Below are 56,962 nucleotides of genomic sequence, written 5' to 3'. Positions count from 1 at the left end.
AGTAGCGCCTACTCCGCCGCCTGCTGCTGCACCGTCGGCTCCGTGCCCGCGACCGTCGCGCGGCGCATGTCGCGGGGCTGCGACTGGTCGTAGCGGCGGACGCGGTGCATGGTCTGGCGGTTGTCCCACATCACGAGATCATGCAGCTTCCATTTGTGGACGTAGACGAACTCGCTTTGCGTCGCGTGCTCGTTGAGATCGCGCAGCAGCAGCCTGCCCTCGGGGACGCTCATGCCGACGATCTTGCCCGCATGCGATGAGAGATAGAGCGACTTGCGGCGATGCACGGGATGGGTGCGCACGAGACGTTGCAGCACCGGCTTGAACATCTGCTTCTCGTCATCGGTGTATTCGGTGAAGCCGAGCGATCCCCGCGAATACATCAGCGAGTGCTCGCAGACGAGGTCCTCGATTTCGGCCTTGGTCTCGTCGTCGAGCGCATCATAGGCCGCGCGCATGTCGGCGAATTCGGTGTTGCCGCCCTTCGGGTTCACCACGCGCGCCGACAGCAGCGAGAATTTTGCCGGGATGGGGCGGAACGAGCTGTCGGAATGCCACAGGCAGTTGCCGAGATTGAACAGATGCGCGCGGCTGTCCTTCGCCAGCGGCTTGCCGTCCTTGCCGAGATTGGAGACGTCGTTTAGGCCCGTCTGGAGCCGGTAGTCCTTTTCCTTCGTCACGGTGCCGCCGCGCGCGTCCTCGCGCTGGCCGAAATTCAGCGCAAAGGCCATCTGCTGTTCGTCGGTGATGTCCTGATCGTGGAACACCAGCACCGCATATTTGTCCATGGCGGCTTCGACCTCGCGCGCCTCATCTGGTGTGAGAGGCTGTCGCAGATCGAGGCCGGAAACCTCGCCGACAAAATGTGTCTGAAGTTGCCGGATGGCGATCGTCATGGCGTTTTCTCCCGGGCGTGCAAGCGGTTGGTCCCGCTCTGTCGAGGAAAAAGTTACTCCCGTAACGGGCGATGTCAACGCTCGGTGCGCATAGCTGCCTATAGCCCGGATGGTGCGAAGCGCAATCCGGGGCATCGTGCCGCGGAAAGACCTTCCCGGATTGCGCTGCGCTCCATCCGGGCTACAGCTCTCACGCGTTGCGCGCCATCAGGCCGCCGTCGACGGGGATGACCGCGCCGGTGAGGAAGGACGCCGCCGGCAGGCACAGGCTCAGCGTCATGTGCGCGACCTCTTCGGGATCGCCGTAGCGGCCCAGTGCGGTGCGGCGCTTGGCGTAGATGGTCTTGTGCTCCTCCGAGATGCGGTCGGTGATGGCGGTGCGGATCGGCCCGGGGCAGATGCAGTTGACGGTGATGCCTTCGCGGCCGAGCTCCACCGCGAGCGAGCGGGTAAGGCTGGCGACGCCGCCCTTCGCCGCCGAATAGGGGCTGTGCAATGCGGTGGCGCCGAGCGCCTCGGTCGAGGCGATGTTGACGATGCGCGGGCTGTTCGACTTGCGCAAATGAGGCAGCGCGGCGCGGATGATGCGCGGATGCGCCGTTAGCATCACCGCGAGGCCCTTGGCCCAGGCGTCCTCATAGGCCTCGTCGTCGATCGCAACGCGCACGGAGATGCCGGCATTGTTGACGATGACGTCGAGACCGCCGAAATGCGCGGCGACGTCGCCGACCACGCGCTTGATCTTATCGCCGTCGGCAACATCGAGCTTCCAGGCTTGCGCGGCTCCGCCGCCTGCCGCGATCTCCTTCGCGACGGCCAGCGCGCCCTGCTCGTCATAATCCGTGACGGCAACGTTTGCGCCGTCAGCGGCGAACACGCGTGCCGTTGCACGCCCCATGCCGCTGGCCGCGCCGGTGACGAGAACGGTCAGGCCCTTCACGGACCGGCTGAGTTGTTTGAAATCGGCCATGCTGTTTCCTCGCGGCGTCTTGTTTCTTGTTATGAGATGGACAAGGCTGGCATCGATCCGCAGACAGGTCAAACAAGCAGAACAAAAGGGAGGCCCCGATGACGAACGAACTCGATTTCCCAGGCAAGCAGGTGCTGGTCGTCGGCGGATCCAGCGGCATCGGCAACGGCATCGCGCAAGCCTTTCGCGTCAGGGGCGCGCAAGTAGCGGTCTGCGGCACGCGGGCTCACGCGAAGGAATATTCGCAAGCGGAGGGCTCGGATCTCACCGGTCTTTCCTACGCGCAGCTCGACGTCGGCAATGCCGGAGCGGTCGAAGCGTTCAAGCCGTCGTTCGAACGGCTCGATATCCTGGTGCTCGCGCAGGGCGCGGTGCTCTATCGCCGTGGCGAGTTCGAGATGGCGGGCTTCCGCAACGTCGTCGAGGTCAATCTGATGAGCCTGATGGCCTGCGCCACGCGCTTTCATTCCATGCTGCGGGACTCGCGGGGATCGCTGATCATGGTGTCCTCGACCGCGGCCTATCATTCCACCATGGGCAATCCTGCTTACAACGCGTCGAAGACGGGCGCGGTCGGATTGACGCGGACGCTGGGCGAGGCCTGGGCCGAAGACGGCATCCGCGTCAACGGCATCGCGCCCGGTCTGGTCGACACCAAGATGACGAAGGTGACGACCGACAATCCCAAGCGGCTCGAAGGTGCACTTTCGCGCATTCCGCTGCGGCGATTGGGCACGCCGGCTGACATGGCGGGCGCGGCGCTGTTCCTGGCATCGCCGCTGTCGTCCTACATCATCGGCCAGACATTGGTCGTCGACGGCGGGCTCGTTCTTTGAGTCCAATTTCAAGTCACATGGAACTGCGCCGCTCCTGATCGGTTACTTGGGCTGACCCCCGAGGAGGAGCATCATGGATAAAGATCGGATTGTCGGATCGGCCAAGGAATTCGCCGGACGCGCGGAAGGCGCTGTCGGTGATCTCGCAGGCGATGCGCAGACACAGGCGTCGGGCAAGGCGCGGGAAGCCGCAGGCTCCGTGCAGAATCTCTACGGCCAAGCCAAGGATGCCGTCCGTGACGCGACGGACACCGCGGCCAGCTATGCCAAGGACGCCTATGACAAGCCGGCCGAAACCTTGCGCGACGGTTCGCAGGCGATTGCCCAGAAGGTGCAGGACAACCCGCTCGGCGCGCTGCTGGTCGCCGGCGGTATCGGCTTCGCCCTCGCGTTGCTGATGGCACGGCCTTCGCGCCGCCCGCCGCCGCGCTGGCGCTATTACGGCTAAAGCCAACGCACGATAAGCATCAGGCCCCGGACGCAACACGGCGTGTAACGCCGCGTTGCTGAGCCGGGGCCCATTCTTGTTGGACGTGCTGGTCCCGGCTCTGCGCAGCAGCGTTTCACGCTGCAGAGCGTCCGGGACACGAAGACCTCAGCTTACAAAAATTATCGGAACACTTCCGCCGATCGCCCGACATTGCCAGGCGGCCGCGGGATCGCGGGGTTGGGAGTCGGATTGCGCGGCGCTGGCGCCAATTGACGCGGCGGGGGCGGCGGCGAGCCAAAGCCGAAGAAATCGCGCATCGATGGCGCTGCCTGTGCCGGTTGCTGCGGCGCCGGTGGCTTCTTCGGCGCAAGCTTTGGCGGGGCGATCGCTGCGGCCGCACCCGGCGTACCGCCATCGGGTGTCGTCGTGGCGACCGGCGTATCGCCCTTGGCCTGCTCGCGGCCGACTTCGCGGCGCGGCCAGGCATAATCGTCGGCGCGGCCGGCAGGCGCAGCCAGTGGCTCGCCCTTCACCATCGTCTTCGCAGCGAGCGCATCGACGGCGGCAGGACGCGAGCCCGGCCCACCCAGCAATTGATCGGTCGAGATCGAGGCCGCAACCAGCGGCACGATCGGGCCGGCCAGCGGCCGCGGTGCGGGCTTGCCGGGCTCGGCGCTGGTATCGGGTGTCGCCGGCTCGCTCGGCAGCGCGATCGGGCCGGAGCGGCCTGCGAGCAGGCGCGTGATCTCGCGCTCGACATAATGCGCGAGCTTGCGCGCGCCGGGTTTTGTGAAATAGACGCCGTCGCCGCTGCGGAGCTGACGGATCTGGCCTTCGAAGTCCGGGCCCTTCTGAAGGAAGCGGCCGGCTTCGTCTACAAAGCCGTCCCAGACGTCGACATAGGTGATGCCGGCCTTGGCCGCGCCTTCGCGATAGAGCGAATCCAGGAACAGCATGTCCGCGGTGCCCTTGGGACCGCGGATGGCGGGCAGGCCGACCCAGAGCACCGGCACGCCTTTGGCCTTGAGGGCGTTGGCGAGCTCCTCGATCTTCTTGCCGTAGAGCTCGACCCAGCGCTCGTCGCGGAATTCGTAGACACCGTTCGGATTGCGCGCCGTCTTTTCGGGCGCGGCCGCAGGCGTGTCGGCGTTATCGGCATCATCCTGCGGCAGGTCGGTGTCGGCGGGCTTGTCGTCCGGCTTGGCGGCCGTGTCGGGTTTGGCATCGCCCGGCTTGTCACCCGGCTTTCCTTGCGGCTTGGCGCGGGCGCCCTTGTCGTTCTTCTTGTCCTTGTCCGAGGCCTTGTCGGATTTCTCGGCCACCGGCTCGCGGATCGAGATGCGGTCGTTGAGGCCGAGCATGACGACGATGATTTCAGGCTTCTCGGTCTCGAGAATGCCCTTGGCCGCAGCCACCCAATCAGAGGGCTCGCCCTTCGGCTGGTACTTGATCAGACCGGATGTGGTCTTGTGCTTGCGGATCACGCCCATGTCGGGCTGCTCGGTGTAGGCGTCTTCCAGGCCGTAGGCGAGCCAGTCGGCCATGGCGTCACCGATCACCAGCACGTTCTTGTCGGGCGTGGTGTCACGCTTGGCTGGCGCCGGCGCGCGCGAAAAATCCTGGCGCGGCGCCTGCTGCTGTTGCTGCTGGAACGGCGCGAAGAAATCTCCGCCGAACCAGCCGCCGCCTCCGCCATTGCGCGGCGGCGGGGCCGCGCGCTGCGGTGGACCGCCGAAGCCGGGGAAGTTGAAGAACTGCGCCGAGGCCGGGCCGGCAACCGATACCAGAATCGCAAGCGCCGTCCCCAGCGCGATCAACGGGCCGGTCTCGGTCAGCGCCTTGAGCAGGGACTTCTTCGACATGCGATCTCGGGCACGCGCAATGGGGGATCGGGACACGCTCGATATAATAACGGAATCGGGCGCCAAACGGGCAGATTCTGTTGCAGATTTTTGACCCATACGCCGAGGAACAGGCGCCGCCGTCAAGGCTGCATGCCAAAATCCCCGTTCAGGGTTACTTTCGACGCGATTTTACCGCCCGCGCAGCCGGTCCAGCACGTCGGAGGAGGCAAAACCGTCGGCGGGGACCCCGATCGAGGCCTGGAAGTTGCGCAGGGCCTCCCGGGTCTGGCCGCCGAACTGGCCGTCCGGGGTGCCTTTGTAGAAGCCGCGCTGGGCCAGCAGCTGCTGGAGTTCCAGCCGCTCGGTGCGGGACAGCTCCCGTTCCTGCCGCGGCCAAGGCTGCACGAAGGGCTGGCCGCCGCGGAGGCGATCGGCGAAATGGCCGATCGCCAGCGCATAGGCCTCGGCCGGATTGTACTTCATGATGACCCGGAAGTTCTGCAGCATCAGGAAGCCCGGCCCTTGGGCACCGGCCGGCGCAAGCAGATAGGCCTTCTCGGCTGGATGCGGGAAGGGCTGGTTGGCCGGGCGCTTGAGGCCGAGCTTCTCCCACTGCGCCATCGTCATCGCCTTGGCGCGATCGGCCAGCATGTAGTTGAAGCCCTGGGGCACCACGACCTCGTAGCCCCAGGTCTGGCCGGCCTGCCAGCCGTCCTTCTTCAGATTGTTGGCGGTCGACGCGATCAGGTCGGAGGGATTGTCGACGACGTCACGCCGGCCGTCGCCGTCGCCGTCCACGGCAAAGCGCTTGAACGCGGTCGGCATGAACTGCGTCGGGCCGAAGGCGCCGGCCCAGGAGCCGCGCAACTGTTCGGGCCTGAGATCGCCGCGGTTGAGGATCTCCAGCGCCGAGAGGAATTCGTCCTTGAAGTAAGCTTGGCGGCGCCCGATGCAGGCGAGCGTCGCGGTCGATTGCAGCACGCTGCGATCGCCCATCTGCGTCGAGTAGTTGGACTCGATGCCCCAGATCGAGGCGATGATATAGCGGTCGACGCCGGTGGCTTTTTCAGTGGCGTCGAACTGCGCTTTGTACTTGGCGAGAACCTCGCGGCCCTTGGCGAGGCGGTTGTCGTTCACGAGGATGTCGAGATAATCCCAGATCGACTTAGTGAACTCGGGCTGCGAGTCCATCAGGTCCATGATGCGCAGATCGGGCGCGAGGCCTGCCGTGAAGCGCTGGAAATTTTCCTGCGTGATGTTGCGCCGTGCGGCATCGGGCCACATCCCTGCGACGCAATTGTTGAAGCTACCCGCGGCCTCGCGGATCGCGGCGGCTGTCATCAGCGGATGGCCGGAGGCGCCGTCCTCGCCGGTCCAGGGTTGAACTCCCGTTTGAGCGCCGCTGGATCCGGGCGCTGCTTGCGAAGTCGCCGGGTTCGGGCCTGAGAAAATACCGCCGAACAGATTGGACAGACCGTTCTGAGCCTGCGCGCCGGCGGGAAGCGGGAACAGCAGGGCGGCCGCAATCATCGTCGCACCGGTCACGGACCCGCCCCGTTTCGCCAGCCCTGCCATTGATTGCATCATGTCCACACCTGTCCGGCCAAAATCTGCCCTCAGGAGGCCTGGTTACGGTTGCCAACAGCTTAACAAAGGTGAAATTTTGATGGTGGCCTTTTTCTTAACTCTGTGAGGATGAGGCCCCACATCCGCCTTTGTTGGCGGCTGCAAACAAGCTAGCAAGATGCCATTGCTCCCTTCACGTGTTCCTCAGGTATTCGATCAATCCCATGAAAATCCGCAAAGCCGTATTTCCCGTTGCCGGCCTCGGCACCCGCGTCCTGCCCGCCACCAAGGCGATGCCGAAGGAAATGCTGACGATCGTCGACAAGCCGCTGATCCAGTACGTCTATGACGAGGCAAGGGAAGCCGGCATCGAGCACTTCATCTTCGTCACCGGCCGCAACAAAAGTGTCATCGAAGATCATTTCGATCGGATGTTCGAGCTCGATGCGACGCTGGCCGCGCGCGGCAAGAAGACCGAGCAGGACGTTCTGGCGCAGAACCAGCCCGAAGCCGGCGCCGTCAGCTTCACCCGCCAGCAGGCGCCGCTCGGCCTCGGTCACGCGGTCTGGTGCGCGCGCGACATCGTCGGCAACGAACCGTTCGCGGTCGTACTGCCGGACGAACTCGTGCTCAATTCGCCCGGCTGCCTGAAGCAGATGATCGACACCGCCAGTAAGCTCGGCGAAAAATCCAACGTCATCGCGGTCGAGCCGGTGCCCGATCATCTGACCCATCAATACGGCATCTGCGGCGTCGGCAAACGCACCGGCAAGATGTTCGAGGTCGATGGCATGGTCGAGAAGCCGGCCAAGGGCACCGCGCCCTCCAACCTTTCGATCACCGGCCGCTACATCCTGCAGCCGGAGATCTTCAAGATCCTGGAGACCCAGGAGCGCGGCGCCGGCGGCGAGATCCAGCTCACCGACGCCATGATCGGCCTTGCCAGATCGCAAAAATTCTACGGCGTCGAGTTCGAGGGCGAGCGCCACGATTGCGGCTCCAAGCCCGGCTTCCTCCGCGCCAACATTGCCTACGGCCTGAAGCGGCCGGAGCTGCGTGACGGGCTCATTGCGGAAATGAAGAAGTATTTGGGGCAGTAGTCTCTGTCGTCCCGGCCTAGTGCGCAATTGCGCACGGGGGGCCGGGACCCATACCCCCAGGGAGCAGTTTGGCGAAGACTCGTCGTTCGGTACTTCTATCGGTTTGCGATCGATAGACCTCGCGGTATGGGTCCCGGCCTTCGCCGGGACGACACGCTCCAACGCCGAGACTCACGCCACCAGCGACAGCTTCGGCAGGCTCGCGACCACCGACTGGTTGCGGCCGCCGGCTTTTGCGGCGTAGAGGGCCTTGTCGGCGGCGGCGACCAGCAGCGGCCAGTCCATGCCGGTGGTGGGAACGAGGCTCGCGATGCCGCAGGACACCGTCGAACTCGTGTGGTCGTCGGACCAGCCCTGCACCTTCGCGCGGATCTTCTCGGCGACATGGAGGGCGTCCGTGACCGAGGTGCCCGGCAGCAGCACGGCGAATTCCTCGCCGCCATAGCGTGCGGCGCAGTCGCTGGCGCGGCTCACCGAATCGGAAATGCAGATGGCGATGCCGACCAGCACCTGGTCGCCGGCCTGATGGCCGAAGGTGTCGTTGTAAGCCTTGAAATGATCGGCATCGATCATCAAGAGCGCGATCGGCGTCTGCTGCCGCATCGCGCGGCGCCATTCGACGTCGATCACCTGGTCGAACTTGCGGCGGTTCTTCAGGCCGGTGAGCGCGTCGGTCGTCGCCATCTCCTCGAGCTTGCGCTCGGCCTCGGCGCGCCGGCCGATCTCGCGCGCGAGCACCAGCGTCGATGCCAGCATGAACACGCTGAGCGCCAGCACCACGGCGCCGATGCGGTAGGCTTCCTTCTGCCAGAGCTCGAACACGGCGTTCAGTGGCTTGCCTGCCACCACGAATAGCGGGCTGCTCCCACTACTACGGACATAGAGCCGCGGCGTGCCGTCGATCGGCCCCTGTCCGGCGAATGCGCCGCCGACCTTCAGATTTTCGGCCTTCCAGACCGGCCGGTTGGCCAGATTCGTGCCGATCACGTCGAGATCAAACGGCCGCCGCATCATGACGGTACGGTCGCGCCTGAGCACGGTGATGGTGTCGTCGGCATCGAGGCTCAGCCGCTCGAACAATTCGTGGAAATAGCTGAAGCGGATCGATCCGGCGACGACGCCGAGGAAGCCCCCGTCGGTGTCGCTGATACGCCGGCTCAGCACGATCGAATAGGCGCCGCGGAACAGCATCGGACGGCTGATGAAGAGGCCTGCGTCCGGATTGTCGCGATGAGCCTTGAAGTAATCCTCGTCGCTGCGGTTCTCGGCAACGGGATCGAGCGTGGAGGCGTCGATGGTTAGCCGGCCGTCGGCGTCGAACACCTGGATCGCGCCGAAATGCCTCGCCGTGGTCGCATGGTCGAACAGGATGAGGTGACGGATCGGCTTCGAGACCGTGCCGATTTCCGGCAGCAGCATGTTGCTGGCGACCGCCTTGAGGGCCAGGTCGTAGATCTCGATGTTGCGGCTGACGTCGGACTCGATGGTCGTCGCCAGGTTTTCCAACGTCTGGCGGGCGAGCGCCTCCTCGCCGCGGCGCATGTCCAGCATGACGTTGACGCAAATGGCGGAAAAGCCGATCACCGTCACCACGGACGAGATGATCAGCAGTTTCGCCGAAAGCCGCCATGGCCGCCGGGCCGTGACGTCGCGCCATCGAGACAACATCATTTGCTCCCGACATTAGTGAATGCGCCCGAAAGCTTGAGCAGTGTTTAAGCCGGGACGGCGCTGCCGGAATGAGTTAAAAATTGGTTTCCGCGGCTGACGTTTTTGGGCAAAGCGGGGCTTCGACCAGCGAAGAGGACAGCGGTGAACGACTACGACGCGTTGCGCGATTATCTGATGCGGCAGAAGCAGGCGGAATTCGTGCTGACCTATGAACAGATCGAAGAGATCATCGGCGCGGCCCTGCCGCGCGCGGCGAATCGTGCCTCATGGTGGGACAGCCTGCGCAGCCCGGACATCCAGATGCCCCAGCGCGAAGCCTGCCTCGCCGCGGGTTTCAAGGCGATGCGAATGCCGGACGGTGCGAGCGTGCGGTTCACGAAGCTGAAGAGCGACCGGCGGCGGCCAGTATCGTAGGGTGGGCAAAGCGAAGCGTGCCCACCACCTCTGTTGCAATGTTGGATTGATGGTGGGCACGGCGCAAGTTCGCCTTTGCCCACCCTACGGGACCGGACTCGCGTTGAGATCAGCTCGCCGCTTCCAGGCGCACTTCCGTGAGCAGGCGCATCGCGGCGTCGGCGTCCATGGGTTCGCCGAAGGCAAACCCCTGCGCGTATTCGCAGCCCATCTGGTAGAGCTCGACCGCGTCGGAATCGGTCTCGGCACCTTCGGCGACCACGTCCATGCCGAGGTCGTGCGCGAGCGCGATGATGGACTTCAGGATCACCGGGCGGGTGCCGCGGTTGGTGGTGCGCACGAAGGACTGGTCGATCTTGATGGTGTCGAACGGGAAGCGCTGCAGATAGGCCAGCGACGAATGGCCGGTGCCGAAATCGTCGAGCGACAGCCCGGTGCCGAGCTCGCGGATCCGCGTCAGCATCTGCGCCGCGTGCTCCGGATTCTCCATCACCAGCGATTCCGTCAATTCCAGCTTCAGCGTGCCGCGCGCGACCGAGGAGCGCGACAGCACGGTGCGGATGTCGTGGATCAGATCGTGGCGCAGCAATTGCCGCGAGGAGACGTTGACGGATGCGAAGATCGGCTCGCGCGAGCGCATCGCACGCTGCCAGATCGAGAGCTGCTTGGCGGTCTGGTCGAGCACGAACATGCCGAGGTCGATGATCAGGCCGGTCTCTTCCGCGATGGTGATGAATTCCGACGGTGCCATGCGTCCGAGCTTGGGATGATCCCAGCGCACCAGCGCCTCGAAGCCGGCGACGGAACGGTCTTCGAGCCGTACGATCGGCTGATATAGAATCGTGAGCTCCTGCCGCTCGATGGCGCGGCGCAGTTCGCTCTCCAGCGTCAGCCGATCGGTTTTTCGCGCGCGCATCGCGGACTTGTAGACGTCGATGCGGTCGCCGCCGATACGCTTGGAGTGATACATCGCAAGCTCGGCGTCCTTGATGATCTCGTCCGTGAGCTGAACTTGCGGATCGGACAAGGCAAGGCCGATCGAGGCCGTGAGAAAGATCTCGCGTTCGTTGAAGGCGATCGGCGCGCGGATGGTCTTGCGGATGGTCTCGGCAAAGGCGGTGATGCGGGCGGGGTCCTGCTCCGAGAGCAGGATCAGGCCGAACTGGTCGCCGGCGAGCCGCGCCAGCGTATCCTGCGGCTTCAGGATGCGGGTGAGGCGGCGGGCCAGCGTCAGCAGGATGGAATCGCCGACCGCGATGCCGACGGAATCGTTGACCTGCTTGAAACGATCGAGGTCGATCACCATCAGCGTCGGCCGCAGCATCGGCATGGTCTTGGCGAAATGCGCGACGGCGCCGAGCCGGTCCATGAACAGCTTGCGGTTGGGCAGGCCGGTGAGATTGTCATGCACGGAATCGTGCAGCAGGCGCTCCTCGGCATTGCGCAGCTCGGTGACGTCGGTGAGGGTACCGACCACGCGCGAGACCTCGCCGTCGGAGCCGACCACCGGGCGCGCCTTCAGCGCGAACCACATGAAGTGACCGTCCGGCGTACGCAGGCGGAAATCCTGCACCAGGCGGCCGCGGCGCTGGTCGAGCACGCTGTCGAGCGCGGCGCGGAAACGGTCCTGGTCGAGCGGGTGCAGCACTTCCAGCCAGGAGGCGGCCGGGCCTTCCAGCGTGCCGCGCTTGAGGCCGAGCAGGGCCTCGGTCTCGGGGCTGGTGAAGACCTTGTCGGCGGACACGTCCCAGTCCCAGATCAAATCGCCGGAACCAGCCAGCGCCAGCGCGCGGCGCTCGATGTCGGAGACGACACCGGTGGTGGCGCCGCCGCCCGCGAACGCATGCTGCATCACCGTGAAGCCGATCAGCATCACGATCAGCACGAGGCCGCCGAGCAGGGCAGGGCCGACGATGTCGTTGGTGACGGAGCCTGCGACCGTCATGCCGGCCGCGACCACCCAGACCACCAGCAGGAACCAGGTCGGGATCAGCAGCACCGCGCGGTCGAAGCCGTGGGTGGAGAGATAGACGATCAGCGCGAAGCCGGCGAAGGCGATCAGCACCAGCGAGATGCGCGCGATGCCGGAGGCCACCGCGGGGTCGAACAGGGCCAGCGCAACCAGCGAGCCCAGGAACGCGAGCCAGCCCACCGTGATGTGGGAATACCGCACGTGCCAGCGACTGAGATTGAGATAGGCGAACAGGAACACCAGCAGCGTCGCCGCCAGGATCGCCTCACCCGCCGCGCGCCAGATGCGCTCGGCGTTGTTCGACATGTCGAGCACCTTGCCCCAGAAGCCGAAATCGACGCCGATATAGACCAGCACCGCCCAGGCCAGCGCCGCGGCGGCCGGGAACATGATGCTGCCCTTGACCACGAACAGGATGGTCAGCACCAGCGCCAGCAAGCCGGAGATGCCGATCACGATGCCCTGGTACAGCGTGAACGAGTTGACCTTGTCCTTGTAGGATTCCGGCTCCCACAGATAGAGCTGCGGCAGCTTGTCGGTGCGCAGCTCCGCGACGAAGGTGACGACGGCGCCGGGATCGAGGGTGACGCGGAAAACGTCGGCGGTCGGGCTCTCCTGCCGCTCCGGCCGGTCGCCGGTCGAGGGCGTGATGGTCGCGATGCGGGACAGCCCGAGGTCGGGCCAGAGTAGCCCCGAGGAGACGATGCGGTAATGCGGGGCGACGATCAGGCGGTCGAGCTGGTCGTCGGTGTTGTTGGCGAGCGCGAACACCACCCAGTTCTGGCCGCCTTCGCGGGCGCGCACCTCGATGCGGCGGACGATGCCGTCGGTGCCGGGCGCGGTGGAAACCTGGATGCGGTCGGCGTCGCTGCGCTGATGCTCGAGCACGCCGGTGAGGTCGATTGCGGGCGCGTCACCGCGGACGCTGACAGCGTCGAGTGCGCGCGCCGGGAACGCGCAGACGAGAATCATGAGGCCCAGCGCTATGGGCGCGAGGCACCTGATCAGACGCAAGGTCAGTTCTCCGCGTTCGACGCAAACTCTTCGGTGCAGGCTCTTCGGTGCACGGCGTTTTCCGAACGGAACAAAGTGGTTCGGTGCGTCGCGATAGATGCCACGAAAGCGAGGAAAATCAAAGGGTTTCCGGCTTGCCCTGTGGGCCGCTGGCCTAGACCTCCAACACAATTTTGCCAATATGTGCAGAGGTTTCCATCCGCCGGTGCGCGTCGGATGCCTTTTCCAGCGGGAAAGTGCTGTCCATCAGCGGCTTGACCCGGCCTTCGCGCAACAGCGGCATCACTTTCGCCTCGATCGCGGCCACCATCGCCGCTTTGTCCGCATTACTACGGGGGCGCAGCGTCGAGCCAGTGTGGGTCAGGCGCTTCACCATCACCTTGGCGATGTTGACGGTGACCTTGGGCCCGTTGAGGGTTGCGATCTGCACGATGCGGCCGTCGAGCGCGGCGGCGTCATAGTTGCGATCGACATAGTCGCCGGCGACCATGTCGAGGATCAGATTGGCGCCGGCATTGTTCGTCTCCGCCTTGACCACGGCGACGAAGTCTTCGTCCTTGTAGTTGATGGCGCGATCGGCGCCGAGCTTGAGGCAGGCATCGATCTTGTCCTGCGATCCGACGGTGACGATCACCTTCGCGCCGAACGCTTTTGCGAGCTGGATCGCCATGGTGCCGATGCCCGAGGAGCCGCCATGGATCAGCAGCGTCTCGCCGGCCTTCAGGCCGCCGCGCTCGAACACATTGTGCCAGACCGTCATCAGGGTTTCCGGCAGTGCGCCGGCTTCCTTGATCGACAGCGACGGCGGCACGCTCATCGCCTGGCCGTCCTGGGCAATGCAGTACTGCGCATAACCGCCACCGGCGACCAGCGACATCACCTTGTCGCCGATCTTGTGCCGCTTGGCGTTGCTGCCGACGGCCACCACTTCGCCGGCGATCTCGAGGCCGGGCAGGTCGCTGGCGCCGGGCGGCGGCGGATAGGCGCCGGAGCGCTGCGCGACGTCGGGCCGATTGACGCCGGCGGCCTGCACCTTGACCAGGATCTCGTCGGGACCGGGCTGCGGCAGCGCCCGTTGTTCCGGCACCAGCACTTCCGGTCCGCCGGGTCTGGAGATGGCGACCACGGTCATTTGCGCGGGCAGCTTGTCCATGATGTGTCCTTGAGCAAAGGTGCGGGATGGAACGAGGCCATTGCTTAGCCAGCGCAATGCAGGCTGGCAACCGCCTCAGCCGCTTGTGATGCGAACGCAGGAGGAACAAGGATGGCGATGGAAGACGACGACCGTCCGCGCAAAAAGATCAGCCATGACATCGGACAGGATCTCTCACTCTTGTCAGTGGAGGAACTGACCGAACGCATCGCGCTGCTCAAGGCCGAGATCGCAAGATTGGAAGAAGCCACAACAAAGAAGCGCGCCTCGCGCGATGCGGCCAACAGCGTTTTCAAGTCGTAGGGTCCGACGCTGGAGCGGGGCTGGCCTCACACACGGTCCTCATCCTGAGGAGCGCGGCACGCGCGTCTCGAAGGATGGCCGCGGGCGAGAGCAGGGCCTGCATGGTCCCGGCGATGCGAAGCATCGTCCGGAGACGCGCGCGAAGAGCGCGCTCCTCACCATGAGGGTCTGGTTTCGGCCTTCGCTGCGGATGCGCGTGAAGAATTCGTTCCACCGCCCACTCGGCCACTGACCGACATGGCTAACGAACCCTCAAAATAATCGCTCGTTTACTCCACATTAAGCTTTCGAGTTTATGACTGGGAACTGTCCTTGTTTGGACACCGAGTGGCTCCTGTCCACTCTGTTTGACGCCTCCCTGTTATCAACTTTCAAAGCCGCCGGTTTTCCGGCGGCTCTTTTTTGCGCCCAGCTCCGCCTTTTTGCATCTCGCCGCGGTTGAATTCCGGGCAAAGACCCGCGGAAACCATATCCGCGCTTGTCACTGGACTCGGCGTCGCGCCCGCGCAATGATTTGTTCATCATAAGCCGGCGCCAAAGCCGGGCAGTCAGACAGTTGCGTAAGGGGCGTTAACCATGGAACGTTTGCAAGCCGAAGGTGCTCTCGTTCAACTCAGCGAGCGGTTCACCAATTCTGCGGCGTTCGGCGTCCTGTTCCGCGAGGGCATGGACCTGGTCGAAGAGACCGCCGCCTATCTCGATGGCGCCGGCCGCACCGAGGCCAAGGCGCTCGATCGCGCCGTCAGCCTCACCTATGCGACCGAGAGCATGCGTCTGACCACCCGCCTGATGCAACTCGCCTCGTGGCTGCTGCTGCACCGCGCAGTGAAGGAAGGCGAGATGACGCTGGGCCAGGCCAACCGCGAAAAAACCAAGGTCAAGCTCTCCGCCGCCGATCCCGGCTCAATCGACAGCATCGAGAAGCTGCCGTCGCAGCTCCAGGATTTGATCCATCGCTCGATGAGCCTCCAGACCCGCGTGCGCCGCCTGGACACCACCATCCACACCCCGCCCGTCGATCATTCCTCGATCGGCAATCCGCTGGTGCCGCATCTCAACGCGCTGAAGGCAGCGTTCGAGCGGTAAGCGCAGGTGCGGTAGGGTGGGCAAAGGCGCGCAGCGCCGTGCCCACCATTTCTCTCAGAATCGCAATCAAGGTTGGTGGGCACGCTACGCTTTGCCCACCCTACGAGTTCTCGGCCTGGTCGAGAGCACATCGCCCCAAAAACAAAAAACGCCCCCGGCTCTCCGGGGGCGTTTTCGTCTCCAGCCTTGCGGCCGGATCAATCCTTTTTGAGAAAGCCCGAAAACTTCTTCTGGAAGCGCGAGACGCGGCCGCCGCGATCCATCAGCTGCGCGTTGCCGCCGGTCCAGGCCGGGTGCGACTTGGGGTCGATGTCGAGGTTCAGCGTATCGCCTTCCTTGCCCCAGGTGGAGCGGGTCAGGTACTCGGTTCCGTCGGTCATCACGACCTTAATCGTATGATAGTTCGGGTGAATTTCGGCTTTCATGGCAATTCCTCGGCGCCCCGGCGCCTCACTTGAGTGGCTATCGAATGACGGATTTGGCGCGGTCTATACCCCACGAGGCCCTGTAAAACAAGCCATTGCAGGGCCTTGGTAGGGGACCGGGCGGCCCCCTAAGGGACATCCCGGATTTGCCACTCCCGCTCGCCCGGCCTATCTGGAGCGGAGCACCTCTCTTTGTCTTTTGGTCGGATCTCATGAGCGCAGTTGAACGGCTTGAAACCGGGCCCGCGGAAGCCCCGTCGATCGAGGCCGACCTGATCGAGGCGCCGGCGAAGAGCCGCGCCAAGCTGCGGCCGCTGCTGGCGCTTGCGCCTTATGTGGCGCGCTATCGCGGCCGGGCGGCGCTGGCCTTTGTCGCGCTGACGATCGCGGCGCTGACCACCCTGCTGGTGCCGGTCGCGGTGCGCAGGATGATCGATTTCGGCCTGACGCCCGAGGGCATCGAGCTGATCAACAGCTACTTCTCGGTGATGATCGCGGTCGTCGCCGTCCTCGCGCTCGCAAGCGCCGCGCGCTACTACCTCGTGATGACGATCGGCGAGCGCATCGTCGCCGATCTCAGGCGCGACGTCTTCGCCCATCTGCTGTCGCTGTCGCCGGCCTTCTTCGATTCCGCGCGCAGCGGCGAGCTGGTGTCGCGCCTCACCGCCGACACCACCCAGATCAAATCCTCCGTCGGCGCCTCGGTCTCGATCGCGCTGCGCAACCTGATGATGTTCTTCGGGGCCGCGGCGATGATGGTGATCACCAGCCCGCGGCTGTCAGGCTTCGTGCTGCTCGCGATTCCCCTGATCGTGCTGCCGCTGGTCGCCTTCGGGCGCTGGGTGCGCCGCCTGTCGCGCAATGCGCAGGACACGCTGGCCGAGGCCTCCGCCTATGCGAGCGAGCTGGTCGGCGCGATCCGCACCGTGCAGGCCTATACCAGCGAGAGCCTCGCCGAGAGGCGCTTCGGCGGCGAGGTCGAGCAGGCTTATGAAGCCGCGCGCACCTCCACGCAGGCCCGTGCCGTGCTCACCGCCATCATCATCTTCATCGTGTTCGCAAGCGTGGTCGCGATCCTCTGGATCGGCTCGCACGACGTGCTCACTGGCACCATCACGCCGGGCCGGCTCGGCCAGTTCGTGCTCTATGCGGCTTTCGCCGCGGCTGGCCTCGGCCAGCTCAGCGAGGTCTGGGGCGAGATCTCGGCGGCATCCGGCGCTGCCGAGCGCCTGTTCGAGATTCTGCATGTGCAGCCGGACATCACCGCGCCCACGTCGCCGCGCGCGCTGCCGGTGCCGGCGCGCGGCGAAGTCGGCTTCGACCAGGTCAGCTTCGCCTATCCGGCGCGGCGCGACGTCAATGTGCTCGATGCCGTGTCGTTCACCGTGCGCCCCGGCGAGAAGGTTGCCATCGTCGGTCCGTCCGGCGCCGGCAAGAGCACGATCTTTCATCTGCTGTTGCGCTTCTACGATCCGCGCAGCGGCGCGATCTCGCTCGACGGCGTGCCGGTCAAATCCGCCGATCCGCGTGAATTCCGTTCGCGCATCGCGCTGGTGCCGCAAGAATCCAACGTGTTCGCGGCAAGCGCCCGCGACAACATCCGCTTCGGCCGGCCCGATGCCACCGATGCCGAGGTCGAGCGCGCCGCCGAGCTCGCGCATGCCGCCGAGTTCATCCGCCGCCTGCCCGAAGGTTTCGACACCCCGCTCGGCGAGCGCGGCGTGACGCTATCAGGCGGCCAGCGCCAGCGCATCGCGATCGCGCGCGCGATCCTGCGCGATGCACCGCTGCTGCTGCTCGACGAAGCCACCTCCGCGCTCGATGCCGAAAGCGAGACGCTGGTGCAGACCGCGCTGGAAGAGCTGATGCGCCACCGCACCACCCTCGTGATCGCGCACCGCCTCGCAACCGTCTTGTCCTGCGACCGCATCCTGGTGATGGACCAGGGCAGGATCGTCGAACAGGGCACGCATGCGGAGCTGGTCGCCGCGAACGGGCTCTATGCCAGGCTGGCGAGGCTGCAGTTCGAGGGGGCGTGAGGCGAGGCAGTCCGGACTGCCGCCCCACTCACAGTGTCATCGCCCGCGCAGGCGGGCGATCCAGTACTCCGAGACGGTAGTGATCAATGGAGAGGCCGCGGCGTACTGGATTCCCCGCCTCCGCGGGGAATGACAGCGGAGATTTTGGCAGGCGCTTCGCGCAACATCGTCTTCCTTCGTAGCGAGCGGATGAGTGGATGAACCTTGCAGTTCCCCCAGATGTGGCGCCTAATCAGGTATCGCCGGCCAAAGGCTCGTCCGTAGGCGTCGGTGCCTGAGAGATGATTTGTGCTCCCGCCTCAACGGGAGTGCGCCTCATGGCCCAGCCGTACAGCAAAGAGACCCTCGAGCTTTTGGAGCGGGCGCAGCGAGCGATCGATGAGTCGATCCGGCTCCGCGAAGACAGCCACCGCGCGCTCCGCCAGGCTGAAAGCTGGCATTTCGATCTTGAGCTCCGCTTGAGCCGAGAGCGCCTCGCGGCGAGTTACGCGACAGCGCCGCTTATCGACACTTCGGCGACAGCGCCGGCACATTCGGCCATGGCCAGTTCTTCCAGCTCCCGTCCTCATCAACGCAGGCCGATGGCTCAAGGCCATGCGTCGGAGCACTCGTCGTCTTGACCGGCGTGGCGAGGCGTTGGTCGACATAGCTCGTCGAGACATATCCGGCGACGATGACGCCGAGCAGGACCGAAGACCCCTTGGCCAGATCGCTCAGTTTCATCGGTCATCTCCATCCGCTTGCCGGCGCAACTCCCGGTCACAACGACTAGCTGACGTCCCGGGATCCCGACGTGATGGGCGTCACGCCCGCCAGAATCAAGGTCACCAGAATCTAAGGTTGCCAAATCATCTTCAGCACCGGCCGGCCCGAGGTCGGGTTCACCTTGTCGCCGGCACGCGCAAAGCCGTTGCGCTCGTAGAAGCGGATGGCGCGGCTGTTGTCCTTGTTGACGAGCAGCGTCACGCCCGCAGGCGACAGGCGCTTGGCCTCGTCGACCAGCAGCCGCGCCGCGTCCGAGCCCCAATGCGCGGGATCGACCACGAGCTGGTCGAGATAGCCGTCGCCGTCGATGGTGACGAAGCCGGTGAGTGCGCCGTCCTGCTCCGCCACCACGATCGAGGCTTTCGGCACCAGCTCCTTGCGCCAGCGTTCGCGCCACCAGTCCAGGCGCGCCGCGAAGTCGATCTGCGGATAGGCCTGCTGCCAGGTGCGATGCCAGAGCTCGATCGAGGCGGCCTCGTCCTCGGGTCGGTAAGGGCGGAGCTGGAGGGCGCTCACTACCGCTCCGTCAGCTTCAGCTCGATGCGGCGGTTGCGCTTGTAGGCTTCCTCGGTGTTGGCGGTGTCGAGCGGCTGGAATTCGCCGAAGCCGGCGGCGACCAGGCGCTGGGCGGGCACGCCGAGCGAGATCAGGTATTGCACCACCGAGATCGAGCGGGCGGCCGAGAGGTCCCAGTTCGACTTGAAGTTCGGACCGTTGACCGGACGTACGTCGGTGTGGCCGTCGACGCGCAGCACCCAGGGGATCTCGTTCGGGATCTTCTTGTCGAGATCGATCAATGCGGTCGCGAGCGTGTCGAGCTCGGCGCGGCCTTCGGGCAGCAGCACCGCCTGTCCGGTGTCGAAGAACACTTCGGACTGGAACACGAAGCGGTCGCCGACGATGCGGATGTCGGGGCGGTTGCCGAGGATGGCGCGCAGGCGGCCGAAGAATTCCGAGCGGTAGCGCGACAATTCCTGCACGCGCTGCGCCAGGGCGACATTCAGGCGAGACCCCAGATCGGCGATGCGATTTTGCGATTCCTTGTCGCGCTTCTCGGAGACGTCGAGCGCTTCTTCCAGTGCCGCCAATTGCCGCCGCAGCGCGTTGATCTGCTGGTTCAGCACCTCGATCTGCGCCAGCGCGCGGGCCGAAACCGCCTTCTCGGAGTCCAGCGCCTTGCCGAGCTCGGAGGATTTGCCTTGCGCGTCGTTGCCGGCGGCCGCCAGCCCCTCATAGAGGCCCTTGATGCGGTCGCGCTCGCTTTCCGCCGAAGCGAGGCCGGCCTTCAGCGACGAAACCTGGTCGTCGAGTGTGAGCTTGCCGAGCTTCTCCAGCGACAGCAATTCGTTGAGCTGCGCGATCTTGGCGTTGAGCTGCTCCAGCGCCTTGTCCTTGCCGGTGACCTCCTGCGACAGGAAGAACTGCACCACCAGGAACACCGACAGCAGGAACACGATCGACAGCACCAGCGTCGACAGCGCGTCGACGAAACCGGGCCAGTAGTTGAAGGAGGTATCGCCGCGGCGGCCGCGCGCCAGTGCCATGTCGCTACCCCTTCTCGGGCTGACGCGCGATGCGCTCCAGCAGGCGCCGGATCTCGCGGTTCTGCTCGCCCTGGCCGTCGGCCCATTCGCGGATCATCTGCTGCTCGGTCCGCATATGCGAGACCAGCGCCTGGATGGCTTCGGCGAGGCTTGCCATCGCCGCGGTGGTGCCGCGGCTGCCGCTGCCTTCCTCGAGCACCGTGCGCAAGCGCTCGACGACGGCCTGAAGCTCGCCGCTGGCAATGCCGCCGCCACCGGCGGCGACAGCCATCTCGCCGCTGCCATATTCGCGCACGGTGGTGGCAAGCCAGTCTTCGAGATCGGTGTAGAAACGGTTCTGCGCCTGGCTCGATTGCAGGTCGAGGAAGCCCAGGATCAGCGAGCCGGCGAGACCGAACAGCGAGCTCGAGAACGAGATGCCCATGCCGCCGAGCGGGGCGGCCAGCCCCTCCTTCAGCGTGTCGAACAGGGCGCCGGAATCGCCCCCGACCTTGAGCCCGTCGATCACCTTGCCGACCGAGCCGACCGTCTCGATCAGGCCCCAGAAGGTGCCGAGCAGTCCCAGGAAGACCAGAAGCCCGGTCATGTAGCGGGAGATGTCGCGGGCTTCGTCGAGGCGGGTCGCGATCGAATCGAGCAGGTGCCGCATGGTGGTCTGGGTGATCGACATCCGCCCGGTGCGCTCGCCGCCGAGGATCATCGCCATCGGCGCCAGCAGCTTGGGGTGGCGGGCGGGGGCAAGGCCGGGGTCGGCGATGCGAAAATTGTTGACCCAGGAGACTTCGGGGTAGAGCCGGATCACCTGGCGGAAGGCCAGGATGATGCCGATGAACAGCACGCCGCCGATCAGCGCATTGAGCCCGGGATTGGCGAAGAAGGCCTGGATGATCTGCTTGTAGAGCACCACCCCCACCAGGGTGCAGAGCACCAGGAAGACCAGCATCCGCACCAGGAAGACGCTGGGCGACGATAGCTTGGTATATTCGATGTCGAGGGAGGAGCGGGGCGAGGCGCCTGGCGGCATGGCCGGTATCATCCGTTAACTTGCTTGCGGGGCGCACTATGGCACAGCGCCCGCCCAAAAAAAGCGCCGGATGCGCCGATTTCGGGGAGAGCTGGGGAACCCAAAGCTGAAACCGGGCTTTGGTAAGGACATACTTTCCAAATCGTCGGCATTCCACAGGTTCAGTTCGCACTTTTCCCCTTGGCGCCCAAGACTTGCCGTCCAAGATCTGCCGCCCAAAGACGGAGTCGTCGCATGAGCGTCGTGTCCGCGATCATCGGGACTGCCGAACGGGTGCCTTTGCCTGATGTCGTGATCCGCGCGGCGATCCAGCGCCTGTGCTCGCGCACGGTGACGCGGCTGTCCGCGCTGGGCGGGGCCGACGATGCCGCCTTCGCCGGGCGGATGATGCTGCGGCCGATCGCCGAGGACGCCGATGTCGGGCACGACGGGGTGCCCGCTTCGTTCTTTGCGAAGGTGCTCGGCCCCAACCGCAAATACTCCTGCTGCTTCTACAAGACCGACGCGACCACTTTGCGGGAGGCCGAGGAGGAGGCGCTGCGCCAGACCGCCGAGCATGCCGCTCTCGCCGACGGCCAGACCATCCTCGAGCTCGGTTGCGGCTGGGGCTCGCTGTCGCTGTGGATGGCGCGGCAGTTTCCGCACGCCAAGGTCACCGCGGTGTCGAGCTCACAGGCGCAGCGCGCCCATATCGAGGAAGAGGCGCGGCTGCGCGGTCTCCTCAACCTGCGCGTGATCTGCGCGGACATCAACGTGTTCGCGCCCGACGGGCAATTCGACCGCATCGTGTCGGTCGAGATGTTCGAGCACGTGATGAACTGGCGCAAGCTGATGACGCGCCTGCGCGCGTGGCTCACGCCGGAGGGGCGGTTCTTCATGCACATCGTCGCCCATCGCTCCGGCTCTCACCTGTTCGACCGGGCCGATCGCGACGACTGGATCGCGCAGCGCGTCTCCACGGGCGGGCTGATGCCGAGCCACCACCTCGTCAGGCAATTCGACGATATCTTCACGGTCGAGAAGGAATGGTGCTGGAGCGGCACGCATTATCAGCGCACCGCCAACGACTGGCTCGCCAATTTCGACACGCATCGCGATGCCATCGAGGCGGCCTTGCGCAACGTCCATGGCGAGGAGACGGCCCAGCGAATGCGGCGCTGGCGCTGGTTCTTTCTCGCGACCTCGGGCCTGTTCGGCTATGCCGATGGCAACGAATGGGGCGTCAGCCACTACCGGATGAGGGCGGCGGCGTAATTGCGATGTTCCGTCGCAGCATGCGGCGGTGGAACCGGACTCACAATCGGGTGAGGCGCGAAAAGCGTACTGAAGTCAGCACCATAGACCGTGTGACATTGGGCCGCCCGCAAGGTGCGTTGCGTCGCAGCACGTCCCCTCTATTTTGGCGGCATCAGCCGCGTGTCATGGCCCAGAACGGGCCTCGCGCGGACCGTGATCAGTTTCAACAATATCGGGGCACTTAACTTCATGTCAGGACTTCGCGCGCGATCGGCATGCGTTGCAATGATGCTCGCGGCCTTTACGCCGCTGTTGGCAGGCTGCGACGAATCCAGTTCCGCCATTTCAGCCGCCCAGCCCAACGACCCCGACGTCAGCATCGTCATCGTCAAGCCGCAGCCGCGCGCCGTTGTGCGCGAGCTGCCGGGCCGCATTGCGCCGACGCGCGTCTCCGACGTGCGGCCGCGCGTGTCCGGCATCGTGGTCGAGCGTCTGTTCCGACAGGGCAGCGAGGTGAAGGCCGGTGATCCGCTGTACCGCATCGATCCGCGGCCGTTCGAGGTCGAGGTGATGGCCAACGATGCCGCGGTCGCCAAGGCCGAGGCCGCGTTGATGCAGTCGCAGCAGCAGGCGCGCCGCATCGCCACGCTCACCAGCCAGCGCGCCGCGCCCGAAGCCGAGAACGAGAAGGCGATCGCGGCCGAGCGCCAGGCCCATGCCGAGGTCGAGGGCCGCAAGGCCGATCTCGCGCGCGCCAAGCTCAATCTCGATTACGCCACCGTGCGCGCGCCGATCGACGGCGTCGTCGGTGCGGCCCTGGTCAGCGAGGGCGCGCTCGCGGTCCAGAACGAGACCAATCTGGCCACGATCCAGCAGCTCGATCCGATCTATGCGGATTTCACCCAGTCGGTGAACGAGCTCAACCAGCTCCGCCGCGCCTTCGAGAGCGGTGACCTCGAGCGCATCGCGCCTGACGCCGCCAAGGTGCATCTCGTGCTCGACGACAACACGCTCTACTCGCTCGACGGCAAGTTGCTGTTTTCGGATGCCAAGGTCGACGCCAATACCGGTCAGGTGACCTTGCGCGGTGAGTTCCGCAACCCCAAGCGCGAATTGCTGCCGGGCATGTATGTCCGCGTCCGCATCGACCAGGGCCTCGATAGCGATGCGATCGCGGTGCCGCAGCAGGCGATCCAGCGCAATGGCGGCGGCGGCAGTGAGGTGTTCGTCGTCAAGGACGACAACCACATCGCGGTACAGCCGGTGCGCACCGGCTCGGTGCAGGACGGAATCTGGTTCGTCACCGACGGGCTGAAGGCCGGCGACAAGGTCGTGGTCGAAGGCTTCCAGAAGTTCGCCGCCGGCGACAGGGTCAAGCCGCAATCCTGGTCGGAAGCGGATGCGACCGCCGACAACCGGCACGCCCAGAAGCTGATGCGGTAACGTTCGGGCGTCGCGACTGTCTTGATCCCTCATCCTGAGGAGCCCGCAAAGCGGGCGTCTCGAAGGATGGCCACGGGCGAGAGCCGGGCCTTCATGGTTCGAGACGCGCTTCGCGATCCTCACCATGAGGGACTAGTGAAACAACGAGGTTAAAAGCGGTAATGGCGAGCTTCTTCATTGACAGGCCGATCTTCGCCTGGGTGGTCGCGCTGTTCATCTGTCTGGTCGGCGCAATTTCGATTCCGCTGTTGCCGATCGCGCAATATCCGATCATTGCGCCGCCCTCGATTTCGATCTCGACCAGCTATCCCGGCGCCTCGCCCGAGAACCTCTACAACAGCGTCACGCGGCTGATCGAGGAGGAGCTCAACGGCGCCTCCGGCATCCTCAATTTCGAATCGACCAGCGACTCGCTCGGCCAGGTCGAGATCATCGCCAATTTCGTACCGGGCACCGATACCAGCGCCGCCTCGGTCGAGGTGCAGAACCGCATCAAGCGCGTCGAGGCGCGGCTGCCGCGCGCGGTGATCCAGCAGGGCATTCTGATCGAGGAAGCCTCCAGCGCGGTGCTCCAGATCATCACGCTTAACTCGACCGACGGCAGCCTCGACGAGGTCGGTCTCGGCGACTTCATGATCCGTAACGTGCTCGGCGAGATCCGCCGCATCCCCGGCGTCGGCCGCGCCACGCTGTATTCGACCGAACGCAGCCTGCGCGTCTGGGTCGATCCGGCCAAGCTGGTCGGCTATGGCCTGACCGCCGACGACGTCAACAAGGCCATTGCCGCGCAGAACGCGCAGGTCGCTTCCGGCAGCATCGGCGCCGAACCGTCGACCTCGACCCAGCGCACCTCCGCGCTGGTGCTGGTCAAGGGCCAGCTCTCGTCCCCGGATGAATTCGGCACCATCATCCTGCGCGCCAATGCCGACGGCTCGACCGTGCGGCTGCGCGATGTCGCGCGCATCGAGGTCGGCGGCCTGAGCTACCAGTTCAACACCCGTCTCGACGGCAAGCCGACCGCCGGCCTCTCCGTGCTGATGTCGCCGACCGGTAATGCGCTGGCGACCGCGAGCGCCGTCGAAGAGAAGATGAAGGAGCTGTCGCGCTTCTTCCCGGCCAATATCGGCTACGAGATTCCCTACAACATCACGCCCGTGGTCGAGGCCTCGATCAAGAAGGTGCTGTCGACGCTGGTCGAAGCCATCGTGCTGGTGTTTGTGGTGATGTTCCTGTTTCTGCAGAACATCCGCTACACCATCATTCCGACCATCGTGGTGCCGGTAGCGCTGCTGGGCGCCTGTACCACGCTGCTGCTCGCCGGCTACTCCATCAACATGCTCTCGATGTTCGGCATGGTGCTCGCGGTCGGCATCCTGGTCGACGATGCCATCGTCGTGGTCGAGAACGTCGAGCGCATCATGGCCGAGGAGGGGCTACCGCCGAAGGAAGCGACGCGCAAAGCGATGTCGCAGATCACCGGCGCCATCATCGGCATCACGCTGGTATTGATGGCCGTGTTCGTGCCGATGGCGTTCTTCCCGGGCTCAGTCGGCATCATCTACCGCCAGTTCTCCGTGACCATGGTCGCCGCGATCGGCTTCTCCGCCTTCCTGGCACTGTCGCTGACGCCGGCGCTGTGTGCGACGCTGCTCAAGCCCGTCGCTGCCGGCCACGGTCACGCCAGGAAGGGCGTGTTCGGCTGGTTCAACCGGATGCTCGAGGGCGGCAAGGAGGGCTATTCCCGCACCATCGGCTTCTCGCTGAAGCGCACCGGCCGCTTGATGCTGGTCTATGTCGCGCTGCTCGCCGGCCTGTCCTGGGCCTTCGTCAATCTGCCCGGCGGCTTCCTCCCCGTCGACGACCAGGGCTTCGTCACCACCGACGTGCAGACGCCGTCGGATTCGTCCTATGGCCGGACCGAGGCAGTGATCGAGAAAGTGGAAAAATATTTGGCGCAACGGCCGGGCGTCGACAACGTCACCTTTCTTACCGGCTTCAGCTTCTCCGGCCAGGGCATGAACACCGCGCAGGCCTTCATCACCTTGAAGGACTGGTCGGAGCGCGGGCCGAAGGATTCGGCAGCGGCGATCGTTGCCGACATCAACCGCGATCTGTCGTCGTCGATCCGCGACGCAAAAATCTCCGCGCTGCAGCCGCCGCCGATCGACAATCTCGGCAATTCCTCGGGCTTCTCGTTCCGGCTCCAGGACCGCGGCCAGAAGGGCTATCCGGCCTTGATGCGCGCCGCCGATCAGTTGATCGCGGAGGCCAATGCAAGCGCTGTGCTTCAGAAGGTCTATGTCGAAGGCCTGCCCGAGGCCGGCGTGGTCAATCTCGTGATCGACCGAGAAAAGGCCGGCGCCTTCGGCGTCACCTTCGAGGACATCAACAACACGATCTCGACCAATCTCGGTTCGAACTACATCAATGACTTCCCGAACCGCGGCCGCATGCAGCGCGTCGTGGTGCAAGCCGATGCCCGCGACCGTATGCGGACCGAGGACATCCTCAATTACAACGTCAAGAACAGCCGCGGCCAGCTGGTGCCGTTCTCGTCGTTTGCCACCGTGGAATGGGCGCGCGGACCGACGCAGATTGCCGGCTTCAATTATTATCCGGCGGTGCGCATCTCGGGCGAGGCGAAACCCGGCTTCACCTCGGGCGATGCCATCGCCGAGATGGAACGGCTCGCAGGCAAGCTGCCGCGCGGCTTCGGCTATGAATGGACCGGGCAGTCGCTCCAGGAGAAACTGTCGGGTTCGCAGGCGCCGTTCCTGCTCGGGCTGTCAGTGTTCGTGGTGTTCCTGTGTCTGGCCGCGCTTTACGAGAGCTGGACCATTCCGCTCGCGGTGCTGCTCACCGTGCCGCTCGGCATTGTCGGCGCGGTGGTTGCAGCGATGCTGCGCGGCCTGCCGAACGACGTCTATTTCACCGTCGGCCTGATCACCATCATCGGCCTTGCGGCCAAGGACGCGATCCTGATCATCGAGTTCGCCAAGGATCTGCGGAAAGAGGGCAAGCCGCTGGTGGACGCCACCATCGAGGCCTGCCGCCTGCGCTTCCGCCCGATCCTGATGACCGGCCTCGCCTTCATCTGCGGCGTGCTGCCGATGGCGATTGCCCATGGCGCCGGCGGCGCCAGCCAGCAGGCACTCGGCAGCATCGTGATGGGCGGCATGATCGCGGTGGTGATCCTGGCGCTGCTGATGGTCCCGGTGTTCTTCGTCTCGGTGCAACGCGTGCTGGGCGGGGATCGGGAGAAGGTGGCGAAGGAGGCCGAGATGTATGGGCCGCCCGCGCCGGCAAGGGCCGGCCACTGAACGGCCGGGAAATCGCATATGGCGCGCACGTGCGGCGGCATCGGCAGTGGGCTCCCTCTCCCGCTTGCGGGGGAGGGTTGGGGTGGGGGTGTCTCCGCGTCGGGATTGTCGAGAATTGCGGAGGATGCCCCCGTGTGGTGAGAGCCCTCACCCGCCGCGCGCGGGACGATGCTTCGCATCGCCCGGGGCGCGTCGGCCTCTCCCGCAAGCGGGAGAGGCGGAGCAAGCCGCGTGGTCCTCGTGCACCATATGCGATTGCCCTGACTGAACGCCGGATCCCTCGGCTTGCATTCTCCGGAGCCTCAATCCAGACTGCATCCCTGGATTGAAACAACGTATTCGCACTCTGCCCGCGAATGCACAGGCACCCGCCGATCGAGAGCACGTCATGCGTCCGAGCGAAATTGCGATCTCGAACTATCGCTCCATTCGGCGGCTCTCCATACCCATCCATCCCTTGTCGGTGTTTGTCGGTGAAAATGGCGTCGGCAAATCCAATCTCTACAAGTCCTTGTCGCTGTTGCGCGACGCTGCGACCGGTCAAATCACCCGCACGATCGCCGATGAAGGCGGATTGAATTCGGTCTGCTGGTCCGGCATTCGCAAAAAGGGCGAAGACGGGCGGCTGCGGCTGTCGGCCACATTCGACAGCATGAGGTATTCCATCGAACTCGGGTTTCCGAGCCCGCTTCAGGCCGCGTTTTCCGGCGAGCCGATGATCAAGGCTGAAACGATCGAAACGACACGCGGCAAACGCACGGTCAAGCTGATGGAGCGGATCAATTCGCTCATCAGCGTCCGTGGCGAGAGCGGCGCCTGGAACGCTCACAAGGATGCGGTGCTGCCGTCAGAGACCGCGCTTGCGGCTTTTTCCGATGGCAAGCAATGTCCGGAAATCGACCTGATCAGAAATGCGATGCTGGGCTGGCGATTCTATCATGACTTCCGCACTGATCCGGCGTCACCGATACGAAAGCCTTGTCTCGCGATCGCGACGCCCTCGCTCAGCGCCGATGGAATCGATTTGGCGGCCACCCTGGCGACCCTCTATGTCATTCGGGAAGACGCCAACGACCTGCAGGACGCGATCCAGGATGCATTCCCGGGTGCCGAACTCCGCGCATGGGAAGAAAATGGCAGGTGTGAATTCGATCTGCAATTGCCGGATATGCCGCGGCCGTTCAGGGCGCATGAACTATCCGATTGGACGCTGAAATACATCTGCCTGCTCGCGGTGTTCATGGGCTATCGGCTGCCGCCGTTCATTGCGCTGAACGAACCCGAGACCAGCCTGCATCCGTCGCTGCTGGCGCCGCTGGCCCGGCTCATCGCCAAGGCATCACGCCGCGCCGACATCTGGATCGTTACCCATTCGGAACAGTTGATGGACGCACTGCGAAGCGAGAGTTCGGTCCCGCTTCGCCGGGTGATCAAGTCGAAGGGCGCCACGGCGATCGAGGGCCTGACCATCGGCGGTGAATATCGCGACGACGAGGACGACGAGGAATCCGACGAGGACGACGATTCTTAACCGTCGTAGATCGAGCTGTCGTGCTACTGCGGCCTACTTCCGCAAAATCTTCGCCAATTCCCCGTGCACGAACTCATTCCCGCACACGACATTGCCCGTCACCAGGGCATCGCCCGGCGTGTCGATGTCGGTGATCGTGCCGCCGGCCTCGCGCAGCATGATCATGCCTGCCGCGATGTCCCAGGATTGCAAATTGCGCTCCCAATAGCCGTCGAGGCGGCCCGCGGCGACGAAGGCGAGGTCGAGCGAGGCGGCGCCAAAGCGGCGCAGGCCGGCGACGCGCTCCTGCATCGCGGTCATCTCGCGGCGGAATTCCTCGTGGTCGCCGCGGCCGATATGAGGCAGGCCGCAGGCCACCACGCATTCGTTGAGCTGGCGGCGGCCGGCCACGCGCAGGCGCTGGTCGTTGAGGAAGGCGCCCTTGCCGCGCTCGGCGATGTAGAGCTCGTCATTGGCGGGGTTGTAGATCACACCGGCGATGATCGTGCCTTCGCGCGACAGCCCGATCGAGATCGCGAATTGCGGGATGCCGTGCAGGAAGTTGGTGGTGCCGTCGAGCGGATCGACGATCCAGGTGTGGCTCTTGTCGGAGCCCTCGCGCGTGCCGCCTTCCTCGCCGATGAAGCCGTAACCGGGCCGCGCCTTTGCGAGGTCCTGGTAGAGGATCTCCTCGGCGCGCTTGTCGGCCAGCGAGACGAAATTCGCCGGTCCCTTCAGCGAGACCTGGAGATGCTCGATCTCGCCGAGATCGCGCTTGAGGCTGCGGCCGGCGCGGCGCGCGGCCTTGACCATGACGTTGATAGTTGCGGAATACAGCATGAGCTTCCGGTCTTGATCGGGGGAAATGGCGCGAAATCGCGCCTGTTTGAGGGATGGGGTGCCCTGCGGGGGCCTCAACGTCAAGTCATTTGGCCCCGAGCCATTTCCTGGCGGCGGCCTCGGCCTTGGCCCGGTCCTCGGCCGGCAAATCGGACAATTGCTTGTCCAGCTCCGGATCGCCCTTGCCGGCGGTCTTGGCCACCAGATGCCATTTGAAGCCCTCGACCTTGTCCACGGCCGTGCCCATGCCGTTGATCAGCACCCAGGCCAGCCGGTTCTGCGCGATCGCGCTGCCCTGGCGGGACGCCTTGCGGAGCAGGGCGACGGCCGCCGGCTGGTTCTTCGGAGTGCCGGTGCCGTTGAACAGTGCGATGGCGTATTCGACCTCGGCATCGACATTGTCGGTCAGCGTGGCGACCTGGAGCAGACGCACCGCCCGTTCCAGATCCTTCGGCACGCCAGTGCCTTCCTTGTAGAAGGTCGCGAGCGCGTATTGCGCCTCGGGCAGACCGGCATCAGCCGCTTGGCGCAGCAGCTCGGCGGAGCGCTTGACGTCCTGCGGCAGGGTCTGGCCGTCGAGATAGAGCAGCGCGAGGTTATAGGCCGCCTTGGGCTCGCCGAGCTTGGCGGCGGACGCCATCAGCTTGACCGCCTCGTTTTTGTCGACCGGGCCGCCGCGGCCGGACATTCTGAGCATGGCGAGCGCGAACATCGCCTCGCGGTCGCCGGCGTCGGAGGCGCGCTTGTACCATTGCAGCGCCTTGGCGTAGTCGCGCCGGATTCCCATGGCATTGGAATAGAGCTCACCCAGCATGGTCATCGCCTTGGCATCGCCGGTTTCGGCACGGGCGGTGGCGAGTTCGAAGGCGGTCTTGTACTGGCCGCGCTGATAGGCGCCGTACACCAGATCGACGTTGGGATTGTCGGTCGGAGGCGCAGGGATCACGGTCGCGGCCGGAGCCTGCTTTGGGGAGGCTGAAGGTTTGGGCGACGCCGAGGGTTTGGCCGCTTCCTTCTTCTTGGTGATGGTGTGCGGCGTGGCCTTCGGCTTGTCCTTGGTTTTCTCGGCCGAAGGGCTTGGCGTTGCCACGGGCGGCGTGATCTGGAGCTGCGCGGCCGCGGGCACTGTGAGCAGCAGCGTGGCCAGGATGGTGATGCGCGGGAGCTTCATGACGGGCGCTAGCCGTGCTCCTGACCCGCAGGATTTTGGCCCGCAAGCGCCGTCGCATGAGCATTCTTGATCGCAGCGTCGATCTCGACCAGCGCGGCCTTGGGTCCGCGCGGATCGGCCCAGATCAAGTCGTCCACCAGCACGAAATCGGCGCCGCTGGCGGCGAATTCGCGGGCCTCCTCCAACGACAGGGCAAAGCCGACGCAGGGCGGCTCGAACAGCTCGGCCCACCAGTCCAGCCGTTCGGCGATCGCTTGCGACGACGGCCGCTGGCCCTTTGCGTCGGGCTCGCCGAACAAGACGTAATCGGCGCCGATCTCGCCCGCATCCATGGAATGGTGCCGCGTCGTCAGCCCGCCGACGCCGGCGATGCGATCGGGCTTCAGCGATGGCAGCGCCTCCTTCAGCGCGGCGATGCCGGGCAGGTGCGCGCCGTCGGCACCGCCGCGTGCGACGAGCTCAGGATGGCCGTCGACGAGCAGCGCCGCGCCCGCTTTCTGAACCGGCGGCGCGAGTGCCTTGACCCGCGAGATCATGGTGCGCTGATCGGTTTCCTTCAGCCGCAGCAGCACGGCCGCGACGTCGGCGGCGGCAAGCAGGCCGGGCAGCTCGGCCAGAAGCAAAGCGGGATCGTCGACGACGGGCGTCGCGAGATAAAGGCGCGGCGCCGGGCGCGGCGGAGGAGATTTGTTCGACAAGATCTAGGCCGCTTTCTGTTCCAGGCTGCTTTGCCATTCGCCTTTGGAGGCGAGGCCATTCATTCGCGCGCGGTGACTGAATGCGCTTTGTCCGGCCGCGACGTTCTCGGCTTTGCCCGACCAGGCCTTCTGCGGCGCGGCCTGCAGTGCGCGACCGTAGGAGAAGGTCAGGCCCCAGGGCAGGGGCCCGCGCTTGTGCATGGAGTTGAGATGCGCCGTTGCCTCTTCATCCGACTGGCCGCCGGAGAGGAAGGCGATGCCGGGTACCGCCGCGGGCACGCACGCCCTAAGCAGCCGTATCGTCTTCTCCGCGACCTCCTCGATGGAAGCCTGCTTCGGGCATTTTTTGCCGGAGATGGCCATGTTCGGCTTCAGCACCATGCCCTCGAGCGCGACGCGCTGCACGCGCAATTCCTGAAACGTCTTGTTGAGCACACGGCTCGTCACCTCATAGCAGCGATCGATGTCGTGATCGCCGTCCATCAACACTTCGGGCTCGACGATCGGCACGATCTGCGCGGCCTGGCATAGCGCTGCGTAGCGCGCCAGCGCGTGGGCGTTGACGCTGATCGCGGTCATTGAGGGGATGCCGCTGCCGATGTCGATCACCGCGCGCCATTTGGCGAAGCGGGCGCCGCGCTCGTAATATTTCTTCAAGCGCTCTGCGAGCTTGTCGAGCCCGACGGTGACGAGCTCTCCCGGGCACATCGGCAGGGGCTGCGTGCCCTCGTCGACCTTGATGCCGGGAATGGCGCCGGTCTGTTCGATCAGCTTGACCAGGGGCGTGCCGTCCTTCGCGTCCTGCCAGATCGTCTCGTCATAGAGGATGACGCCGGAGATATAGCGGCTCATGGCTTCGTTCGAGCGGAACAGCATCTCGCGATAGTCGCGGCGGTTCTCCTCGGTCGATTCCACGCCGATTGCGTCGAAACGCTTCTTGATGGTGCCGGAGGATTCGTCGGCGGCAAGGATGCCCTTGCCGGGCGCGACCAGAGCGGTCGCGATCCTGTTGAGCTCAGTCAGATTCATCGAGATGTCCTCCCAAAACGATTCTGCCCTTGCCGGTGAAAATAGACCGTTCTCGGGCAAATGCCGAGTTAACGTTCGTCGCAGGGTAAGGGGGAGGGCTTGTTCACCTCTCCCCGCCTGCGGGGAGAGGTCGGATCGCCCTTGCGATCCGGGTGAGGGGGTACAGGTCCCGCAGTCATCTCATCTGCGGAGAGAGCCCCTCACCCCAACCCTCTCTCCGCGAAGGGCGGGAGAGGAGGAGGATAGAGCAGCTTCACGCCACCTTCGGGGCGAGCTCGCCCTTGGCGTAGCGCTTGGCCATCTCGGCCGTGGTCAGCACCTTCTTGATCTTGGAGGCTTGGCCTGCGGTATTGAATTCCTGGAGCCGCTGCTTGCACAGCTTGGTCATCGCTTCCATCGCGGGCTTCAGGTATTTGCGCGGATCGAACTCTTCCGGATTGTCCTTGAGCACTTTCCGGATTTGGCCGGTCATCGCCATGCGGTTGTCGGTGTCGATGTTGATCTTGCGCACGCCGTTCTTGATGCCGCGCTGGATCTCGGCGACAGGCACGCCCCAGGTCGGCTTCATCTTGCCGCCATAGGCGTTGATGATGTCCTGGAGGTCCTGCGGCACCGACGAGGAGCCGTGCATGACGAGATGCATGTTCGGCAGCTTGCGGTGGATCTCCTCGATCACGTTCATGGCGAGGATGTCGCCGTCGGGCTTGCGGGTGAATTTGTAGGCGCCGTGAGACGTCCCCATCGCGATCGCGAGCGCGTCGACCTGGGTCTCCTGGACGAACTTCACGGCTTCATCCGGATTGGTCAGGAGCTGGTCGTGGCTGAGCTTGCCCTCGGCGCCGTGGCCGTCTTCCTTGTCGCCCATGCCGGTTTCGAGCGAGCCGAGCACGCCGAGTTCGCCCTCGACCGAGATGCCGCCGAGATGGGCCATGTCGGTCACGGTCTTGGTCACCCCGACATTGTAGCCCCAGTCGCCGGGGGTCTTGCCGTCAGCCTTGAGCGAGCCGTCCATCATGACCGAGGTGAAGCCGGCCTGAATCGCGGTCATGCAGGTCGCCGGCTCGTTGCCGTGGTCGAGATGCACGCAGACCGGGATATGCGGATAGATCTCGGTCACCGCGTCCATCATGTGCTTGAGCATGACGTCGTTGGCGTAGGAGCGCGCACCGCGCGAAGCCTGGATGATGACGGGCGCGTCGACCTGGTTGGCCGCGTCCATGATCGCCAGCGCCTGCTCCATGTTGTTGATGTTGAAGGCCGGGACGCCGTAATCGTTCTCCGCCGCATGGTCGAGCAATTGACGCAACGTGATCCGAGCCATCTGTGTTTTTCTCCCGTTTGGGCCTGCAAGGCCACTGCTTGAAGGCGGCTGACGACTTGCCGACCGATTACTTGGTGCGCAGAACTTCGACGCCGGGCAGGGGCTTGCCTTCCATCCATTCAAGAAATGCGCCACCGGCGGTCGAGACATAGGTGAACTGACCGGCCACATGGGCCTGGTTGAGGGCCGCCACGGTGTCGCCGCCGCCCGCGATCGAAATCAGCTTCTTGGCCTTGGTGCGCTCGGCGGCGTGCTTGGCGGCGGACATCGTGCCGCGGTCGAACGGCTGCATCTCGAAGGCACCGAGCGGTCCGTTCCAGACCAGCGTCGCCGCATCGTCGATCGCGGCATGGACCCGTGCGATCGATTGCGGACCGACGTCGAGGATCATGCCGTCGGCCGGGATAGCGTCGAGGCCATAGGCGTGCGACGGCGCGTTGGCCGCGAAATGATAGGCGACGGTGGCGTCGACCGGCAGGATGATGGCGCAATTGGCGGCTTCCGCCTTTTCCATGATGCGCAGCGCGGTCGCGGCGAGATCCTTCTCGGCCAGCGACTTGCCGATACCGACACCCTGGGCGTGCAGGAAGGTGTTGGCCATGCCGCCGCCGATCACCAGCGCGTCGACCTTGGTCACCAGGTTTTCCAGCAGGTCGATCTTGGTCGAGACCTTGGCGCCGCCGATGATCGCGATGACGGGCTTGGTCGGTGAGCCCAGCGCCTTCTCCAGCGCAACCAGCTCGGCCTGCATGGTGCGGCCGGCATAGGCGGGCAGCTTGTGGCCGAGGCCTTCGGTCGAGGCGTGGGCGCGGTGCGCGGCCGAGAACGCGTCATTGACCCAGATGTCGCCGAGTTTTGCGAGCTCCGCGACAAAGGCCGGATCGTTCTTCTCTTCCTCTTTGTGGAAGCGGGTGTTTTCGAGACAGAGGATGTCGCCGTCCTTCAGGCCGGCAACGGCCTTGGCCGCGGGTTCGCCGATGCAATCGTCGGCGAAGCCGACGGGCTTCTTCACGACTTTCGACAGCGCCTCGGCAACGGGCTTGAGCGAGTCCTTGGCATCGCGCCCTTTCGGCCGGCCGAAATGCGCGAGCAGGATGACCTTGCCGCCCTTGTCGGAGATTTCGGTGATGGTCGGCGCGACGCGCTCGAGCCGGGTCGCGTCGCTGACGCGACCGTTCTCCATGGGCACGTTGAGATCGACGCGCAGCAGGACGCGTTTGCCCTTCACGTCGACGTCGTCGAGGGTGCGGAATTTGTTGGTCATCGGAGGCCCTTGTCCCGGGCGCACCGCGGCGCGGAGTGCCGCCGTGCAGAACCGGGACCCAAATTGCGGCGAGTCCCGCGGTTGAATGGGCCCCGGCTCTGCGACGCAGCGCTTCACGCTGCATCGCGTCCGGGACACGAGAGCGGAGTTAGATCACCTTCGCCATCGCGACGGCGGTGTCCGCCATGCGATTCGAGAAGCCCCACTCGTTGTCGTACCAGGACATCACGCGCACCAGCGTGCCGTTCTGCACCTTGGTCTGGTCCATGTGGAACGTCGAGGAGTGCGGGTCGTGGTTGAAGTCGATCGAGACGTTCGGCGCCGTGGTGTAGCCGAGGATGCCCTTGAGCTGCTGCTCGGAGGCACGCTTCATCGCCTCGTTGATTTCCTTCGGATCGGTGGCGCGCTTGGCGACGATCTTGAGGTCGACGACCGAGACGTTCGGGGTCGGCACGCGGATCGCGACGCCGTCGAGCTTGCCCTTAAGTTCCGGCAGCACGAGGCCAATCGCCTTGGCGGCGCCGGTCGAGGTCGGGATCATCGACATCGCAGCCGCACGGCCGCGGTAGAGATCCTTGTGCATGGTGTCGAGCGTCGGCTGGTCGCCGGTATAGGCGTGGATCGTGGTCATGAAGCCGGTCTCGATGCCGACGAGGTCGTTCAGCACCTTGGCGATCGGCGCAAGACAGTTGGTGGTGCAGGAGCCGTTGGAGACGACCAGGTGTTCCCGGGTCAGCGTGTCGTGGTTGACGCCGAAGACGATGGTGGCGTCGGCGCCGTCGGCCGGCGCAGAAACGAGAACGCGCTTGGCGCCGGCGGTCAGATGCGCGGAGGCCTTGTCCTTCGAGGTGAAGATGCCGGTGCATTCCATCGCGATGTCGATGCCGAGATCCTTCCAGGGCAGCTTCGAGGGATCGCGCTCGGCGGTCACCTTGATCTTGTTGCCGCCGAGGCTGATCGTGTCGCCATCGACGGTCACGGTGCCGGGGAAGCGGCCGTGGACGCTGTCGAAGCGAAGCAGATGCGCGTTGGTCTCGACCGGGCCGAGGTCGTTGATGCCGACGACCTCGATGTCCTTGCGGCCGGACTCGGCGATGGCCCGCAGGATGTTGCGGCCGATGCGGCCAAAACCGTTGATTCCGACGCGGACTGCCATGTTTCGTCTCCTTCAATGACCGTTGTCATCCCGCACAACGCGCTAGCGCGCCTGCGAGGGTTTTTTTAGGGCGGACGCCCGGTTCGGCCGGGCGGGGCTTGATCATATGGGAGTTAGGTAGTCCTTTTTTTCGGCAATCTCAACTCTCAGGAAACGCGTTTCAGAACGGCGTTAACCGCGGCCTCGGCGGTAATGCCAAAGTGCTGGAATACCTTGTTGAGAGGGGCGCTGGCGCCGAACGAGTGCATGCCGATAAATTCGCCATCCTGGCCGATCACGGCGTCCCAGCCCCAGCGCACGGCGGCCTCGATCGCGACCTTGATGGGGGCGTTGCCGATGATCTCGTCGCGGCGCTCCTTTGGTTGCGCTAACAGGAGCTCGAGCGAGGGAACCGAAACCACCCGGGTCGGAATGCCGCGCTCGGCGAGCTGCTTCTGGGCGGCCACGGCCATCTCCACTTCGGAGCCGGAGGCGAACAGCGTCGCCTTGGCTTCGCCCTGGGCGGCCACCAGCTCGTAGGCACCAAACCGGCAGGGGCTCTCGTTCGGTGCGGTGGTGCGCAGCTGCGGCAGGTTCTGCCGGGTCAGCGCCAGCACTGTCGGGCCGTCGATGCGGTTGAGCGCGAGCTCCCAGCACTCGGCAACCTCGATGGAATCGCAGGGGCGGAACACGCGCATGTTGGGAATGGCGCGAAGTGCCGAGAGATGCTCGACCGGCTGGTGGGTCGGGCCGTCCTCCCCGAGGCCGATAGAATCATGGGTCATGACATAAACGACCCCGGTCCCCATCAACGCGGCGAGCCGCATTGCCGGCCGCGCATAATCGGTGAACACCAGGAAGGTCGCGCCGTTCGGCGCAAAACCGCCGTGCAGGAAGATGCCGTTCATCGCCGCGCACATGCCGTGTTCGCGGATGCCGTAATGGATGAAGCGGCCCTTCGGCGTCTTGGCCGAGAACGCGGTTGCCGACTTCGCCTTGTTGTTGTTGGAGCCGGTGAGGTCGGCCGAGCCCGCCAAAAATTCCATCGGCATCGCGCCGGCAATCACTTCGATCACGGCTTCGGAGGATTTGCGGGTCGCCGCATTCATCGGCTTTTCCAAGAGCTCCTTCTTGTAGCCTTTGAACGCCTTCGCCAGCGCCGCTGGGCGCTCGTGGCGCAGCCGTCGCTCGAACTCGGCGCGCTTGCGGCTGCCGAGTTCACCGAGCCTTGCTTCCCATTCCTGTCGTGCCGCCGCGCCGCGGCTGCCGGCCGCGCGCCAGGCCTTCAGCACGTCGTCGGGCACCGAGAACGGCTCCAGCGAAATGCCGAGATTCTCCTTGGCCGCCTTGAGTTCGTCGGCACCGAGCGCTTCGCCGTGCACCTTGTTGGTGCCGGCCTTGTGCGGCGCGCCGAAGCCGATGGTGGTGCGGCAGGCGATCAGCGTCGGCTTGTTTGATTTCTGAGCGCGCGTGATCGCGGCTGATATCGCAGCCTGGTCATGACCGTCGATCTTCTCGGCCGCCCAGCCGCACGCCTTGAACCGCTTCACCTGGTCCACGGAATCGGAAAGCGAGGTCGGGCCGTCGATCGAGATGCCGTTGTCGTCGTAGAGCACGATCAGCTTGTTGAGCTTCCAGTGCCCGGCCAACGCGATCGCTTCCTGCGACACGCCTTCCATCAAATCGCCGTCGGAAGCGATCACATAGGTATGGTGATCGACGATCTTTTTGCCGAACTCGGCGGCGAGCATCTTCTCGGCGAGCGCCATGCCGACAGCGGTGGAAATGCCCTGGCCGAGCGGACCGGTGGTGGTCTCGATGCCCTTGGTGTGGCCGTGCTCGGGATGTCCCGGCGTCAGCGACCCCAACTGGCGGAAATTCTTGAGCTGGTCGATCGTCATCTCGGGGCTGCCGATCAGATACAGCAGCGAATAGATCAGCATCGAGCCGTGCCCGGCCGAGAGCACGAAGCGGTCCCGGTCCGGCCAGTCCAGCGCGGCGACGTCGAATTTCAGGAATTGCGTGAACAGCACGGTCGCCATGTCGGCGGCGCCCATCGGCAGGCCCGGATGACCCGATTTCGCCTTCTCGACGCCGTCCATGGCAAGGCCGCGGATCGCATTGGCCATACGGTTGTGATCGACCTGCGTCATGTCTGAAAATCCGTCTGAAATGAGGCGCTTGTGGCTGGATTTGGCCGCGCCGGAAGGAGCCTTTCGGCCGCTGGGGTCGCGGCTGGGATAGCATCTCGGTTCCGACAGGCCAAGGCAATCAAACGCCGGTTTGGCCGCAAAAGTTGCTTAGCAGTGCATAGTTTCGTGGCGGCGTTGCGCTTGGCTAGCTTGCCACGTAAATTTCTGCTTCTAACCGCTTGCCGAACCGAGTCTTTTGCCGGACGGCAAGCCCCCCGGGGATAGGCCACAGGTTCCGCCGCTGACTGCATGAACGATCGCGTATCCAACAGCTCTGCCATGACCGAGTCCTCGGCCGTCGAGATCGAGATCGCGACCCGCAGGCTTATGGCGGCGCTCGACTCGCTCGAAAGCGCGGTGGAGCGGCGGCGCGATGCCGATCGCGACGAGAACGAGCTCGCGGCGCGGATCCAGGCGCTGGGCGCGGACCGCTCGCGGCTTGCCGACGAGCTCGATGGCGCGCTGGTGAAGGCTCGCAAGCTCGAGCGCTCCAGCCGCGAGATATCCGATCGGCTGGATTCCGCGATCGTCACGATACGTTCGGTGCTCGATACCGGAGAGGACGGATGAGCCACATCAACGTCACCATCAACGGCCGGCAATACCGCATGGCCTGCGAGGAGGGCCAGGAGGTGCGGCTGCTCAAGCTCGCCGAAAGCCTGGAGACGCGGATTCAGTCGCTGCGCGGAAAGTTCGGCGAGATCGGTGATGCCAGGCTCACCGTGATGGCGGCGCTGACCGTCTGCGACGAATTGGTCGATGCCGGCAATCGCATCCGCACCATGGAGCAGGAGCTGACCGAGTTGCGGGATTTCCGCAACGCCGCCGTCGAGCGCGCCCGTTTGACCCAGACCGCGGTCGTGAACGCACTGAACTCCGCGGCCGAGCGCATCGAGAAATCGACCCAGGTCCTGAACCGGACCGTCGGCAACGGGATCGCCATCGGTTGACCCTTCACCGGGCTGGCGATTCGTCAGCATCGTTGTTACATTGCCCGAGCGGGGCTGCGACGCGCGTCAGGAGCCATTATCCCCGGGGCCTTATCGATCCTTTAGGGAACTGTCCCTGGCCGGGCCCGTGGGCTCGGACATATGGTGCCCACCTACTTTCGTAGGGAACTCCGGGATCGAGTGCTTCAACGGCGTTCGCGGCTTCGCACTTTTGTTTGCTTGGTTTGTGCCTGTTGAAACGACTGCGGCCAATTCAACAGGTGTCATGCCCCGGCTTGACCGGGGCATCCAGTACGCCGCGGCGTCGAAATTTGATTACTGGCGTCTCTGGAATACTGGATCGCCCGCCCCAGTGCGCAAGGGCGCACAAGGCGGGCGATGACAGCGGAGCAAGACTTCGCCTTCGGAGCAAACGCGCATGACCAACACCAAAGCCGAACTCCGTGCCAAAGCCCTCGCGGCGCGCGATGCGCTGAGCGAAAAGAAACGCACCGCCGCCGCCGCCAATCTCGCCAAGCGCGGGCTGCCGTTCCAGCTCCTGCCTGGCAGCATCGTATCAGGCTATTCGCCGATCCGCAGCGAGATCGATCCGATGCCGCTACTGAAGACGCTCGCAGAGCAGGGTGCCAGGCTCGCGCTGCCTTGCGTCACCGCGCGCGGCCAGTCGCTGATCTTCCGCATCTTCCATCCGAACGATCGCCTGATGCTCGGCCCGCTCGGCATTCCCGAGCCGTCGCCTGGGGCCGCTGAAGTCATTCCCGACATCATGCTGACGCCGCTCGCTGCCTTCGATCGTCTCGGCCATCGCATCGGTTATGGCGCGGGGCACTACGACCACACCTTCGCGCATCTGCGAAAAGCCAAGACCATCGTCGGCATCGGGCTCGCTTTTGCAGCGCAGGAGATCAAGGCGGTTCCGGCACTATCCCACGACGTCGCGCTGGATTATGTGCTAACGGAATCCGACGTATTCGATTTCCGGAGTTCTGAAGTTGCGCATTCTCTTCGTGGGTGATGTCGTCGGCCGTGCCGGGCGCAATGCCATCGCCGAATATCTGCCCGGCATGGTCAAGGACTGGTCGCTCGATTTCGTCGTCGTCAACGGCGAGAATTCCGCCGGCGGCTTCGGCATCACGGAAGCGATCTATCAGGAGTTTCTCGATGCCGGCGCCGACGCGGTGACGCTCGGCAATCACTCATGGGACCAGCGCGAAGCACTCGTATTCATCGAGCGCGCCGAGCGTCTGGTGCGGCCGGCGAACTATCCGCGCGGCACGCCCGGCCGCGGCGCCGCATTGGTCGAGACCAAGAACGGCAAGCATGCGCTCGTCGTCAACGCTTTGGGCCGCGTCTTCATGACCCCGTTCGACGATCCCTTCGCAGCGCTGGAGCGCGAGCTCGGCGCCTGCCCGCTCGGCATCGCTGCGGACGCCATCGTCGTCGACTTCCATTGCGAGGCGACCAGCGAGAAGCAGGGCATCGGCTTCTTCTGCGACGGCCGCGCCAGCCTCGTCGTCGGCACCCACACCCATGTGCCGACCGCCGACCACCAGATCCTGTCAGGCGGCACCGCCTACATGACCGATGCCGGCATGACCGGCGACTACGATTCCATCATCGGCATGCAGAAGGAAGAGCCGCTGCGGAGGTTCACCTCCGGAATCCCGTCAGGCCGCTTCGAGCCGGCGGCGGGCGCGGCGACGCTCAGCGGCGTCGTCGTGGAGACCGATGACGCGACAGGGCTCGCACTGCGGATTGCACCGGTGCGCGCGGGCGGCCGGCTGGAGCCGGCGACGCCGAAATTCTGGTTGAGCTGAGTTCTCGCGTAGCTCGCCACACACTCAGTGTCGTCCTGGCGAAAGCCAGGACCCATTACCACCGGCCGTGGTAATGGGCAGGCTCGCGGTCGAGGGCATCGCGCCAAACAGACAGTTGGGGTAATGGGTCCTGGCTTTCGCCAGGACGACAATGGGGCCTACTCCGCCGTCTGCTCCCTCAACCCCGCCACATCCTTCGCCGTCAGCTTGGACCCCTTCGTCCCGAACCGTGCCGTGACATAATTCGCCACCGCCGCGATCTCGTCGTCGCTATACGCGTCACCGAACGCCGGCATCGACAGCGCGCCGTCGGGCGTGTGGCGCTTGGTGCCTGACAGCACGATCTGCGCGACGTTAGTGGCGGCGGGGTCGTTGACGGCCCAGGTGCCGGTCAGCGTCGCCATCGGCGAGACCGGGCTCTCGCCGCTCCAGCCGTGACAGCTGGCGCAGGCGCTGGCGAACATTTTCTTGCCGCGCGCGTCCGCCGTAACGCCGTCCTTGTGCGAGGCGGGCGCAATGGGTGCGATGGTTGCGGGCAGGTCCGGCGAGGGCTGCGGCGGCACGCTGCGCAAATAAGCGACGATGCTGCTTATGTCCTCAGGCGCGAACTGGCTAAAACTGTGGTCGACCGCTTCACCCATCGGACCCGACGCCGAGCCGTGGCCCGGCGCATGGCCGAGCGACAGATAGGAGATCAGGTCCTCGTCGCGCCAGCTGCCGAGACCAGTGGCCTTGTCGGAGGAGATGTTGAAGGCGCGCCAGCCGGCCGTGATCGCGCCTGCAAATTTCTTGCGGTTGTCCAGCGCAAAGCCGAGATTGCGCGGCGTATGGCATTCGCCGCAATGTGCCAACGCCTCCACGAGATACGCGCCGCGATTCCACTCCGGGCTCTTCGACGTATCGGGCGCAAAGCGCGTGTCGGGATTGAACACGGCCGACCAGAACATCATGGCCCAGCGCTGATTGAACGGGAACGACAGCGTGTTCTCCGGCGGCTTCGCGCGCACCGCCGGCAGGCTGAACAGATAGGCCTTCACCGCCAGCACGTCCTCGTCTGTCATATAGGTGTAGGACGTGTAGGGCATCGCCGGATAGAGCCGGGCGCCATCATGGCGCTTGCCGCGCTGGACGGCGTTGAGAAAATCCTGGTCGCTGTAATTGCCGATGCCGGTGTCCTTGTCCGGCGTGATGTTGGTGGAATAGAGCGTGCCGAACGGCAGCTTGAAACCGAGCCCGCCGGAATACTCCTTCTCGCCGGGCTTGGTGTGGCACACCATGCAGTCGGCCGACTTTGCGAGATATTCGCCGCGTTCGACCAGGCTCGCCTTCTCGAACTTCGCCGGCACGCCGGCCGGCTTGCCGGCGCGGTAATCCGCCAGCGCCACCTTGGTGCCGCCGGCGAAGTCGAGCGGACCGGGCCCGCGGATGAACCAGACGCCGAGCGCCGCCACGACAGTTGCGATCACGACGATGCCAGTGAGGATACGCATCTTGCCGCTCATGCCTTTTTCCCCGCAGCCAGCAGTTTCCGATCGATCGGCAGCCGCCGCAGCGCGACGCCGGTTGCCGCGTAAATGGCGTTGCGCAGCGCCGGCGGTCCGGCATTGACGCCGGCCTCGCCGATGCCGCCGGGCGCCTCGCCGCTCTTGACCACGACGACCTCGATCTTCGGCATCTCGTTGATGCGCATCATGCGATAGTCGTGGAAATTCGACTGCTGCACGCGGCCCTTCTCGATGGTGATCTCGCCGTAGAGCGCGGCGGTGAGGCCGAACACCAGGCCGCCCTCGATCTGCGCTTTCACCGTGTCAGGATTGACCGCGATGCCGGTGTCCACCACCGAGACGATGCGGCGGAGCACGATCTCGCCGATATCGTCGATCTCCGCTTCGACCACGGTGGCGAGGAAGCTCGCAAATGACGGCTGAACGCAGACGCCGCGACCGACGCGCGGGGGCAGCGGTTGGCCCCAGCCGGATTTCTCGGCGGCGAGATTGAGCACCGCGAGCATGCGCGGATTCTTGGTCAGCATCGCGCGGCGGAATTCGACCGGATCCTTGCCGGCCTTGCGCGCCAGCTCGTCCATCGCGCATTCGACCGCGAACACGTTGTTGTTCGGACCGACCCCGCGCCAGAAGCCGGTGGGCACCGCCGGCGGTTCGGCGCGGACATATTCGACATGGAAGTTGGCGAAGTCGTAGGGCGCATCCACGGCGGCATCGACCGCGTCGATGTCGATACCCTTCTGGAACGCCGGCGGCAGCCAGCGCGCCAGCACGGCTGAGCCGGCGACCTTGTACTTCCACGCTGCGACCTTGCCGTCGACCAGCGATGCCGTGACCTGGTCGCGATAGACCGGGCGGTAGACGTCGTGCTGGATGTCCTCCTCACGGGTCCATATCACCTTGACCGGATAGTCGACCTGTTTTGCGATCTTCACGGCGGCCACCACCATGTCCGGCTCGAGCTTGCGGCCGAAGCCGCCACCGAGCAGATGCTGGTTGACGATCACCTTGTCGACCGGGAGGCCCGCGGCCTTCGCCGCCTCCGACTGCACGCGCGTCATAATCTGCGTGCCGGTCCAGATCTCGCAGGCTTCAGGCCTGACGTGAACGGTGGCGTTGATCGGCTCCATCGAGGCATGCGCAAGGAACGGCAGTTCGAAGCTCGCCTCGAACCTGTCGCCGCTTGCGAGCCCCTTGGCGATGTCGCCGACCGATTTCGCGACCACGCCGTCCTTCTCGCTGGCGGCGCGCAGATGCTGCCAGATATCCTTTGTGCTGAGCTTCGCGTTCGGTCCCTCGTTCCACTCGATCTTGAGCGCATCGAGGCCTTTCTTCGCGGCCCACATGTGATCGCCGATCACGGCGACCGTGTCCTCGAGCACCACGATTTTGCGCACCCCCGGGATTTTCACCGCCGCGCTGTCGTCGACCTTGCCGACCTTGCCGCCAAAGACCGGGCAATTGGCTATCGCGGCGATCTTCATGCCGGGCAGGATCGCGTCGATGCCGTAGACGGCCTTGCCATTGACCTTGTCCGGCGTGTCGAGCCGCTTCAGCGGCTGGCCGATGATCACGAAATCCTCGGGGTCCTTGACCGAAACGTCCTTCGGCGGCGTCTGGCCCTGTGCGGCCAGTGCCAGTTCGCCATAGCCGAGCTTGCGGCCACTTGCGGCATGCACGACCTCGCCTTTCGACGTCGTGCAGCTTGCGGGCTCGACCTGCCATTGCGTCGCTGCGGCCTGCACCAGCATCGCTCGCGCGCTGGCGCCGGCCGAGCGCAAGGGTTTCCACCAGGCACGGATCGAGGTCGAACCGCCGGTCGCCTGCAGGCCAAAGGCGGGATTGGCGTAGAGCTGGTCGTTGGGCGGCGCGTGCAGCACCGCGACCTTTGCCCAATCGGCATCGAGCTCTTCGGCCAGGATCATCGAAATCGAGGTATAGACGCCCTGGCCCATCTCGACCTGCGGCATCAGGAGCACGGTGCGGCCAGTCTCCTCGATTCGGATAAAGGCGTTCGGCGCGAACTTGCCGTCAGTGGTGTCGCGCGGCTGCTCCGGCTCGTTGACGGCGGCGCGCAGCGGCAGGTGGAAGGCGAGCAGGAAGCCGGTGGCGAGACCGCCAGTTAGAGCTGAGCGGCGGGAAACGGCAGGAAAAGTCTTGTCGGTGATCATGGCGGACCTCACGACTGACGGCCGGAGGCGGCCAGCTTGATGGCCTCGCGGATCCGCACATAAGTGCCGCAGCGGCAGATGTTGCCGGCCATCGCGGCGTCGATGTCGGAATCGTCCGGGCTGGGCGTTGCCGCCAGCAGTGCCGCGGCCGCCATGATCTGACCGGACTGGCAATAGCCGCACTGGATCACTTCGGCATCGAGCCAGGCCTTCTGCACCTTTGCGCCGGCCGGTGTGCTGCCGACATGCTCGATCGTGGTGATGGCGCGGTTCGCGACCGCGCTGATCGGCAAGACGCAGGAGCGTACTGCCTTGCCATCGACGTGCACCGTGCAGGCGCCGCACTGAGCGATGCCGCAGCCGAACTTGGTGCCCGTCATCCCAAGGACGTCACGCAGGACCCACAGCAGCGGCATGTCAGGTGGCGCGTCGAACGATTTCGTTTCGCCATTGATGGTGAGAACAGTTGCCATATGCATCCCCTTGCTCGCGCGATCGCTTACGGCGATCTAGTCAGCGAATTTGCGCGCACAATAATCATATCGATGCGAAACGATGAAGCGTCGACATTTCCGGCAATGCATATTTGCGCAGCGAGCGGGTCAGGCCATGACGTTCACGAATTTGTGCGGCGATCGCTGCGGTGATTTTGGGCTAATTGATATGATAATCGTCATGTTTTGACGCATTTTCGTCGTGTGCGTCATTGATTGCCGCAGATGACCGTGCGAATGCGCAAAACCATGCGATGACGAAATTCGTGCGATTGGGTAAAACGCGCGACGTCACGTCCTTGCTTGCGGCCATCCTTCGAGACGCCCGCCGATGGCGGGCCCTCAGGATGAGGACCGAGTGTGCGGCCGTCGTTTTGACGAGCACCGATCCCGGTTGGCCTCATCCTGAGGAGACCGCGAAGCGGTCGTCTCGAAGGACGAGGCGCTTGCTCGGGCCCCGCCAAGCTCAATCGCGACAGCCTACTCCCTTCCGGACGGACGCAGCGACGCCGGTAGACGCAGGCTCACTCGGGTGAGGGGTCTCTGTCCGCGTATGGGCGCCGTTGTGGATCAACCGACAAAGGGGAGCCTGATCGTGAACGAGGCACCGCCGTGCTCCCGATTACTCGCTGATATGAATCCGTTGTGCGCTTCGATAATGGTGCGCGCAATGGACAAGCCCATGCCCATGCCTTCCGCTTTGCTGGTGTAAAACGGCTCGAAAACCTGTTTCAATTTGTCTTCTGGAATGCCGGGTCCGCGATCTGATACGGATAGCTCGGCAAACTGATCGGCGCGCGCAGTCCGGATGCTGATAGTGCGGCTTTCGTGAGACGTGTCCTTCATAGCCTCGACCCCGTTCAGCACAAGGTTCAAAATGACTTGTTGAAGCTGAATGCGGTCGCCGAGGATCGGTAGCGCATCGGACGTGATCACGTTGACCATTTCGAATTTTCGGCTGACGGTTAGCGCCGAAAGAAATCTGACCGTCTCTTGCACTACCTCGTTGAGGTCCAGTTGCTTCAATTCGAACGGCGCCTTCTTTAGGAGGCTGCGCATCCTGCGAATGACCTCGGTGGCGCGCCGGTCATCCTGTAAAATATCGTTCACAATTTCCCTGAGTTCAACAACATCGGAAAGTGCAGCGATATCGGGACGCTGCGATTGCAGGATCGCGGCTGCGGTTTCAGCGTTCGTCAGAATAGACCCCAGCGGCTGGTTGATCTCGTGAGCAATTGAGGCCGTCAGTTCGCCAGCGGTCGCGAAGCGGTTGACGTGGGCCAGTTCAGTCATGCGCTGTCGCGACTGCACTTCGGCGAATTGACGACGACGGTGCTCAAACAGCAAAAGTGCGATCATTCCCGCTTGCACGAGGACAAGCGCGATGGTGAACGCGATTTGCAACCAATATCGCTCCCACAACGTGGGCTCCCGGAAGTAAACCGTGCTGTCAGGCGGCAGTCTGCTTTGGGAAATTCCCCAGCGCTGCAGTTGTCGCCAGTCAAACATAGGCGGGGCCAGCTGGACAAAGGTCGGCTTGATATCGGCAACATTTTCGCCGTTAAGGATGCGAAGCGCGACTTCCGCCGCCTGCTTGCTTTGTCTGGCGACGACCTGCATTGGTCCACCGACGATGCCCTCTCCAAAAAAACTTTCGTCGTGAAAAAAGATGGGTGCATTGGCTACGCTGTAAAATCGGGTAAACGCAGTGTTACCCTCATGCGCCACTCCCGCCGCATCGACATTCAATCCGATCCAGAAAATCGCACTGTGCGGCGGAAGGTTGGCCGCATCCTTGAGCATGTCTTCGAAGGAAAGTTCATTATACCATCGAAACTGGACACGATCCGCGAAGCGCGCGGTGGACTTGCCGACCTCGTTACGCCACCAAGTTTCGCTCGGCGAAGCACCGACTACGATGGCAATCGTAGTCGTTTGAGGTAGGACCTGCAGGATATTTTCAAAGAAAACAGCATCGTCGTTCGTGATTGCCACGACGGTGTCGTACTTGGTCAATTTATCGAAGTCCACGCGGCGTCGCTCTACCAGAGTGTACAGCATCGGCGTAGTTGGAAAGAGGTCCTTGCGGTGCGCCTGCACGAAATTGGCGGCAGGCGCACCGATCGCGACGATCAGGTCGGGCGGCTGGTCTATATTGAGGGAACGAAGATACTCGACAAAGGGGGCGTCTGACTTGTCGCTGCTTCGCCGGGCATTCAGCAGGGATTGGTCTTGAAATTCAATGGATGCCCGTCGGCTTAGCTCGGCGCGAAGGGCTTCCGAATAATCAGTCCAAGGTCTGAACCTCAGACCGAATGAATGGAGCATCAGTACTCGCTTTGCCTGTGGATCAGCTGCCGCACTTTGGCCTGTCGTCGCGATCAACAATGCGATGGTCAACGCAGCGGTGAAGCTCCGCACGCGACAGGTTCGCCATGAGCGAGACAGCCAGAAAAGCATCGCACTCCGAGCCCCGATCCAAGTGGAGTACCGTATCCGCTCGATCAGATTATCAACAAGCGGAGACAAGGGAAACTACGGGGCAATTCTGACACGAACAGTCCGCAAGATTTCATAGCGGGGCGTCGCGCGGTCCCCGCGATACGCCACGTCGCCCAGAGTACCTGCAGACCGATGGCGCAGGGTCGCCATCGTCGGACGGTCACCGCCAGCGCTTGCTTGCGCGCACAGAGGGCCAAGTTGCGCTATCGCCGCGTCGCCACGGATTAATAGGCGCAAATATAGTTCCCGTAAGCATCGTAGCAACTGCGGCGGTACGCAGCAGTGCCAAGGGCAGCCGCGCCGACCGCTGCCGCTCCTACACCGTAGCCTCGATAGCCGTAGCCGCGATAGCCGCCACGATAGCCGTAGCCACGGTAGCCTGCGCCGCGCACTGCAACAGCGCCGCCGCCCCGCGGTCCTCGAACCGCGACCGCACCGCCGCGGTAACCGCCGCCGCCCCGATAGGCACCTCCGCCGCGCCGAGCCTCGGCGTCATCGGGGATCAAGCAGACGATGAGCAAAACGAAAGCGGCAAGAGGAGCGAGAATATAGCGGAGCATGATGGAACCCTTCCATGAATTCATTGAGCCCCGCTCGCGAGATTGCGGCTCACTGTGCGCGTGAGGTTGATGTAGATCAATCGAACCCGCGCACTGCCACGCCTACGCTATGTTCAGCCGCACCTGAGGCGGCTTCCGTCACCTTTCGGTGACGCAAGTGCGAAGAGGGAGGTCCGCCATGCATCCGAGGAAGCTTCTTTCGATCAAGTCAGCGACGGTCGCGGGCATTGCCGCCAGCGGCCTGCTTGGGCTTGCAACCCTGTCGCTTAGTCCAACCCCAGCCAAGGCGGTGATTTACTGCCAGTACGTAGAATATCCGGCGGGTTGCGTTGCCCGGGCAGGCGTCGTGCTCAGGCCGCGCCCGGTGGCGCGCGCCGCCGTCCGCCACAACGCCGGTGGCAATGCGAATGGTGGCGTCAATCGCGTTGGAGCCGGGCGGTAAAGGCCGGTTTCGCAAGCCAGCAAGATAGCCGTCATCGTTTCGTCCCGGTGGCGGCTTTTCTTGGTCTGGCGGGGATAGGCCACCGGTACCGCCAGGGCGGCATTACGGCATGAAACACACTTGGTACGTCACTTTTGAAGTGCCGCCGGACGGCACATTGTCACGACGGCGACATCCGCGCCTAACCAACACGTTTGAAAGCGAAGCAGCAGCCAAGGATTTTGCGCGAACCAAATTCAACGACGGACTGATCGTCACTGCAGGGACTATCATCCCTCACTTTCCGAGAGTGTCGATCCCATCGACCGAAATCCCAACGTGGCTTGAAGCACCGAAACAAGTTGATCCAGATCAATAGCTAGGCCACGGACGCTGGTGACATGCTCTGACGGGGCAGCAACCGGGAGCCTGAACATGAATGAACGTTCGGAGCCGAAACAGGTCTGTCGTCGCAACGCACTCACCTTCCTTGGATACGCAGGGGTGTTTGGGCTTGTGGCTTCGTCCTCAATTTTTGCGGCCTCAGAGGCTGTTGCTCAAACCACCGCGCCAGCCGCCGCGCCTACTACGCCGCCAGCGGACGCGCCTAAGTCGGGTACGGAACGCCGCCAGGAGCGGCGCAGCGGGCGAACAGAGCGGCGGCAGGAGCGCCGCGCCGGCCGCACGGAGCGGCGGCAAGCACGGCGTACGGGACGCGACGAGCGACGGGACGCTCGCGACGGCACCCCGGCCGCCACGACGACCACCGAGCAAAAGAAGTAGTCCGTTCATTGCCAAGCACAGCTACCGGGCCACCTCAGCGTAGGCCCGGAAGGCCGTACAGCGCGCGGCCTATCGAAATCGGCTTCTCTCGGAAGGGGAGAAGAGGGGCTGAAGATTTCGGAATAATAGCAGTATGCACCTGTTTTGCCCGACGGCGCAACCGCTTTACGAGCGCCTAAGCCCACGGATTATCGGGCACTTAAGCCATTGATTCCGCTCGCCCCGGCTACTGTGCATGGGGTTGTTTTTCAGGTTTTTTTGACCCAAGGGCCGCTGGAGCGGTCCTCAGCTCTGCCGAAAGCCCATCCGGAAGGCGCCCCAGTGCTTGCCGCGGATCATGATCGGTGAGGACAGATCCTTCATCAGCACGAACTGACCGCCGCCCATGTCGCGGCGATAGGTCTGCAGCAGGAACGGCTTGGTGTTGGCTGCGACCTTCTGCACCGCGCGATCGGTGAACAGGCGGCGGTTGCGGCAATTGGCGTTGTTCCAGACCGGGTCCTTGCCCTGCGGCAGGCGGTAGTTCGGGTTGTGGGTCGGCAGATAGCCGCCCTTGGCCCAGGCGACGCAGAACACGATGCGGGGATCGGATTTCTGGATCGGATCCTGGATGGCGGGCAGCACGCGGTCGGTGAAGTCGACATAGTTGGTGTTGTACTGCTTGGGATCGGTGCCGGGGATTTCCCGGTAATTCTCGTCCATGAACTGGTCGAGCGTGATCTCGCCGCGGCCGATGGCGGCTTCGAACTCGTCGGAGATCCGCTTGGCGGTCTCGACCACGATTCGGATCAGCGGCGCATCCGACGTCTCGACGCCGCTGTCGGCGATCAGCGCGATCAGGCCTTCGGACGTGTCGAGCAGTTTGGTCACGCGCTGATCGGCGTTCTTGAGATCGCGCGAGGAGAGGTCAACGCCCTTGGCGAGCTCGTTGAGCTCGCTGATGACGGTGTCGCAATGTCCGAGATTGGAGGTCGCCGCGCGCGTGACGCTGCCGATCTCCGCCTCCACGGAGGCGAAGCCCTGCTGGACCCGCGAGATGATGCCGGAGATCCGCTGGGCGCCTTCGCCGGCCGTCTTCGCGCGCTGCGAGGCGTCGCTGCTCTCGCCGATCAGGCCTTCGATCTGGCCGTCGAGATCGCGCACGGTGTCGGAGATCTGGTGTGTGGCCTGGCGGGTGGCTTCCGCGAGGTTCTTGACCTCGCTTGCGACCACCGCGAAGCCGCGGCCGGCATTACCGGCGCGTGCCGCCTCGATGGTGGCGTTGAGCGCGAGCAGGTTGGTCTGCTTCGCGATCGCCTCGATCGAGCCGGACACTTTTGCGACTTGTGCCAGCGCGGAGCCGACGGCGCTGAGCCGCGCCTCGATCCGCTCCACCGCCGCGACGAGCTCGGAGATGTGGCTGACCGCGGCATCGACCGCGCCACGCGACTGCGCGATCTCGCCGACCGCCGCTGACGTGGTCGTCTGCACCGCCTGCGACGCATTGGCGATGTCGTGATTGGCCGAGACCATCGTCTCGGCGGTTTCCTGGAGGTGATGGAACCGCTCCGACTGGTTCGCGACGCGGCTTGCGACTTCCTGGACGTTGCCGGCGATGTCAGCGAGTTCCACGCCGAGGCCGCCGATGCGGTCGGCGAGCTGATCGATCAGCCGTTCGGAAAGTGTTTGGTTGGAGCCGGTGTCCAGTACTGCAAGTTGTACGACGGACATGTCTTGAGAGTCCTCCAGTCAGAGCCGTTCGCCGGCTCCCCGCGGCATTCCCATTCCAATTCCGGTCTTAAGAGGTGATTCGCGCGTTGGCGTCTTGCCTGAGCGCGCACTAGAGCTTGTAGGCCGTCCTGAATCCGCCCCAGTGCCGGCCCTGCACGCGGATCGGAACGTCGATCTCGCGCATCATCACCGTATTGCCGTTGCCCATGTCGCGCGCATAGCTCTGCACCAGATACGAGCGCAGGTTGCGCGCGGCGGCCAACCCCGCCGGATCGTTGAACATCCGCCGGTTGCGGCTATTGGCCGTGTTCCAGGCGGCATCGCCCGGCCGCTGCGGATGCGAGTAGATTCTGTTGTGCACCGGCAGGAACCCGTTGCGATCGACCATGGCGCAGAACGCCAGGCGCGGGTCCTTTGCCAAAAAGGCTTCCTGGAACGCCGGCAGCGCGCGGTCGGCCCAGTCGAGATATTTGGTGCGGTACTGCTGTGGATTGGTTCCGGCGATCTCGACATAATCGGTGTCGAAGAGCTCGTCGATCTTCACCTCGCCGCGGGCAACCGCCTGCTCGAAGATTCCGGTCAGCGCGTTACCGGCCTCCATGGCGCGGGTGACGAACTCCGTATTTTCCTCGTGGATCGACCAGAGCCTGTCCTCGATCTTCTCGCGGAGCTCGGCATTGGGACTAACGAATTGCGCGCGGGCGCCAGCCTTGGATTGCTCGACTACGCGCAGGCGGCAGGCGCCGACGCCTTCGAGGGTGCCTTCGATCAGGGCTTGCGATGCAAGGCGGCCCGCGTCCGCGCCGCCGATCAGCACGCCGTCCATCGCTATCTCGTAGACCGGCAGCACCCCGCGGGCGGTTTCGAGCTTGAGATGGCAGGGCAGCCGTTCGGTCTTGCGGCGGTCGTCGTGCTCGCTCTGGCGCAGCAGCACGGCGCAGCGCGATTTCAGTTTCTGTGCGAAGGCGGTCACGGCCTTGCCTGCGCTGGCGACGTTCTCGCCGTGGCTCTCGGCCGCCTTGGTCGCGGCATCGATCTCGGCCGCGCTTTCGCCGACCGAGATGATGAACTCCGACGCGCTTGTCGCGTTGCCGGAGACTTCGCTGGTGGTGGCGTTCTGTTCGGCGACCGCGCCGTTGACGGTCTCGAAGACCGGGCGGATGGCCTCGATCGCCTGCGAGATGCGGTGCACCGCATCCGCGGAGCCGGCGGCGTCGCGCTGCAGCGCGTCGATCTTTTTGGTGATCTCCTCAGTCGCGCCCTGGGTCTGCACCGCGAGTGCCTTGACCTCGGTGGCGACGACCGCAAAGCCTCTTCCCGCAGCGCCCGCGCGCGCGGCCTCGATGGTCGAGTTGAGCGCGAGCAGCGTCGTCTGCCGTGCGATCTGTGCGATCAGATTGACGACGTTGCCGATGGCGGCCGAGGATTCGCGCAAGCGATCGACATTGGCGCGGGCTTCCTGTGCCGCGGCGCTGGCCTCGTCGGCGAGCTTGCCGGCCTCGCGAACCTGGGCCCCGATGCCCAGCGCCGACTGGGTGAATTTGTCGGCGGCATGGGCGAAGGTGGAGGCGTTCGATTGCGCGGCGTTGGTCCGGCCGGTGAGGGCGTCGGTACGGTCGCGAATGGCGGCAAGCGTCGTGGCGGTCGCCTCGGCACCGCCGGCCACCGAATTGGCGGCGCGCTCGAGCTGGCGAATCATCGCGCCCAGCTCGAGTTCCAGCAGTTCCAGGATTTCTTTGGCCGAATCGCTTTCGACGGCCACGGCAGACTCGGAATGGGCCGCCGGCTGCGCAGCCTGCGAGGCGGCCGCAGTTGCAGCCATGTCCGGCAGACGCTTCCGAAATAGTCCGAACGCCATCAGCTCTCTCTTGTCGGGGGACGGTCGGGCGCTATTTTCGCAAGCTGGAATGAAATCAGGGTTAACGATGCCTGACATCTAGGCACGGGCCCGTACGGTGTTACCTTAAAGTCGTAGAGCCTCTTTCTTTCCAGTGGGGTGGCGGCCTATAAGGCCGCGCTTCCCACGCTCACCTTGGCGCACGATTCCCCTAGAGAAGATCACGCATGGCCGGACATTCCCAATTCAAGAACATCATGCACCGCAAGGGGCGGCAGGATGCCCAGAAGTCGAAACTGTTCGGCAAGCTGGCGCGGGAAATCACCGTCGCGGCCAAGCTGGGGACGCCCGACCCCAACATGAACCCGCGCCTGCGTGCGGCCATCACCGCGGCGCGCCAGGAGAACATGCCGAAGGACAATATCGAGCGCGCCGTAAAGAAGGCGCTCGGCAATGACGGCGAGAATTACGACGAAATCCGCTACGAGGGTTACGGCCCCGGCGGCGTTGCCGTTATCGTCGAGGCGCTGACCGACAACCGTAACCGCGCGGCTTCCGACATCCGCTCCTTCTTCACCAAGTCCGGCGGCAATCTCGGTGAAACCGGCTCGGTGTCCTTCATGTTCGATCGCACCGGCATCGTCGAATACGACCGCAGCGTCGCCTCCGACGATGCCGTGCTGGATGCCGCGATCGAGGCCGGCGCCGACGACGTGATCTCGAGCGAAGGCGGCCACGAGATCTACGCCTCGACCGAAGGCTATCGCGACGTCGCCAAGGCGCTGGAGGCCAAGTTCGGCGAGCCGCGCAAGGCCGCGCTGATCTGGAAGCCGCAGAACACGGTCGCGGTCGACGACGAGACCGGCGAGAAGCTGCTCAAGCTGATAGACCTGCTGAACGAGCACGACGACGTCCAGCACGTCTACGCCAATTTCGAGGTGTCGGACGCGCTGCTGGCGAAGATGGGCGGGTAGGGGCCACTTCCCCTGTTACTTCCGTTCTGTTTCTGTTTCCCCCACGGCAGCCAGCCGCTATCACTGGCCCATGACGACGCTCCCGATTCGTGGCCCCGTTCGCATCATCGGCATCGACCCTGGCTTGCGCCGTACCGGTTGGGGCGTGATCGAGGCCGAGGGCAACCGCCTGATCTACGTCGCCTGCGGCTCGGTAGAACCGCCGGACGATTTGCCGTTGGCGAGCCGGCTGCTCGCGATCCATGAGGGGCTCGCCGCCGTCCTGTCCGGTCACAAGCCGATGGAGGCCGCGGTCGAGCAGACTTTCGTCAACAAGGACGGCGTCGCGACGCTGAAGCTCGGCCAGGCCCGCGGCGTCGCCATGCTCGCGCCCGCGATGTTCGGCATCAGTGTTGCCGAATACGCGCCGAACCAGGTGAAAAAGACGGTGGTCGGCGCCGGCCACGCCGACAAGCAGCAGATCGCGATGATGCTCAAGATTTTGCTGCCCAAGGCCGATCCGCCGTCCGCGGACGCCGCCGACGCGCTCGCCATCGCCATCACCCACGCCCATCATCGCCAGAGCACCGCACTGCGGCTGAAGGTGGCAGGCTTATGATCGGCAAGCTCAAGGGCCTGATCGATTCCTACGGCGAGGATTTCGTCATCCTTGATGTTGGCGGTGTCGGTTATCAGGTGCATTGCTCGACGCGCACGCTGCAGCATCTGCCCTCGCCGGGCGAGGCCGCCGTGCTGTCGATCGAGACCTATGTTCGCGAGGATCAGATCAAACTGTTCGGCTTCCGCAGCGACCAGGAGCGCGAATGGTTTCGCCTGCTCCAGACCGTGCAGGGCGTCGGCGCCAAGGTCGCGCTCGCCGTGCTCGGCACGCTGCAGCCGTCCGACCTCGCCAACGCCATCGCGTTGCGCGACAAGGCCGCGGTGGCGCGCACGCCCGGCGTCGGTCCCAAGGTCGCCGAGCGCATCGTCACCGAATTGAAGGACAAGGCGCCGGCCTTCTCCAATGTCGATCCGGCGGTCGTGCACCTCGCCGGCGCTGTCGATGACCAGCGCGCCCCGCGGCCGGTGGCGGATGCGATCTCCGCGCTGGTCAATCTCGGCTACGGCCAGCCGCAGGCTGCAGCCGCCATCGCATCGGCCTCGCGCAGCGCGGGCGAGAGCGCCGAGACCGCGCAGCTCATCCGGCTGGGCCTGAAGGAGCTGTCGAAGTGAATGCGGCCCGCGCCAATCCCGTCGCCGGTCTTTTTCGCCGCCTTTCGCGCGTGGCCGGCATCGTCGTGATCTTCTCCGTTGTGGGGCCGCTGACGGTCGCCACGCTGGTTTCGGTGATGGTGGCGACGCTCGGGGCCGCGGTGCTGCAGATGTTTCTTGCGCTCGTCGAGCTGGAAGCACTGCGCACCCTGGTTTCGATCGCGATCGTGCTGCTGGCCATCGCCACGGTTCTCGCCTCGTTCCTTCCTGCAGTCGCCGCCGGCTTGATCTTCGCGCTGGCTGCGGTCTACGCCGACCTCAACATGATCTGGATGGCGTGGCTCGCCGCGGCCGTGGCCGCCGCCGGATTCGTCGGGTTTGGCATGTTCGTTGTGCCCTCCGAAACCTCGGCGGTGATCTTGCCGAGTGTCCGTTCCGCGCCTGAGGCGCTCAAGCTTTCCGCCATGCTCGCCATCGTCGCTGTCATCCCGGCGAGCCTGTGCTGGTGGCTCGCGAAACCACTGCATCGTGTTATCCTGCCCGCATGAGCACTCCCCCTCGCATGGTCACGCCCGAGCGCCGCAGCGATGATGTCGGCGACACTGCGCTGCGCCCGCAATCGCTGTCCGACTTCGTCGGCCAGCAGCAGGCGCGCAAGAATCTGTCCATCTTCATCGAGGCGGCGCGCAAGCGCGGCGAGGCGCTCGATCACGTGCTGTTCGTCGGCCCGCCGGGCCTCGGCAAGACCACGCTGGCGCAGATCGTGGCCAAGGAGCTCGGCGTCGGCTTTCGCGCCACATCAGGCCCGGTGATCGCCAAGGCCGGCGATCTCGCAGCACTCCTCACAAATCTCGAAGAGCGCGATGTGCTGTTCATCGACGAGATCCATCGCCTGAGCCCGGCGGTGGAAGAAGTGCTCTATCCCGCGATGGAGGATTTCCAGCTCGACCTCATCATCGGCGAGGGCCCGGCGGCGCGTTCGGTCAAGATCGAGCTGTCGAAATTCACCCTCGTCGGCGCCACCACGCGCGCCGGCCTGCTCACCAATCCCTTGCGGGACCGCTTCGGCATTCCGGTCCGGTTGAATTTCTACACCATCGAGGAGCTTGAGAGCATCGTCACCCGTGGTGCCCGCGTGCTCAACGTCGGCATGAGCGCGGATGGCGCCAACGAGATCGCGCGACGCGCGCGTGGCACGCCGCGTATCGCCGGCCGGCTGTTACGCCGCGTGCGCGATTTTGCTTCGGCGGCCGATGCCGACAGGATCGATCGCAAGATTGCCGACCACGCGCTGAGCGCGCTCGAGGTTGACGCCGCCGGCCTCGATGCCATGGACCGCCGTTACCTCACGACCATCGCGCAGAACTATGGCGGCGGCCCGGTCGGCGTCGAGACGATGGCCGCCGCTCTGTCGGAGCCGCGCGATGCGATCGAAGACATCATCGAGCCTTATCTGATCCAGTGTGGCTATCTGCAGCGGACCCCGCGCGGCCGCCTGCTCACCTCGCACGCCTTCCGCCATCTCGGCATCAGCGAGCCCTCGCGCGATGCGGCGGCACAGATCGGCCTGTTCGGCACCGACGAGAGCGACGACTGATCTACGCAACTGCAGACTGCTCGCGCCGTCATGAATTTCCGGTGATCTCGTGCAGAGGGTCTGCACAAACCCACCCCATTTCCGCTCCAATAGGATCGCATCAAGAAGCCGCATCACGATCGGGCTGCCATGATCACGCGCCGTCATTTCTTCCGTTCCATCGGCGGCCTGTCCGCCCTCGGCGTATCGACCGCGGCCTATGGCGTCGGCGTCGAGCCGGTCCTGCGGCTTCGTGTCAC

General features: G+C 64.7%; 50 protein-coding genes and 1 other RNA gene (1 of these 51 running past the window's edge). 24 read left to right on the top strand and 27 right to left on the bottom strand.

All coding sequences use genetic code 11. From position 1 onward, the window contains the following. Positions 1-8: 8 nt before the first annotated feature. Both ABIB90_RS05790 and ABIB90_RS05785 read right to left on the bottom strand, forming a co-directional pair. Entirely contained in the window at positions 9-896 is an 888-nt protein-coding gene (locus ABIB90_RS05790) for a TauD/TfdA dioxygenase family protein (protein WP_007599867.1), read from the bottom strand. Positions 897-1,086: 190 nt separating this feature from the next. Next, a complete protein-coding gene (locus ABIB90_RS05785) occupies positions 1,087-1,866 on the bottom strand; it encodes an SDR family NAD(P)-dependent oxidoreductase (protein WP_354200420.1) in 780 nt (259 codons plus the stop codon). A gap of 98 nt (positions 1,867-1,964) precedes the next feature. Between ABIB90_RS05785 and ABIB90_RS05780 the strand changes: the two genes are divergently transcribed. Together ABIB90_RS05780 and ABIB90_RS05775 are read left to right on the top strand one after the other, a co-directional pair. Further along, positions 1,965-2,702, top strand: coding sequence for an SDR family NAD(P)-dependent oxidoreductase (locus tag ABIB90_RS05780; RefSeq protein WP_354200419.1), 738 nt, complete (start codon positions 1,965-1,967; stop codon positions 2,700-2,702). A gap of 73 nt (positions 2,703-2,775) precedes the next feature. Further along, a complete protein-coding gene (locus ABIB90_RS05775) occupies positions 2,776-3,150 on the top strand; it encodes a CsbD family protein (RefSeq protein ID WP_007599877.1) in 375 nt (124 codons plus the stop codon). Positions 3,151-3,311: 161 nt separating this feature from the next. On the opposite strand, the gene ABIB90_RS05770 is transcribed toward ABIB90_RS05775, so the two are convergent. Together ABIB90_RS05770 and ABIB90_RS05765 are read right to left on the bottom strand one after the other, a co-directional pair. Next, positions 3,312-4,994 carry an SGNH/GDSL hydrolase family protein gene (locus ABIB90_RS05770; RefSeq protein ID WP_354159393.1) on the bottom strand — a complete coding sequence of 561 codons (1,683 nt, stop codon included), beginning with the start codon at positions 4,992-4,994 and terminating at the stop codon, positions 3,312-3,314. Between the two features lie 171 nt (positions 4,995-5,165). Then, the gene (locus ABIB90_RS05765) at positions 5,166-6,563 is read right to left on the bottom strand and encodes a lytic murein transglycosylase (protein ID WP_354200418.1); all 1,398 of its coding nucleotides are present in this window, start codon (positions 6,561-6,563) and stop codon (positions 5,166-5,168) included. A 203-nt stretch (positions 6,564-6,766) separates the two neighbouring features. On the opposite strand from ABIB90_RS05765, the gene ABIB90_RS05760 reads away from it, so the two are divergent. After that, positions 6,767-7,642 (top strand): UTP--glucose-1-phosphate uridylyltransferase, encoded by an 876-nt coding sequence (locus tag ABIB90_RS05760; protein WP_007599884.1) that lies wholly within the window; start codon positions 6,767-6,769, stop codon positions 7,640-7,642. Positions 7,643-7,813: 171 nt separating this feature from the next. Here ABIB90_RS05760 and ABIB90_RS05755 read toward each other — a convergent pair whose 3' ends face one another. Next, a complete protein-coding gene (locus ABIB90_RS05755) occupies positions 7,814-9,310 on the bottom strand; it encodes a sensor domain-containing diguanylate cyclase (protein ID WP_354159389.1) in 1,497 nt (498 codons plus the stop codon). 144 nt (positions 9,311-9,454) lie between these two features. On the opposite strand from ABIB90_RS05755, the gene ABIB90_RS05750 reads away from it, so the two are divergent. After that, positions 9,455-9,727, top strand: coding sequence for a DUF7662 domain-containing protein (locus tag ABIB90_RS05750; RefSeq protein WP_007599886.1), 273 nt, complete (start codon positions 9,455-9,457; stop codon positions 9,725-9,727). A gap of 109 nt (positions 9,728-9,836) precedes the next feature. On the opposite strand, the gene ABIB90_RS05745 is transcribed toward ABIB90_RS05750, so the two are convergent. Beyond that, positions 9,837-12,713: an EAL domain-containing protein gene (locus tag ABIB90_RS05745; RefSeq protein WP_354159387.1), complete on the bottom strand. Its 2,877-nt coding sequence runs from the start codon at positions 12,711-12,713 to the stop codon at positions 9,837-9,839. A 154-nt stretch (positions 12,714-12,867) separates the two neighbouring features. After that, positions 12,868-13,866, bottom strand: a complete 999-nt coding sequence (locus ABIB90_RS05740; RefSeq protein WP_354200417.1) for an NAD(P)H-quinone oxidoreductase — start codon at positions 13,864-13,866, stop codon at positions 12,868-12,870. A 111-nt stretch (positions 13,867-13,977) separates the two neighbouring features. Here ABIB90_RS05740 and ABIB90_RS05735 point away from each other — a divergent pair, with 111 nt between their 5' ends. Together ABIB90_RS05735 and rcdA are read left to right on the top strand one after the other, a co-directional pair. Then, positions 13,978-14,169 (top strand): DUF1192 domain-containing protein, encoded by a 192-nt coding sequence (locus ABIB90_RS05735; protein WP_007599892.1) that lies wholly within the window; start codon positions 13,978-13,980, stop codon positions 14,167-14,169. Between the two features lie 576 nt (positions 14,170-14,745). Beyond that, entirely contained in the window at positions 14,746-15,255 is a 510-nt protein-coding gene (rcdA, locus tag ABIB90_RS05730; protein ID WP_354200416.1) for a protease adaptor protein RcdA, read from the top strand. 197 nt (positions 15,256-15,452) lie between these two features. Here rcdA and rpmE read toward each other — a convergent pair whose 3' ends face one another. Then, on the bottom strand, positions 15,453-15,680 hold the full coding sequence (rpmE, locus tag ABIB90_RS05725; protein ID WP_007599895.1) for a 50S ribosomal protein L31: 228 nt from the start codon (positions 15,678-15,680) through the stop codon (positions 15,453-15,455). A 212-nt stretch (positions 15,681-15,892) separates the two neighbouring features. Between rpmE and ABIB90_RS05720 the strand changes: the two genes are divergently transcribed. Continuing rightward, complete coding sequence (locus ABIB90_RS05720; protein ID WP_354200415.1) at positions 15,893-17,719, top strand: ABC transporter ATP-binding protein/permease; 1,827 nt, start codon at positions 15,893-15,895, stop codon at positions 17,717-17,719. 501 nt (positions 17,720-18,220) lie between these two features. On the opposite strand, the gene ABIB90_RS05715 is transcribed toward ABIB90_RS05720, so the two are convergent. From ABIB90_RS05715 to ABIB90_RS05700, 4 genes are all read right to left on the bottom strand, one after another. Then, a complete protein-coding gene (locus ABIB90_RS05715) occupies positions 18,221-18,442 on the bottom strand; it encodes a hypothetical protein (protein ID WP_007599912.1) in 222 nt (73 codons plus the stop codon). Between the two features lie 111 nt (positions 18,443-18,553). Next, positions 18,554-19,000, bottom strand: a complete 447-nt coding sequence (locus tag ABIB90_RS05710; RefSeq protein WP_354200414.1) for a GNAT family N-acetyltransferase — start codon at positions 18,998-19,000, stop codon at positions 18,554-18,556. After that, positions 19,000-20,028, bottom strand: coding sequence for a peptidoglycan -binding protein (locus ABIB90_RS05705; RefSeq protein WP_354200413.1), 1,029 nt, complete (start codon positions 20,026-20,028; stop codon positions 19,000-19,002). Before ABIB90_RS05705 ends, ABIB90_RS05710 begins: the two co-directional genes overlap by 1 nt. 4 nt (positions 20,029-20,032) lie before the next feature. After that, positions 20,033-21,052, bottom strand: a complete 1,020-nt coding sequence (locus tag ABIB90_RS05700) for a flagellar motor protein MotA (RefSeq protein ID WP_354159374.1) — start codon at positions 21,050-21,052, stop codon at positions 20,033-20,035. 234 nt (positions 21,053-21,286) lie between these two features. On the opposite strand from ABIB90_RS05700, the gene ABIB90_RS05695 reads away from it, so the two are divergent. The 4 genes from ABIB90_RS05695 (at position 21,287) to ABIB90_RS05680 (ending at position 28,582) form a co-directional block, all read left to right on the top strand. Next, the gene (locus ABIB90_RS05695; protein WP_354200412.1) at positions 21,287-22,306 is read left to right on the top strand and encodes an SAM-dependent methyltransferase; all 1,020 of its coding nucleotides are present in this window, start codon (positions 21,287-21,289) and stop codon (positions 22,304-22,306) included. A gap of 231 nt (positions 22,307-22,537) precedes the next feature. Further along, positions 22,538-23,731 (top strand): efflux RND transporter periplasmic adaptor subunit, encoded by a 1,194-nt coding sequence (locus ABIB90_RS05690; RefSeq protein WP_354159371.1) that lies wholly within the window; start codon positions 22,538-22,540, stop codon positions 23,729-23,731. A gap of 161 nt (positions 23,732-23,892) precedes the next feature. Then, entirely contained in the window at positions 23,893-27,051 is a 3,159-nt protein-coding gene (locus ABIB90_RS05685) for a multidrug efflux RND transporter permease subunit (protein ID WP_354200411.1), read from the top strand. Positions 27,052-27,439: 388 nt separating this feature from the next. Then, positions 27,440-28,582, top strand: a complete 1,143-nt coding sequence (locus ABIB90_RS05680; protein WP_354200410.1) for an AAA family ATPase — start codon at positions 27,440-27,442, stop codon at positions 28,580-28,582. A gap of 33 nt (positions 28,583-28,615) precedes the next feature. On the opposite strand, the gene ABIB90_RS05675 is transcribed toward ABIB90_RS05680, so the two are convergent. From ABIB90_RS05675 to tkt, 8 genes are all read right to left on the bottom strand, one after another. Further along, positions 28,616-29,401, bottom strand: a complete 786-nt coding sequence (locus ABIB90_RS05675) for an inositol monophosphatase family protein (protein ID WP_007599929.1) — start codon at positions 29,399-29,401, stop codon at positions 28,616-28,618. 85 nt (positions 29,402-29,486) lie between these two features. Beyond that, positions 29,487-30,572, bottom strand: a complete 1,086-nt coding sequence (locus ABIB90_RS05670) for a tetratricopeptide repeat protein (RefSeq protein ID WP_354200409.1) — start codon at positions 30,570-30,572, stop codon at positions 29,487-29,489. Positions 30,573-30,580: 8 nt separating this feature from the next. Beyond that, positions 30,581-31,270, bottom strand: a complete 690-nt coding sequence (locus ABIB90_RS05665) for a thiamine phosphate synthase (protein WP_354159366.1) — start codon at positions 31,268-31,270, stop codon at positions 30,581-30,583. Positions 31,271-31,273: 3 nt separating this feature from the next. Then, on the bottom strand, positions 31,274-32,299 hold the full coding sequence (locus ABIB90_RS05660; RefSeq protein ID WP_354159365.1) for a class I fructose-bisphosphate aldolase: 1,026 nt from the start codon (positions 32,297-32,299) through the stop codon (positions 31,274-31,276). Between the two features lie 253 nt (positions 32,300-32,552). Beyond that, on the bottom strand, positions 32,553-33,620 hold the full coding sequence (gene fba, locus ABIB90_RS05655) for a class II fructose-bisphosphate aldolase (protein WP_007599942.1): 1,068 nt from the start codon (positions 33,618-33,620) through the stop codon (positions 32,553-32,555). A 67-nt stretch (positions 33,621-33,687) separates the two neighbouring features. Continuing rightward, a complete protein-coding gene (locus ABIB90_RS05650; protein WP_354159362.1) occupies positions 33,688-34,884 on the bottom strand; it encodes a phosphoglycerate kinase in 1,197 nt (398 codons plus the stop codon). A 148-nt stretch (positions 34,885-35,032) separates the two neighbouring features. Then, a complete protein-coding gene (gene gap / locus ABIB90_RS05645; RefSeq protein WP_007599946.1) occupies positions 35,033-36,040 on the bottom strand; it encodes a type I glyceraldehyde-3-phosphate dehydrogenase in 1,008 nt (335 codons plus the stop codon). 146 nt (positions 36,041-36,186) lie between these two features. Then, a complete protein-coding gene (gene tkt / locus ABIB90_RS05640) occupies positions 36,187-38,172 on the bottom strand; it encodes a transketolase (RefSeq protein ID WP_354200408.1) in 1,986 nt (661 codons plus the stop codon). Between the two features lie 288 nt (positions 38,173-38,460). Between tkt and ABIB90_RS05635 the strand changes: the two genes are divergently transcribed. From ABIB90_RS05635 to ABIB90_RS05615, 5 genes are all read left to right on the top strand, one after another. After that, positions 38,461-38,781 (top strand): DUF4164 domain-containing protein, encoded by a 321-nt coding sequence (locus tag ABIB90_RS05635; RefSeq protein WP_026232773.1) that lies wholly within the window; start codon positions 38,461-38,463, stop codon positions 38,779-38,781. Next, on the top strand, positions 38,778-39,161 hold the full coding sequence (locus ABIB90_RS05630; RefSeq protein ID WP_007599950.1) for a cell division protein ZapA: 384 nt from the start codon (positions 38,778-38,780) through the stop codon (positions 39,159-39,161). Before ABIB90_RS05635 ends, ABIB90_RS05630 begins: the two co-directional genes overlap by 4 nt. Before the next feature lie 48 nt (positions 39,162-39,209). Continuing rightward, positions 39,210-39,369: non-coding RNA, 6S RNA (ssrS, locus tag ABIB90_RS05625), on the top strand. Positions 39,370-39,579: 210 nt separating this feature from the next. Then, positions 39,580-40,176, top strand: a complete 597-nt coding sequence (locus tag ABIB90_RS05620; RefSeq protein WP_354200407.1) for a 5-formyltetrahydrofolate cyclo-ligase — start codon at positions 39,580-39,582, stop codon at positions 40,174-40,176. Next, positions 40,154-40,978, top strand: a complete 825-nt coding sequence (locus tag ABIB90_RS05615) for a TIGR00282 family metallophosphoesterase (RefSeq protein ID WP_354200406.1) — start codon at positions 40,154-40,156, stop codon at positions 40,976-40,978. Before ABIB90_RS05620 ends, ABIB90_RS05615 begins: the two co-directional genes overlap by 23 nt. Positions 40,979-41,136: 158 nt before the next feature. Here the strand turns inward: ABIB90_RS05615 and ABIB90_RS05610 are convergent, their stop codons facing one another. From ABIB90_RS05610 to ABIB90_RS05590, 5 genes are all read right to left on the bottom strand, one after another. Beyond that, positions 41,137-42,480: a c-type cytochrome gene (locus ABIB90_RS05610; RefSeq protein WP_354200405.1), complete on the bottom strand. Its 1,344-nt coding sequence runs from the start codon at positions 42,478-42,480 to the stop codon at positions 41,137-41,139. After that, on the bottom strand, positions 42,477-44,654 hold the full coding sequence (locus ABIB90_RS05605; protein WP_354200404.1) for a xanthine dehydrogenase family protein molybdopterin-binding subunit: 2,178 nt from the start codon (positions 44,652-44,654) through the stop codon (positions 42,477-42,479). The genes ABIB90_RS05610 and ABIB90_RS05605 overlap by 4 nt, the downstream gene beginning before the upstream one ends. A gap of 8 nt (positions 44,655-44,662) precedes the next feature. Continuing rightward, positions 44,663-45,127 carry a (2Fe-2S)-binding protein gene (locus ABIB90_RS05600; protein ID WP_198288264.1) on the bottom strand — a complete coding sequence of 155 codons (465 nt, stop codon included), beginning with the start codon at positions 45,125-45,127 and terminating at the stop codon, positions 44,663-44,665. Between the two features lie 591 nt (positions 45,128-45,718). Beyond that, positions 45,719-47,608 carry a sensor histidine kinase gene (locus ABIB90_RS05595; RefSeq protein ID WP_354200403.1) on the bottom strand — a complete coding sequence of 630 codons (1,890 nt, stop codon included), beginning with the start codon at positions 47,606-47,608 and terminating at the stop codon, positions 45,719-45,721. A gap of 266 nt (positions 47,609-47,874) precedes the next feature. Next, on the bottom strand, positions 47,875-48,210 hold the full coding sequence (locus ABIB90_RS05590; protein ID WP_245285968.1) for a hypothetical protein: 336 nt from the start codon (positions 48,208-48,210) through the stop codon (positions 47,875-47,877). 178 nt (positions 48,211-48,388) lie between these two features. On the opposite strand from ABIB90_RS05590, the gene ABIB90_RS05585 reads away from it, so the two are divergent. After that, the gene (locus tag ABIB90_RS05585) at positions 48,389-48,652 is read left to right on the top strand and encodes a hypothetical protein (protein WP_007599963.1); all 264 of its coding nucleotides are present in this window, start codon (positions 48,389-48,391) and stop codon (positions 48,650-48,652) included. Between the two features lie 109 nt (positions 48,653-48,761). Beyond that, positions 48,762-49,010 (top strand): hypothetical protein, encoded by a 249-nt coding sequence (locus tag ABIB90_RS05580; protein WP_007599964.1) that lies wholly within the window; start codon positions 48,762-48,764, stop codon positions 49,008-49,010. A 689-nt stretch (positions 49,011-49,699) separates the two neighbouring features. Here ABIB90_RS05580 and ABIB90_RS05575 read toward each other — a convergent pair. Together ABIB90_RS05575 and ABIB90_RS05570 are read right to left on the bottom strand one after the other, a co-directional pair. Beyond that, positions 49,700-51,124, bottom strand: coding sequence for a methyl-accepting chemotaxis protein (locus tag ABIB90_RS05575; RefSeq protein WP_354200402.1), 1,425 nt, complete (start codon positions 51,122-51,124; stop codon positions 49,700-49,702). 109 nt (positions 51,125-51,233) lie between these two features. Beyond that, entirely contained in the window at positions 51,234-52,982 is a 1,749-nt protein-coding gene (locus ABIB90_RS05570) for a methyl-accepting chemotaxis protein (RefSeq protein ID WP_354200401.1), read from the bottom strand. 206 nt (positions 52,983-53,188) lie between these two features. On the opposite strand from ABIB90_RS05570, the gene ABIB90_RS05565 reads away from it, so the two are divergent. The 6 genes from ABIB90_RS05565 to ABIB90_RS05540 all read left to right on the top strand — a co-directional run. Continuing rightward, on the top strand, positions 53,189-53,935 hold the full coding sequence (locus ABIB90_RS05565; protein WP_007599968.1) for a YebC/PmpR family DNA-binding transcriptional regulator: 747 nt from the start codon (positions 53,189-53,191) through the stop codon (positions 53,933-53,935). A gap of 70 nt (positions 53,936-54,005) precedes the next feature. After that, positions 54,006-54,533: a crossover junction endodeoxyribonuclease RuvC gene (ruvC, locus tag ABIB90_RS05560; RefSeq protein ID WP_007599969.1), complete on the top strand. Its 528-nt coding sequence runs from the start codon at positions 54,006-54,008 to the stop codon at positions 54,531-54,533. Next, positions 54,530-55,147 carry a Holliday junction branch migration protein RuvA gene (gene ruvA, locus ABIB90_RS05555; protein ID WP_354159341.1) on the top strand — a complete coding sequence of 206 codons (618 nt, stop codon included), beginning with the start codon at positions 54,530-54,532 and terminating at the stop codon, positions 55,145-55,147. The genes ruvC and ruvA overlap by 4 nt, the downstream gene beginning before the upstream one ends. Then, positions 55,144-55,674 (top strand): hypothetical protein, encoded by a 531-nt coding sequence (locus ABIB90_RS05550; protein ID WP_354200400.1) that lies wholly within the window; start codon positions 55,144-55,146, stop codon positions 55,672-55,674. The genes ruvA and ABIB90_RS05550 overlap by 4 nt, the downstream gene beginning before the upstream one ends. After that, positions 55,671-56,723 carry a Holliday junction branch migration DNA helicase RuvB gene (ruvB, locus tag ABIB90_RS05545; protein WP_354159337.1) on the top strand — a complete coding sequence of 351 codons (1,053 nt, stop codon included), beginning with the start codon at positions 55,671-55,673 and terminating at the stop codon, positions 56,721-56,723. Before ABIB90_RS05550 ends, ruvB begins: the two co-directional genes overlap by 4 nt. Before the next feature lie 129 nt (positions 56,724-56,852). Then, positions 56,853-56,962, top strand: the beginning of a protein-coding gene (locus ABIB90_RS05540; protein ID WP_354159335.1) for a metallophosphoesterase. It continues 808 nt past the right edge of the window; the window shows 110 of its 918 coding nt (coding positions 1-110); its start codon is at positions 56,853-56,855; its stop codon lies beyond the right edge, outside the window.

Origin of the sequence: Bradyrhizobium sp. JR4.1 (assembly GCF_040548605.1) — a bacterium.
Classification (GTDB): Bacteria; Pseudomonadota; Alphaproteobacteria; order Rhizobiales; family Xanthobacteraceae; genus Bradyrhizobium; species Bradyrhizobium canariense.
The sequence above is the reverse complement of the archived record's forward strand: the minus strand, read 5'-3'. Positions and strand labels throughout refer to the sequence as shown.

Coding starts and splice junctions, on each gene's coding strand:
- ABIB90_RS05575 (WP_354200402.1), bottom strand. CDS start 51,124: ATGTCCGTCGTACAACTTGCAGTACTGGACACCGGCTCCAACCAAACA.
- rpmE (WP_007599895.1), bottom strand. CDS start 15,680: ATGAAAGCCGAAATTCACCCGAACTATCATACGATTAAGGTCGTGATG.
- ABIB90_RS05765 (WP_354200418.1), bottom strand. CDS start 6,563: ATGATGCAATCAATGGCAGGGCTGGCGAAACGGGGCGGGTCCGTGACC.
- ABIB90_RS05600 (WP_198288264.1), bottom strand. CDS start 45,127: ATGGCAACTGTTCTCACCATCAATGGCGAAACGAAATCGTTCGACGCG.
- ABIB90_RS05720 (WP_354200415.1), top strand. CDS start 15,893: ATGAGCGCAGTTGAACGGCTTGAAACCGGGCCCGCGGAAGCCCCGTCG.
- fba (WP_007599942.1), bottom strand. CDS start 33,620: ATGGCTCGGATCACGTTGCGTCAATTGCTCGACCATGCGGCGGAGAAC.
- ABIB90_RS05680 (WP_354200410.1), top strand. CDS start 27,440: ATGCGTCCGAGCGAAATTGCGATCTCGAACTATCGCTCCATTCGGCGG.
- ABIB90_RS05700 (WP_354159374.1), bottom strand. CDS start 21,052: ATGCCGCCAGGCGCCTCGCCCCGCTCCTCCCTCGACATCGAATATACC.
- ABIB90_RS05715 (WP_007599912.1), bottom strand. CDS start 18,442: ATGAAACTGAGCGATCTGGCCAAGGGGTCTTCGGTCCTGCTCGGCGTC.
- ABIB90_RS05565 (WP_007599968.1), top strand. CDS start 53,189: ATGGCCGGACATTCCCAATTCAAGAACATCATGCACCGCAAGGGGCGG.
- ABIB90_RS05790 (WP_007599867.1), bottom strand. CDS start 896: ATGACGATCGCCATCCGGCAACTTCAGACACATTTTGTCGGCGAGGTT.
- rcdA (WP_354200416.1), top strand. CDS start 14,746: ATGGAACGTTTGCAAGCCGAAGGTGCTCTCGTTCAACTCAGCGAGCGG.
- ABIB90_RS05675 (WP_007599929.1), bottom strand. CDS start 29,401: ATGCTGTATTCCGCAACTATCAACGTCATGGTCAAGGCCGCGCGCCGC.
- ruvC (WP_007599969.1), top strand. CDS start 54,006: ATGACGACGCTCCCGATTCGTGGCCCCGTTCGCATCATCGGCATCGAC.
- ABIB90_RS05585 (WP_007599963.1), top strand. CDS start 48,389: ATGCATCCGAGGAAGCTTCTTTCGATCAAGTCAGCGACGGTCGCGGGC.
- ABIB90_RS05630 (WP_007599950.1), top strand. CDS start 38,778: ATGAGCCACATCAACGTCACCATCAACGGCCGGCAATACCGCATGGCC.
- ABIB90_RS05735 (WP_007599892.1), top strand. CDS start 13,978: ATGGCGATGGAAGACGACGACCGTCCGCGCAAAAAGATCAGCCATGAC.
- ABIB90_RS05785 (WP_354200420.1), bottom strand. CDS start 1,866: ATGGCCGATTTCAAACAACTCAGCCGGTCCGTGAAGGGCCTGACCGTT.
- ABIB90_RS05610 (WP_354200405.1), bottom strand. CDS start 42,480: ATGAGCGGCAAGATGCGTATCCTCACTGGCATCGTCGTGATCGCAACT.
- ABIB90_RS05595 (WP_354200403.1), bottom strand. CDS start 47,608: ATGCTTTTCTGGCTGTCTCGCTCATGGCGAACCTGTCGCGTGCGGAGC.
- ABIB90_RS05690 (WP_354159371.1), top strand. CDS start 22,538: ATGTCAGGACTTCGCGCGCGATCGGCATGCGTTGCAATGATGCTCGCG.
- ABIB90_RS05590 (WP_245285968.1), bottom strand. CDS start 48,210: ATGCTCCGCTATATTCTCGCTCCTCTTGCCGCTTTCGTTTTGCTCATC.
- ABIB90_RS05760 (WP_007599884.1), top strand. CDS start 6,767: ATGAAAATCCGCAAAGCCGTATTTCCCGTTGCCGGCCTCGGCACCCGC.
- ABIB90_RS05740 (WP_354200417.1), bottom strand. CDS start 13,866: ATGGACAAGCTGCCCGCGCAAATGACCGTGGTCGCCATCTCCAGACCC.
- ABIB90_RS05660 (WP_354159365.1), bottom strand. CDS start 32,299: ATGAATCTGACTGAGCTCAACAGGATCGCGACCGCTCTGGTCGCGCCC.
- ABIB90_RS05770 (WP_354159393.1), bottom strand. CDS start 4,994: ATGTCGAAGAAGTCCCTGCTCAAGGCGCTGACCGAGACCGGCCCGTTG.
- ABIB90_RS05775 (WP_007599877.1), top strand. CDS start 2,776: ATGGATAAAGATCGGATTGTCGGATCGGCCAAGGAATTCGCCGGACGC.
- gap (WP_007599946.1), bottom strand. CDS start 36,040: ATGGCAGTCCGCGTCGGAATCAACGGTTTTGGCCGCATCGGCCGCAAC.
- ABIB90_RS05570 (WP_354200401.1), bottom strand. CDS start 52,982: ATGGCGTTCGGACTATTTCGGAAGCGTCTGCCGGACATGGCTGCAACT.
- ABIB90_RS05620 (WP_354200407.1), top strand. CDS start 39,580: ATGACCAACACCAAAGCCGAACTCCGTGCCAAAGCCCTCGCGGCGCGC.
- ABIB90_RS05695 (WP_354200412.1), top strand. CDS start 21,287: ATGAGCGTCGTGTCCGCGATCATCGGGACTGCCGAACGGGTGCCTTTG.
- ABIB90_RS05780 (WP_354200419.1), top strand. CDS start 1,965: ATGACGAACGAACTCGATTTCCCAGGCAAGCAGGTGCTGGTCGTCGGC.
- ABIB90_RS05635 (WP_026232773.1), top strand. CDS start 38,461: ATGAACGATCGCGTATCCAACAGCTCTGCCATGACCGAGTCCTCGGCC.
- ABIB90_RS05650 (WP_354159362.1), bottom strand. CDS start 34,884: ATGACCAACAAATTCCGCACCCTCGACGACGTCGACGTGAAGGGCAAA.
- ABIB90_RS05670 (WP_354200409.1), bottom strand. CDS start 30,572: ATGAAGCTCCCGCGCATCACCATCCTGGCCACGCTGCTGCTCACAGTG.
- ruvB (WP_354159337.1), top strand. CDS start 55,671: ATGAGCACTCCCCCTCGCATGGTCACGCCCGAGCGCCGCAGCGATGAT.
- ABIB90_RS05605 (WP_354200404.1), bottom strand. CDS start 44,654: ATGATCACCGACAAGACTTTTCCTGCCGTTTCCCGCCGCTCAGCTCTA.
- ABIB90_RS05685 (WP_354200411.1), top strand. CDS start 23,893: ATGGCGAGCTTCTTCATTGACAGGCCGATCTTCGCCTGGGTGGTCGCG.
- ABIB90_RS05705 (WP_354200413.1), bottom strand. CDS start 20,028: ATGGCACTGGCGCGCGGCCGCCGCGGCGATACCTCCTTCAACTACTGG.
- ruvA (WP_354159341.1), top strand. CDS start 54,530: ATGATCGGCAAGCTCAAGGGCCTGATCGATTCCTACGGCGAGGATTTC.
- tkt (WP_354200408.1), bottom strand. CDS start 38,172: ATGACGCAGGTCGATCACAACCGTATGGCCAATGCGATCCGCGGCCTT.
- ABIB90_RS05580 (WP_007599964.1), top strand. CDS start 48,762: ATGAAACACACTTGGTACGTCACTTTTGAAGTGCCGCCGGACGGCACA.
- ABIB90_RS05755 (WP_354159389.1), bottom strand. CDS start 9,310: ATGTTGTCTCGATGGCGCGACGTCACGGCCCGGCGGCCATGGCGGCTT.